55 protein-coding genes, 1 tRNA gene and 1 other RNA gene (2 of these 57 only partly in view) are annotated in these 57,671 nt (G+C 51.0%); 7 read left to right on the forward strand and 50 right to left on the reverse strand.

Translation table 11 applies throughout. The features are described from left to right. The 18 genes from ACFWUL_RS06025 to ACFWUL_RS06110 all read right to left on the reverse strand — a co-directional run. Positions 1-49, reverse strand: partial view of a TlyA family RNA methyltransferase gene (locus ACFWUL_RS06025; RefSeq protein ID WP_416176708.1) — the 5' portion only. Its footprint begins 800 nt before the window's first position; the window shows 49 of its 849 coding nt (coding positions 1-49); the start codon lies at positions 47-49; its stop codon lies off the left edge, out of view. A 296-nt stretch (positions 50-345) separates the two neighbouring features. After that, on the reverse strand, positions 346-1,224 hold the full coding sequence (locus ACFWUL_RS06030; RefSeq protein ID WP_297022576.1) for a polyprenyl synthetase family protein: 879 nt from the start codon (positions 1,222-1,224) through the stop codon (positions 346-348). Between the two features lie 388 nt (positions 1,225-1,612). Further along, on the reverse strand, positions 1,613-2,557 hold the full coding sequence (locus ACFWUL_RS06035; RefSeq protein WP_416176709.1) for a glycoprotease: 945 nt from the start codon (positions 2,555-2,557) through the stop codon (positions 1,613-1,615). Positions 2,558-2,559: 2 nt separating this feature from the next. Then, positions 2,560-2,949: a transcription antitermination factor NusB gene (gene nusB, locus ACFWUL_RS06040; RefSeq protein ID WP_297022571.1), complete on the reverse strand. Its 390-nt coding sequence runs from the start codon at positions 2,947-2,949 to the stop codon at positions 2,560-2,562. An 11-nt stretch (positions 2,950-2,960) separates the two neighbouring features. Further along, a complete protein-coding gene (locus tag ACFWUL_RS06045) occupies positions 2,961-3,308 on the reverse strand; it encodes a hypothetical protein (RefSeq protein ID WP_297022569.1) in 348 nt (115 codons plus the stop codon). Further along, positions 3,305-3,673, reverse strand: coding sequence for an Asp23/Gls24 family envelope stress response protein (locus tag ACFWUL_RS06050; RefSeq protein ID WP_416176710.1), 369 nt, complete (start codon positions 3,671-3,673; stop codon positions 3,305-3,307). Before ACFWUL_RS06050 ends, ACFWUL_RS06045 begins: the two co-directional genes overlap by 4 nt. Positions 3,674-3,685: 12 nt before the next feature. Beyond that, entirely contained in the window at positions 3,686-4,246 is a 561-nt protein-coding gene (gene efp / locus ACFWUL_RS06055) for an elongation factor P (RefSeq protein WP_296096511.1), read from the reverse strand. Positions 4,247-4,262: 16 nt separating this feature from the next. Further along, positions 4,263-5,318 (reverse strand): M24 family metallopeptidase, encoded by a 1,056-nt coding sequence (locus ACFWUL_RS06060; protein WP_416176711.1) that lies wholly within the window; start codon positions 5,316-5,318, stop codon positions 4,263-4,265. Positions 5,319-5,699: 381 nt separating this feature from the next. Continuing rightward, a non-coding RNA gene (ssrS, locus tag ACFWUL_RS06065) (6S RNA) lies at positions 5,700-5,880 on the reverse strand. Between the two features lie 70 nt (positions 5,881-5,950). After that, a complete protein-coding gene (aspS, locus tag ACFWUL_RS06070) occupies positions 5,951-7,759 on the reverse strand; it encodes an aspartate--tRNA ligase (RefSeq protein ID WP_416176712.1) in 1,809 nt (602 codons plus the stop codon). Positions 7,760-7,867: 108 nt separating this feature from the next. Next, positions 7,868-9,133 (reverse strand): histidine--tRNA ligase, encoded by a 1,266-nt coding sequence (gene hisS, locus ACFWUL_RS06075; protein WP_297022560.1) that lies wholly within the window; start codon positions 9,131-9,133, stop codon positions 7,868-7,870. 409 nt (positions 9,134-9,542) lie between these two features. Beyond that, the gene (locus ACFWUL_RS06080; protein ID WP_297022592.1) at positions 9,543-9,983 is read right to left on the reverse strand and encodes a Fur family transcriptional regulator; all 441 of its coding nucleotides are present in this window, start codon (positions 9,981-9,983) and stop codon (positions 9,543-9,545) included. A 37-nt stretch (positions 9,984-10,020) separates the two neighbouring features. Next, positions 10,021-11,073 (reverse strand): AI-2E family transporter, encoded by a 1,053-nt coding sequence (locus ACFWUL_RS06085; protein ID WP_416176713.1) that lies wholly within the window; start codon positions 11,071-11,073, stop codon positions 10,021-10,023. Further along, complete coding sequence (locus ACFWUL_RS06090) at positions 11,070-11,711, reverse strand: MBL fold metallo-hydrolase (protein WP_416176714.1); 642 nt, start codon at positions 11,709-11,711, stop codon at positions 11,070-11,072. Before ACFWUL_RS06090 ends, ACFWUL_RS06085 begins: the two co-directional genes overlap by 4 nt. Before the next feature lie 354 nt (positions 11,712-12,065). After that, the gene (dtd, locus tag ACFWUL_RS06095; RefSeq protein WP_297022551.1) at positions 12,066-12,515 is read right to left on the reverse strand and encodes a D-aminoacyl-tRNA deacylase; all 450 of its coding nucleotides are present in this window, start codon (positions 12,513-12,515) and stop codon (positions 12,066-12,068) included. Position 12,516: 1 nt separating this feature from the next. After that, complete coding sequence (locus ACFWUL_RS06100) at positions 12,517-14,928, reverse strand: RelA/SpoT family protein (RefSeq protein ID WP_374042434.1); 2,412 nt, start codon at positions 14,926-14,928, stop codon at positions 12,517-12,519. 10 nt (positions 14,929-14,938) lie between these two features. After that, positions 14,939-16,927 (reverse strand): single-stranded-DNA-specific exonuclease RecJ, encoded by a 1,989-nt coding sequence (gene recJ, locus ACFWUL_RS06105; protein ID WP_416176715.1) that lies wholly within the window; start codon positions 16,925-16,927, stop codon positions 14,939-14,941. Positions 16,928-17,519: 592 nt separating this feature from the next. Continuing rightward, positions 17,520-17,966 carry a histidine kinase gene (locus tag ACFWUL_RS06110; protein WP_297022547.1) on the reverse strand — a complete coding sequence of 149 codons (447 nt, stop codon included), beginning with the start codon at positions 17,964-17,966 and terminating at the stop codon, positions 17,520-17,522. Positions 17,967-18,098: 132 nt separating this feature from the next. On the opposite strand from ACFWUL_RS06110, the gene tadA reads away from it, so the two are divergent. Both tadA and ACFWUL_RS06120 read left to right on the forward strand, forming a co-directional pair. After that, on the forward strand, positions 18,099-18,545 hold the full coding sequence (gene tadA / locus ACFWUL_RS06115) for a tRNA adenosine(34) deaminase TadA (protein ID WP_297022545.1): 447 nt from the start codon (positions 18,099-18,101) through the stop codon (positions 18,543-18,545). Positions 18,546-18,581: 36 nt separating this feature from the next. Continuing rightward, positions 18,582-18,670, forward strand: a tRNA-Ser gene (locus tag ACFWUL_RS06120). Between the two features lie 60 nt (positions 18,671-18,730). Here the strand turns inward: ACFWUL_RS06120 and ACFWUL_RS06125 are convergent. The 11 genes from ACFWUL_RS06125 to ACFWUL_RS06175 all read right to left on the reverse strand — a co-directional run bounded on the left by ACFWUL_RS06125 (position 18,731) and on the right by ACFWUL_RS06175 (position 29,505). Then, entirely contained in the window at positions 18,731-18,967 is a 237-nt protein-coding gene (locus ACFWUL_RS06125; protein ID WP_297022542.1) for a DUF1653 domain-containing protein, read from the reverse strand. A 191-nt stretch (positions 18,968-19,158) separates the two neighbouring features. Then, positions 19,159-20,457 carry a glutamate-1-semialdehyde 2,1-aminomutase gene (hemL, locus tag ACFWUL_RS06130; protein WP_297022590.1) on the reverse strand — a complete coding sequence of 433 codons (1,299 nt, stop codon included), beginning with the start codon at positions 20,455-20,457 and terminating at the stop codon, positions 19,159-19,161. Continuing rightward, positions 20,454-21,440, reverse strand: coding sequence for a porphobilinogen synthase (hemB, locus tag ACFWUL_RS06135; protein ID WP_416176716.1), 987 nt, complete (start codon positions 21,438-21,440; stop codon positions 20,454-20,456). Before hemB ends, hemL begins: the two co-directional genes overlap by 4 nt. Further along, positions 21,437-22,957: a uroporphyrinogen-III C-methyltransferase gene (cobA, locus tag ACFWUL_RS06140; protein WP_416176717.1), complete on the reverse strand. Its 1,521-nt coding sequence runs from the start codon at positions 22,955-22,957 to the stop codon at positions 21,437-21,439. The genes hemB and cobA overlap by 4 nt, the downstream gene beginning before the upstream one ends. A gap of 19 nt (positions 22,958-22,976) precedes the next feature. Continuing rightward, the gene (hemC, locus tag ACFWUL_RS06145) at positions 22,977-23,906 is read right to left on the reverse strand and encodes a hydroxymethylbilane synthase (protein ID WP_416176718.1); all 930 of its coding nucleotides are present in this window, start codon (positions 23,904-23,906) and stop codon (positions 22,977-22,979) included. Then, positions 23,896-25,179 (reverse strand): glutamyl-tRNA reductase, encoded by a 1,284-nt coding sequence (gene hemA, locus ACFWUL_RS06150; protein WP_416176719.1) that lies wholly within the window; start codon positions 25,177-25,179, stop codon positions 23,896-23,898. The genes hemC and hemA overlap by 11 nt, the downstream gene beginning before the upstream one ends. Next, positions 25,148-25,786, reverse strand: a complete 639-nt coding sequence (locus ACFWUL_RS06155) for a precorrin-2 dehydrogenase/sirohydrochlorin ferrochelatase family protein (protein WP_416176720.1) — start codon at positions 25,784-25,786, stop codon at positions 25,148-25,150. The genes hemA and ACFWUL_RS06155 overlap by 32 nt, the downstream gene beginning before the upstream one ends. 325 nt (positions 25,787-26,111) lie before the next feature. Beyond that, a complete protein-coding gene (locus tag ACFWUL_RS06160) occupies positions 26,112-26,888 on the reverse strand; it encodes a ribonuclease HII (RefSeq protein WP_416176721.1) in 777 nt (258 codons plus the stop codon). Further along, positions 26,885-27,742 (reverse strand): ribosome biogenesis GTPase YlqF, encoded by an 858-nt coding sequence (ylqF, locus tag ACFWUL_RS06165; protein ID WP_297022524.1) that lies wholly within the window; start codon positions 27,740-27,742, stop codon positions 26,885-26,887. Before ylqF ends, ACFWUL_RS06160 begins: the two co-directional genes overlap by 4 nt. A gap of 151 nt (positions 27,743-27,893) precedes the next feature. Further along, positions 27,894-28,886, reverse strand: coding sequence for an inorganic phosphate transporter (locus tag ACFWUL_RS06170; RefSeq protein WP_416176722.1), 993 nt, complete (start codon positions 28,884-28,886; stop codon positions 27,894-27,896). Further along, on the reverse strand, positions 28,879-29,505 hold the full coding sequence (locus ACFWUL_RS06175; protein ID WP_416176723.1) for a DUF47 domain-containing protein: 627 nt from the start codon (positions 29,503-29,505) through the stop codon (positions 28,879-28,881). The genes ACFWUL_RS06170 and ACFWUL_RS06175 overlap by 8 nt, the downstream gene beginning before the upstream one ends. Positions 29,506-29,959: 454 nt before the next feature. Here ACFWUL_RS06175 and rbr point away from each other — a divergent pair, with 454 nt between their 5' ends. Beyond that, positions 29,960-30,532, forward strand: a complete 573-nt coding sequence (gene rbr, locus ACFWUL_RS06180) for a rubrerythrin (RefSeq protein WP_296096465.1) — start codon at positions 29,960-29,962, stop codon at positions 30,530-30,532. Positions 30,533-30,618: 86 nt separating this feature from the next. Here the strand turns inward: rbr and ACFWUL_RS06185 are convergent, their stop codons facing one another. Both ACFWUL_RS06185 and glpX read right to left on the reverse strand, forming a co-directional pair. Then, entirely contained in the window at positions 30,619-30,786 is a 168-nt protein-coding gene (locus ACFWUL_RS06185) for a hypothetical protein (protein ID WP_297041640.1), read from the reverse strand. Between the two features lie 477 nt (positions 30,787-31,263). Continuing rightward, positions 31,264-32,229, reverse strand: a complete 966-nt coding sequence (gene glpX, locus ACFWUL_RS06190; protein ID WP_416176724.1) for a class II fructose-bisphosphatase — start codon at positions 32,227-32,229, stop codon at positions 31,264-31,266. Between the two features lie 331 nt (positions 32,230-32,560). Between glpX and ACFWUL_RS06195 the strand changes: the two genes are divergently transcribed. Further along, positions 32,561-33,634, forward strand: coding sequence for an IS630 family transposase (locus ACFWUL_RS06195; RefSeq protein WP_416176725.1), 1,074 nt, complete (start codon positions 32,561-32,563; stop codon positions 33,632-33,634). On the opposite strand, the gene ACFWUL_RS06200 is transcribed toward ACFWUL_RS06195, so the two are convergent. The 12 genes from ACFWUL_RS06200 to ACFWUL_RS06255 all read right to left on the reverse strand — a co-directional run bounded on the left by ACFWUL_RS06200 (position 33,603) and on the right by ACFWUL_RS06255 (position 43,647). Next, complete coding sequence (locus ACFWUL_RS06200) at positions 33,603-35,249, reverse strand: FAD-dependent oxidoreductase (RefSeq protein WP_416176726.1); 1,647 nt, start codon at positions 35,247-35,249, stop codon at positions 33,603-33,605. The genes ACFWUL_RS06195 and ACFWUL_RS06200 overlap by 32 nt on opposite strands. A 15-nt stretch (positions 35,250-35,264) precedes the next feature. Beyond that, positions 35,265-35,828: an alkyl hydroperoxide reductase subunit C gene (gene ahpC / locus ACFWUL_RS06205; protein ID WP_297023569.1), complete on the reverse strand. Its 564-nt coding sequence runs from the start codon at positions 35,826-35,828 to the stop codon at positions 35,265-35,267. 500 nt (positions 35,829-36,328) lie between these two features. Continuing rightward, positions 36,329-36,535 carry a cold shock domain-containing protein gene (locus tag ACFWUL_RS06210; protein WP_296096535.1) on the reverse strand — a complete coding sequence of 69 codons (207 nt, stop codon included), beginning with the start codon at positions 36,533-36,535 and terminating at the stop codon, positions 36,329-36,331. Between the two features lie 247 nt (positions 36,536-36,782). Beyond that, positions 36,783-37,517 (reverse strand): amino acid ABC transporter ATP-binding protein, encoded by a 735-nt coding sequence (locus ACFWUL_RS06215; protein ID WP_416176727.1) that lies wholly within the window; start codon positions 37,515-37,517, stop codon positions 36,783-36,785. 1 nt (position 37,518) lies between these two features. Then, entirely contained in the window at positions 37,519-38,157 is a 639-nt protein-coding gene (locus ACFWUL_RS06220) for an amino acid ABC transporter permease (protein WP_297023562.1), read from the reverse strand. A 569-nt stretch (positions 38,158-38,726) separates the two neighbouring features. Further along, positions 38,727-39,551 carry an energy transducer TonB gene (locus ACFWUL_RS06225; RefSeq protein WP_297023560.1) on the reverse strand — a complete coding sequence of 275 codons (825 nt, stop codon included), beginning with the start codon at positions 39,549-39,551 and terminating at the stop codon, positions 38,727-38,729. A 12-nt stretch (positions 39,552-39,563) separates the two neighbouring features. After that, on the reverse strand, positions 39,564-39,983 hold the full coding sequence (locus tag ACFWUL_RS06230; RefSeq protein ID WP_416176728.1) for an ExbD/TolR family protein: 420 nt from the start codon (positions 39,981-39,983) through the stop codon (positions 39,564-39,566). Then, entirely contained in the window at positions 39,980-40,588 is a 609-nt protein-coding gene (locus ACFWUL_RS06235; protein WP_297023555.1) for a MotA/TolQ/ExbB proton channel family protein, read from the reverse strand. Before ACFWUL_RS06235 ends, ACFWUL_RS06230 begins: the two co-directional genes overlap by 4 nt. 404 nt (positions 40,589-40,992) lie before the next feature. After that, the gene (locus tag ACFWUL_RS06240; protein WP_297023553.1) at positions 40,993-41,334 is read right to left on the reverse strand and encodes a hypothetical protein; all 342 of its coding nucleotides are present in this window, start codon (positions 41,332-41,334) and stop codon (positions 40,993-40,995) included. A 402-nt stretch (positions 41,335-41,736) separates the two neighbouring features. Continuing rightward, positions 41,737-42,420, reverse strand: a complete 684-nt coding sequence (radC, locus tag ACFWUL_RS06245) for a RadC family protein (RefSeq protein ID WP_297023551.1) — start codon at positions 42,418-42,420, stop codon at positions 41,737-41,739. 361 nt (positions 42,421-42,781) lie between these two features. Next, positions 42,782-43,045: a DUF4321 domain-containing protein gene (locus ACFWUL_RS06250; protein ID WP_297023548.1), complete on the reverse strand. Its 264-nt coding sequence runs from the start codon at positions 43,043-43,045 to the stop codon at positions 42,782-42,784. Between the two features lie 26 nt (positions 43,046-43,071). Beyond that, on the reverse strand, positions 43,072-43,647 hold the full coding sequence (locus ACFWUL_RS06255) for a hypothetical protein (protein WP_297023546.1): 576 nt from the start codon (positions 43,645-43,647) through the stop codon (positions 43,072-43,074). Positions 43,648-43,752: 105 nt separating this feature from the next. On the opposite strand from ACFWUL_RS06255, the gene ACFWUL_RS06260 reads away from it, so the two are divergent. Both ACFWUL_RS06260 and putP read left to right on the forward strand, forming a co-directional pair. After that, positions 43,753-44,916, forward strand: a complete 1,164-nt coding sequence (locus ACFWUL_RS06260) for a nucleotidyltransferase family protein (RefSeq protein ID WP_297023543.1) — start codon at positions 43,753-43,755, stop codon at positions 44,914-44,916. Positions 44,917-45,294: 378 nt separating this feature from the next. Further along, positions 45,295-46,779 (forward strand): sodium/proline symporter PutP, encoded by a 1,485-nt coding sequence (gene putP / locus ACFWUL_RS06265; RefSeq protein ID WP_297023539.1) that lies wholly within the window; start codon positions 45,295-45,297, stop codon positions 46,777-46,779. A gap of 1,913 nt (positions 46,780-48,692) precedes the next feature. Here putP and ACFWUL_RS06270 read toward each other — a convergent pair. From ACFWUL_RS06270 to ACFWUL_RS06295, 6 genes are all read right to left on the reverse strand, one after another. Next, positions 48,693-49,868 (reverse strand): pyridoxal phosphate-dependent aminotransferase, encoded by a 1,176-nt coding sequence (locus ACFWUL_RS06270; RefSeq protein ID WP_416176729.1) that lies wholly within the window; start codon positions 49,866-49,868, stop codon positions 48,693-48,695. A gap of 584 nt (positions 49,869-50,452) precedes the next feature. Further along, the gene (locus tag ACFWUL_RS06275; protein ID WP_297016991.1) at positions 50,453-50,890 is read right to left on the reverse strand and encodes a flavodoxin domain-containing protein; all 438 of its coding nucleotides are present in this window, start codon (positions 50,888-50,890) and stop codon (positions 50,453-50,455) included. Between the two features lie 98 nt (positions 50,891-50,988). Further along, on the reverse strand, positions 50,989-51,417 hold the full coding sequence (locus ACFWUL_RS06280; protein ID WP_416176730.1) for a flavodoxin: 429 nt from the start codon (positions 51,415-51,417) through the stop codon (positions 50,989-50,991). An 89-nt stretch (positions 51,418-51,506) separates the two neighbouring features. Further along, positions 51,507-52,196, reverse strand: coding sequence for a hypothetical protein (locus tag ACFWUL_RS06285; protein ID WP_297020183.1), 690 nt, complete (start codon positions 52,194-52,196; stop codon positions 51,507-51,509). Next, the gene (locus ACFWUL_RS06290) at positions 52,193-53,875 is read right to left on the reverse strand and encodes a glutamine--tRNA ligase/YqeY domain fusion protein (protein ID WP_416176731.1); all 1,683 of its coding nucleotides are present in this window, start codon (positions 53,873-53,875) and stop codon (positions 52,193-52,195) included. The genes ACFWUL_RS06285 and ACFWUL_RS06290 overlap by 4 nt, the downstream gene beginning before the upstream one ends. A 158-nt stretch (positions 53,876-54,033) precedes the next feature. Beyond that, positions 54,034-55,527 carry an ISLre2 family transposase gene (locus ACFWUL_RS06295; protein ID WP_416176732.1) on the reverse strand — a complete coding sequence of 498 codons (1,494 nt, stop codon included), beginning with the start codon at positions 55,525-55,527 and terminating at the stop codon, positions 54,034-54,036. A 421-nt stretch (positions 55,528-55,948) separates the two neighbouring features. On the opposite strand from ACFWUL_RS06295, the gene ACFWUL_RS06300 reads away from it, so the two are divergent. Beyond that, complete coding sequence (locus tag ACFWUL_RS06300) at positions 55,949-56,839, forward strand: fumarylacetoacetate hydrolase family protein (RefSeq protein ID WP_297020187.1); 891 nt, start codon at positions 55,949-55,951, stop codon at positions 56,837-56,839. Positions 56,840-57,470: 631 nt separating this feature from the next. Here ACFWUL_RS06300 and tnpA read toward each other — a convergent pair. Then, positions 57,471-57,671 carry the end of an IS200/IS605 family transposase gene (gene tnpA / locus ACFWUL_RS06305; protein ID WP_416176733.1) on the reverse strand. It continues 219 nt past the right edge of the window, so the window shows 201 of its 420 coding nt (coding positions 220-420); its start codon lies beyond the right edge, outside the window; its stop codon occupies positions 57,471-57,473.

A 57,671-nucleotide genomic window follows, 5' to 3' on the forward strand; every position in this document is an offset into this window, starting at 1 on the left:
GGAGCACGTCCAGCCGTTCTTTCTTTACTTTTACTTTCTGGTTTGACATAGGATACCTCCTGATGGAAATAAATAAGCCATATCATTAAAGATGAAATGTATGCACACGCTTATAAAAGTGGCGCAGGTGGCTCAGGTGGCTCAAGGGGAACGGGCTTCGCCCGAAGGGCAGGTGTGCCGCTTCCATTCATTTAGCGGCACAAGTATTATATGCAGCGGCGAAGCCGCAATATATAAAATTCTCGGCGCTTTCTAAATTTGATGCGCCGCACCTTCCCCTCCGCCACTTTAGTCACCTTAGCCACCTTCCTCCTCTGGATGGAGGCATTACCCTTGAGTCACCTTTTACTTTTTCCTGTTCACCATCAAATCCACCAGTTCACAGAGCACATCCGCAGGACGGGAGAGGTGGTGCAGTACTTCTTTTGCCTTACCTGCTTCTTCTTCCGCATAATGCTGGGCTTTATCGACACCCAGGATGGTGACGAAGGTGGATTTATGGTCTTTTTCGTCCTGCCCAGGCATTTTCCCCATTTCTTCCAGGTTTCCCTTTTCGTCTAAGAGATCGTCGGTGATCTGGAAAAGGAGTCCCAGGTGGGAAGCAAAGTCGGAAAGAGCTTTCCTGTCTTCCTCACCGGCCCCTGCCAGGACCGCCGCCATTTCTACGGGCGCCTTAAGGAGGCAGCCGGTTTTGGAAGCGTCCAGGATTTTCAGCTCCTCCAGGGAAAGGTCCCGGTTTTCCGACTCCATATCGTGGGCCTGGCCTCCCACCATGCCCGCGGGGCCGGCGGCCCTGGCGGCAATGGAAATGAGCTTCGCCCTGATTGCCGGAGGGATATGGGAATCTTCCGCCAGGAGCTGGAAAGCGAAGGTCAAAAGGCCATCCCCCGCCTGGGTGGCCATGCCGGCGCCGAAGACCTTATGGTTCGTCAGCCGGCCCCGGCGGTAATCATCGTTATCCATGGCCGGCAGGTCATCGTGGATGAGGGAATAGGTATGGATGCACTCCAGGGCGCAGGCAGCGTCCACATAGGGAGCGCTGTCCTTCCCCAGGACCTCCAGCACCGCGAGGAGAAGGAAGGGGCGGATCCGCTTCCCTCCTGCCAGGAGGCTGTAGTTCATGGCATCGTAAAGGGTCTTATGCTCCTTCCTGTCCGGCACCAGCAGTTCCCCCAGCCGGCGATTGATGATTTCCTGTTTTTCCTTCAGCATTTCCCGAATCATGGGATTCTATCTCCTTTAGAATAAGTTAACATTTGCCCAAACATTGATATGGGGCTAAGGGTGGTGGGTGAACTGCGCTTCGCTCGTCCACCGGGTTGTGGGTGCTTCGCACCGGGGGCATAAGGTGCATTAGCGGCTTCACCGCTACCCTTTAATAAGCTGCCGCAGGCGGCGTTACTAAGGTTTCCCCTTCCTCTTAAGCGCAGCGGCCCAACCCGGTTGACGAGCGCAGCGACGTCAACCTGCCACCCCAGGGGAAAGCGACTCACTGCGTTCTCGGTCGCCTAAAGGCTCCCTGCGAAAGCAGTTCGCTGCGCACCGGTCGGGCCAGCGCAGCGCCGCCCGACCCACAACCCTTACGAACCTTCCACAGGCTTGGGCAAACTGCTTACCGACTACCTTCATGCCTCATATACGCTCCGAAAGCATTGCCTGTAGCATTATCACTGCTCACTTCCGGCGATGCAAAGAAAGGCTCCAGATGGAGGGAGCGAAGAATTTCATCCAATCTCTTCCGGAGGTATCGGTTAGCCAGGACCCCGCCCACTGCGATGAAGGGCATGCCTTCTTCGAAGGGGATGGTGCGGAGTTCCTTATCCAGGGCTTTCCCGATATGTTCGAGGACCCCTTCTGCTATGTCTTCTTTTCTGTATTTCCCGGTTTGGATATCCCGCTCCACTTTTGTCTCAGGCCCGGAGAAGCTGAAGGCCCCTTTCACGGAGGACCGGGGAATATGGTAAGTACTGCTGCCGGAGAGGGCCAGTTTTTCCAGTTCCCTGCCGCAGGGGAAGGAAAGGCCCAGGGATACCCCCACCCGGTCGATGAACTGGCCGGCGGTGATATCCTTCGAATCCATGAGGGTCTGAATATCCATGACCTCCCCCTTCCAGGAAGCCTTAAGTACGTCCATGGTACCGCCGGACATGTGAATCATGTAGAATGGTTTTCCCCACAGGGAAGGCGCCTTCACCATGGCTGCCATGGCATGGTTTTCCTGGTGGCTGAATTCATAGACCGGTACATGGAGCACGGAGGACAGGTTATACGCCGCCCCTTTGCCAACAAGAAAGGCGGGCATATACGAATCTGCCCGCCTCCGTGGAAAAGAAGATACTCCGATTCCATCAATGTCCTGCAGAAGAGGAGATAATTCCTGCAGGATCCGGGGAAGATTTCTCGTATGCTGGAATACCATATTGGACTGGGACAGCCCGCGGCTTCCCTGTTTCACAGACAGTACGATCCGTTCTTCTCCCAGAATCTTTCCGGAAGAGTCATAGACTGCTGCACTGGTGGTGTAGCAGCTGGTATCTATTCCAAGAAATCTTGCCATGGTTATCCCTTCATGGCCTCGTCCAGGACGCCATTGATGAAACGCCAGGAAGAGTCCCCGCCGTAAACCTTGGCCATTTCGATGGCTTCATTCAGGATGACCTTGCGCTGGGATGCCTCATCGCCCAGGTATTTGAATTCCGCCAGTGCCAGAAGGAGGATATTCTTATCCACCACGTTCAGCTGGGACAGGGACCAGTGCTTGAGATGGCCCTGGATCAGCGCATCCAGCGGTTCCTTATGTTCCGTCACTGCATGGATAAGGGCGTCCGCAAAGGTCTTGTCCTTTTCGGACAGGGACTTTCCTTCCCCATCAATGGCTTCTGTTTCCGGATTCAGTTCCCTGGAATACAGAACCTTCAGCGCATATTCTCTTGCACTTCTCCTGCTCATGATGACCTCTTTCAATTGACTAAATCTGTAATGGTGATATCGATACCGGAAACCTTTTCGTCAGTCACGGAAAGAAGGAGATTCCGGACCACCATCTGCACGTACCGGGCCGTTTCTATGACCCGGCAGTTTTTATGGAGGGCCAGGGAAATATCCACCTTAATCCCCTCTTCCTTACTGCGCCGGAGCAGGAGCCCCTTATGCCCCTTGTAGCCGAAAGCCTGTCCAATGCCGGAGAGAAGGTCCTGGAACCCCTCGGAAGTGAAATGGGACACCTCCGGTATGGCGAGGACCGCCTTTTCAATTTTGTCGTAGATTTCCTCCTCCGGAACTACGACCACTGTCTCATCCTGGCTCATTGTGATTTTCCTCCGGTTTCGAAAATAATTCCGGAAATATTCACATTCACCGCTGCCGTCCTGATGCCCAGGGAATCCGTGATTTCTTCCTTCACCGTTTCCTGGAGCTGCAGGGCAATGGCAGGAATGCGGCCGCCATGGCGGACACAGACATAGAGGTCAATGACAGCGGCTCCGTCCTTGAAGCCCACATGGACCCCTTCCCGTTCCCTGTCCGTCAGGACAGAGGAAAGGCTGTGGAGAAAGGTCTCCCCCATTCCTGCAATACCGGGCACCCGGAGGGCCGCCGCCTGTGCCGTCATGGCAATGACGCGGTCGCTCACCCGGACAAGGCCCAGTTCATTTTCTACGGCTGCAGTTTCCATAAAGAATCAGACTCACTTTACACGTTCAATGTAAGCGCCGGTACGGGTATCGATGCGAAGCATTTCGCCTTCATTGATGAACAGCGGAACCTGTACGATGTAGCCGGTTTCCATTTTAGCCGGTTTGGAACCGCCGGTAGCTGTATCGCCGCGGATGCCAGGTTCAGTTTCAACAACTTTCAGTTCTACGGAGTTCGGGATATCGACGCCGATGATGTTGCCGTTGAAGAACATAACGTTGCATTCCATTTCTTCCTTCAGGAAGTTGATCTTGTCACCCAGCTGTTCCTTGGTGAGCATGATCTGTTCATAGGTTTCGGTATCCATGAAGCAGTAGGAGCCATCTGCTTCGTAGAGGTACTGCATGGGCTTTCTTTCTACCGTTGCGGGCTGCAGTTTGATGCCTGCGTTGAATTTGCGTTCAACCACGGAGCCGGTCTGCAGGTTCTTCAGCTTAGCACGAACGAAAGCAGCGCCTTTGCCCGGCTTTACATGCAGAAATTCCACACACTGCCAAACCTGTCCGTCCAGTTCGACGGTAATTCCGGGACGTAAATCATTACTAGAAATCATTTCAATTTTCCTCCTGCTACACTCTTAAAAATTTTTTGGGAAATAGAGTCAGAATGGAAATGCCATCCTGCTTTATAACAACCGTATCTTCGATACGGACTCCACCGGTTCCGGGGACGTAAACTCCCGGTTCTACGGTCTCTGTCATGTTCGGTTCCAGAAGGGATGTATCCCTCTGTGCCAGTACCGGGGCCTCGTGGATTTCCAGACCCACACTGTGGCCCAGGGCATGGGTGAAATACTTTTCCAGGTCAAACCTGGCAAAGTACTTACGGGCCTCTGTATCCGCCTCGTTGGCGTGCATGCCGGCCTTCAGGATGCTTTCGATATATTCATTGCATCCCAGTACTTTATCGTAAAGGAAACGCTGGCGATCGGAAATGTCCCCCACCGCCACGGTCCTTGTAATATCGGAATGGTATCCTTTGTAAATGGCACCGAAGTCGAAGGTAATCATTTCTCCTTCATGGATCACCTTATCCGTGGCCGTGCCGTGGGGATAGGCGCCCCGTTCACCGGATGCCACGATGGTATCGAAGGATTTTCCTTCGGATCCAGCTTTCAGCATTTCGCATTCCAGCACCGCCTGCAGGTACCGCTCCGTCACGCCGGCTTTGATGTAGGGAATGGTATTTTTAAAACCTTCATCGGAAATCCGGCAGGCCTCTTTCAGAAGCTTCAGTTCCTCCTCCGACTTGATGCGCCGCAGGTCGTCCACCGGGCAGAACTCAAAGTCCACGTCCGGCATGGCTTCATCAAAGGTAAGGTACATGCGGTAAGAAAGAACGGACTCAATGCCCAGCTTCGTGACACCATGCTTTTTGGCGAGATCCGAAAGGGTATCGGCCAGCTTGCCTCTGTAGTCCACCACCGTAAACCCTTTGGCTTCTTCCTTTGCCTGCTCCACATAGCGGCTGTCGGTGAGAAGATAAAAGCTGTCTTTCGTCACAAAGAGATAACTGTCGGAACCGGTGAATCCGCTGATATACCGTAAATTTTCATCCTTCTGCACAAAAAGGCCATTTACATGGCTCTTTTCAAGAAAATCAGAAATCAATTCTTTAGAAACCATAGAATCACTCTTTTCCATTACCCTCTAATAATACAGTATCCGGCCCGTTTTGTCTAGAAAAGATGTGACAGGAGGTATGAGTGGATGTCATCCCATAGGGATGAATGGGGCTAAGGGTGGTGGGTCGGGAGTCGCTGCGCTGGCCCGACCGGGTGGTAGCTGCCTGCCAGGGCTGACGCCCTGGCGCAGCGGGGGCATAAGGTGGAATAACCGCCGAAGGTGGCCGAACTACCTTATGCCCCCGCGCGAAGCGCCCACAACCCGGTGAACCAGCGGAGCGCCGTTCACCCACAACCCTTAGCCCCATATATCCGTATGGAGTAACCTTCAATTCATCCGCATACAAAAAGGAGCTGTGAGATCACAGCTCCTTTGAGGTTTCATAGCCCCACCATGTCGTTAATTGCCGTATTTTGAGTCTGCATATTTGCAGGTGGGTGTCATCGTGAAGGGCTTGTTGTCAGTCCCCTTGCGGGGCATTGACTCATCGATTCAGCTCAGGACTCCCGTTATAAAGGTGTTGGTTCAAAATAAGAAGGCTTGGCGTGCACAGCAGGGTTCCTTCACAGATAGTGTAGCAAAATCAGAAGAATTTTACAAGTCTGTTACAGGTTAAATCAGGAATTTACAACTCAGGCCTTTTCGAAGAGGTCCTTTTCTTTCTTGATATCCACTTTGATGTGGAGTTCTTTCAGCTGCTTGTCAGCCACCGTGGACGGTGCCTGGGTGAGCGGATCGATGGCGCTCTGGGTCTTTGGGAAGGCAATGACGTCACGGATGGAGTCCAGGTGGAGCATCAGCATGACGAGACGGTCCAGGCCCAGGGCAATGCCTGCATGGGGCGGAGCACCGTACTTGAAGGCATCCAGGAGGAAGCCGAATTTCTGCTGTGCTTCTTCATCGGAAATGCCGATGGCTTCGAAGACCTTCTTCTGCAGGTCTTCCTGGTAAATACGGAGGGAACCGCCGCCGGCTTCCACGCCGTTCAGGACCATATCATAGGCCTTTGCATAGACCTTGGAGGGATCGGTGAGGAGGTACTGCACATCTTCATCCCGAGGTGCGGTGAATGGATGATGTTCAGCTACATAGCGGTGTTCTTCTTCGCTGTATTCGAACATGGGGAAGTCGGTGACCCAGCGGAAGCAGAATTCGTTGGGGTCGATGAGGTTCATGCGGCGTCCCATTTCCAGACGCAGTTCGCCCAGGGCCTGGGCAACCACCTTCGGCTTGTCGGCGATGATGAGGACAAGGTCTCCCTTTTCCGCTTCGCAGGCTTTGCCGATTTCCCGAATCTTATCTTCACCCAGGAACTTGGTGATCTGGCACTTCAGGCTGCCGTCTTCGTTGAAGCCGATCCATGCAAGGCCCTTGGCGCCATAATGGCCTACATAGTCTACGAGGCCATCCAGTTCACGGCGGGGAATACCGGCATCTCCCTTGACGTTAATGGCTTTAACTACGCCGCCGTTGTCAAGGACGGAACGGAATACCTTGAATCCCGTATCCCGGAGAAGGTCGGAAATATTGTAGAAGTGCATATCAAAACGGAGATCCGGCTTATCGGAACCGTAAAGGTTCATGGCGTCGTCCCATTTGATTCTCTTGAAAGGAATTTCAATGTCCCGGTTCAGGACTTTCTTGAACACCCGCTGCATCATGTGTTCCATGAGGTCCAGGATGAAGTCCTGGTCTTCAAAGGACAGTTCCATATCCAGCTGGGTAAATTCCGGCTGCCGGTCTGCACGGAGGTCTTCATCACGGAAGCAGCGGGCTACCTGGAAATACCGTTCCAGGCCCGATACCATGAGCAGCTGCTTGAAGAGCTGCGGGGACTGGGGCAGTGCATAGAACTTTCCCGGGTTTACACGGCTAGGTACCAGGTAATCACGAGCACCTTCCGGTGTGCTCTTTGTGAGCATAGGGGTTTCGATTTCCAGGAAATCATGTTCATCCAGGAATGTTCTCATTTCATGGACAATCTTGTGGCGCATGATGAGATGGTTCTGCATTTCCGGACGGCGGAGATCGATGTAACGGTATTTGAGACGTACGTTTTCATCAACGTCAATGCCATCTTCCACGTAGAATGGCGGGGTCTTTGCCTTATTCAGGATGCGGAGTTCAGAAACTACCACTTCCACCTTGCCGGTCTTCATCTTCGGGTTTACCGTGTCTTCGCTTCTTTCACGGACTTTGCCCTTTACTGCCAGCACGTATTCACTGCGAACCGCTTCTGCTTTGTGGAAGGCTTCTTCCCCGTACTGTGGGCTCATGACGAGCTGTACAATACCGCTTCTGTCGCGGAGGTCGATAAAAATCAGGCCGCCGTGGTCGCGGCGGGTATTGACCCAGCCGGCCAGTGTCAATTCTTTGCCAACATCATTTTTGCTTACTTTACCGCATCCGCAGGATCGTTTCATCCCTGCCATTGTTTCCATATGAGAGCACCTCTTTAAAAATTTATTTAAACTTTTCCATCCCCTCCCCCTTCAAAGGAAGGGGCCGGAAAGGTTTGAAATCAATACAGATTATACCATAACTCCAACTTATTTGGAGCTCTGTTCTTCTTTGGCAATATAAGAAGCCACTTCACCGAAGGGAATATCCTTCTGGGAGCTGTCAGCCATGTTCTTCACGGCTGCTGCCCCTTTTTCCAGTTCATTGCTTCCGATGATTACGGTGAACTGGGAACCCATCCTGCCGGACTGTTTCATCTGGCCCTTCAGGCTTCTTCCCTGGAGGTCCATGTCAGCAAGAACGCCGAGGCCCCGGAGTTCTTCCTGGATTTTGAAGCCTTCAGCCACTGCTTCTTCCCCAAGGGCTGCGATGTATACATGCTTCTTAGACTTCGGTTCCGGGATGAGATGCTGCATTTCCAGTGCCAGCAACAGCCGTTCCAGTCCGATGGCAAATCCGATACCCGGTGTGGAGGGGCCGCCGATTTCTTCGACAAGTCCGTCATACCGGCCGCCGCCGCAAACGGCGCTCTGGGCACCCAGGGGCGGATACTGGATTTCAAAGGCCGTATTGGTGTAATAATCCAGGCCTCTTACCAGCCGGGGATCCACGGTATATTTGATGCCGAGGGCATCGAGGTATTTTTTTACCGCATCAAACTTGGCCCGGCAGTCGTCGCAGAGGTAGTCCGTAATTTCCGGTGCCCCTACGGAAGCCCGCTTGCATCCCTCTTCCTTGCAGTCCAGGATGCGGAGAGGGTTCTTATAGAGCCGTTCCTTGCAGTCATCGCAGAGCTGGTCCTTCTTTGCTTCGAAGAATTCGATCAGCTTCTTCCGATAGGCCGGACGGCAGTTCTTATCGCCGATGGAATTCAGGTGGAGGTCCAGGTCCTTCAGACCCAGGCGGTGGAAAATTTCACAGGCCATGGCAATGACTTCTGCATCCGCCAGTGGAGAAGAAGCGCCGAGCACTTCCAGGCCGAACTGGTGGAATTCCCTGTACCGCCCTGCCTGGGGACGATCATAGCGGAACATGGACCCGATGTAGAACATCTTGTGCACCTGCTGGTCCCCGTACATCTTGTGTTCCAGGTATGCCCGGACGGCGGATGCCGTGTTTTCAGGGCGCAGGGTGACCGAACGGCCGCCGCGGTCCGTGAATGTATACATTTCCTTCGTTACCACATCCGTGGTATCGCCGATGCCCCGCTGGAACAGTTCGGTGGCTTCAATAATAGGAGTCCTGATTTCTTTATACCCGTACCGGGCACAAACATCACGGATAACTCCTTCCATATAATCCCACTTGTACATTTCTTCAGGCAGAATATCATGGGTTCCTTTTAATGCCTGCATTAACCACACCTCTTTGGTTCAGCCCTGCTATCCTTGCAGGAAACTGAAAAAATGATCATTTTGGAAAAAGAAATATTGATTCCTTTTCGGTTACATTAACAAACTAAATTGTACCATCTTGCAGGGTACATTGGCAAATAATTGTTGGGACTCCGGGTGATTATTTGGCCCATGCGTATAAATGGGGCTGAGGGTGGTGGGTGAACATCGCTGCGCTCGTTCACCGGGTGGTGGCTTCAGTGAGGCTGCCGCCCCACTGAAGCGGGGGCATAAGGTGGAATAGCCGCCTTTGGCGGCAAATGCACCTTATTCCCCGGTGCGAAGCACCTGCCACCCGGTTGTCAAGCGCAGCGATGCCAACCCACAACCTTCAGCCCCATTCATACGCATGGAGCATCCTTCCATTCACTCAAAGATCATGATTCTTCTTGGCACAGTCCTTGCAGTAGCCGTAGAACTTGAGCTGGTAGTCCACAATATCGAAGCCGCTTTCCTTTTTGATTTTGTCCCGGATATCGTTCAGGAAATCATAGGAAAATTCGGTCACCTTACCGCAGCCAAGGCAGATAAGATGGTGATGGGAATGGTTGATATTCCGGTCGTTCAGTTCATACCGGCTCCTGCCGTCACCAAAGTCCAGCTTCTTCAGCAGTTCCAGCTGGGTAAACAGTTCCAGGGAACGGTACACCGTGGCCAGTCCGATGTCCGGATTGTCCACTCTTACGATTTCATACACATCTTCGGCACTCATGTGGTTTTCCCGACTGTCCAGGAAGGCCTGCAGGATAATCTGCCGCTGGTTTGTGAATTTATACTTATGCTCCCTGATTTTCTTCTTCAGGGTATTCATGATTGCTGTTTTCTTCATGCTTCTCGAAAACCTCCCGTTACCTGACGTTCTTATACCTGTCGTAAAACCACATGTGCTTCAGAACAATCTGCAGCACCGCCACCAGGGGCACTGCGATGATGGTCCCCACCACGCCGAAAAGCTTTCCGCCAAGCAGCACGCCGGCGATGATGGATACCGGATGGACATTGATGATGCTGCCCATGAGCTTTGGCATCACGAAATGGCCATCCACCTGCTGGACAACAATATAGAAAATAATGACCTGGAACATGACCGTAGTCCCCTGGAGCAGGCCCAGGAGCACCGGCGGAATGGCTCCGATAATCGGCCCGATGAGGGGAATGGTCTCCACGATGGCCGCCAGCAGCCCGATGACCAATGGATAGGGTATATGGAGAGCCACCATACCGATGAAGACCACGGTCCCCATCAAGGTGGACAGCAGGAGCTGCCCACGGATGTATGCATTCAGGACGAAATGGATTTCCTTGAACAATCCTTCCAGATGATGGTGATAGCGGTCCGGGAAAAGGTGGATGAAGGCATTCACGAAGTAGCCGCCCCTTTTCATCATGTAGAACGTGATGAAAGGTACCACAATGAGCTGCACCACGGTGGAGGCGAAGGAGAAAATGGCAGACAGGCTGAACTGTGCTATTTTCAGGGTATACTCACCGATGTCCTGGAGAATCTTCGCCAGGAGTGACTTGGCTTCCGGCGGCATGAGGCTCAGATGGTACTGCTCCTCCAGCTGGGGAATGGCCTGCTGCACCGCGGCCAGCATGCCCGGCACACTTTTGACGAATTGCTGGAATTCATTAATGAATGGCACGAAAATGTGAACCGCAATGAAGTAAATGACCGCTATGAAAATGGCAAAGGAAATAAGAATGGCAAAATCATAGGGGAAATGGGGTATCTTCCATTTCTGTGCCAGTGCATAAACCCTGTGGGCCACCGGATTCAGGAGGGTGGCGATTACCAGGGATACGATAAAAGGAAACAGCACCGACGGTACCAGGATGACAAGGAGCACAAAGCCAACGGCAATGGCCACCCGCATCCAGAATTCAACGCCCCATTTCATAAGGCCCCTCCATTCAGGAACGGGTTGCTCCGTTTTTCTTCCCCGATGGTGGTCTGGCTGCCATGGCCCGAAAGGACCACCACAGCATCAGGCAGGGCAAAGAGGTTCTTCCTGATATTTCCCACCAGTTCCTTCAGACTGCCGCCGGGAAAGTCCGTGCGGCCAATGGATCCCTGGAACAGGGAATCTCCCGTAAAGACAAGGCCCTCCTTTTCATCATAAAAGGAAATGCCCCCCGGTGTATGGCCGGCGGTGTCGATGACCCGGAATGTAAAGCCGCAGGTAGTAATGGTATCGCCATCCTTCACCCAGTGGTCCGCATCGTCCACCAGCACCGGCCGGGGAAACATGTAGGACAGGTTTTTCTCCGGGTCCCGGAGAAATTCCCGGTCCCTTCTGTCCATGTACATTTCCGCCTCCGGAAATGCTTTGCGGAGTTCATTCATACCGGCCATATGGTCCACATGGCCATGGGTCAGAAAAATAGACTTCAGGTGGATCTTCTTCTCCTCGATAGCATGGATGTACTGCTCCGGAGAAAAAGAGGGATCCACCACCAGTCCGTCCATGGTTTGTTCGTTATAGACGATATAGGTATTCGTCATAAATGGTCCGAGGACCATGTACATAATTTTCATAGTAATCACCTGATTATATATTTGCTGCATACCCACACGGATGAATGGAGCTAAAAGCTGCAGGCGCTTCGCGCCGGGCTGCGGCCTTCGGCCGGGGATATGTCCTGCGGACAGGGCTCTGCCTGACGGCAGGGCTAAGGCTGCCGCCTGGGCTTAAGGAAGGTAGATGGATTCAGGCCTGCCGCCAGCGCCTCAGGCCATAGGCGAATACATATTTCCTTGAGCCTTGGCCGAAAGCCAGCAAGAATGTTTCCCTTCCTCTTAAGCACAGCGATGCCAACCCACAACCCTTACAAACCTTCCGCACTATTGGACGCTGGCCAGCCACCAGCCCCCGGCCGAAGCCGCTATCCCTCAGAACTCTTTCCCGCTGTCCAGGAGGATCGTCACGGGGCCGTCATTTTCCAGGGCCACCTTCATGTAGGTACGGAAAGCCCCGGTGCCTACCTTGACGCCAGCGTCCCGGACCAGGGATACCACCTTTTCATAGAGGGCATCTGCCTTATCCGGGAGTTCCGCTTCCGTGAAACTGGGGCGCCTGCCATGGCGGGCATCCCCATAGAGAGTAAACTGGGATACGATGGACACTTCCCCGCCAATATCGAGGACGGAAAGGTTCAATTTACCTGCCTCATCTTCGAAAATACGGAGATGGAGGATTTTGTCCGCTATATAGGCGGCGTCCTTTTCATCGTCCCCTTTTTTTACGCCCAGGAGGACGGACAGGCCCTTCCCGATGGAAGAAACCTCCTTCCCCTCTGAATCCACTTTACACCAGTTGCAACGCTGAATAACTGCTCTCATATCAGTCTCCCTGCATGGAATGCATACGGCGGACAGAGTGTACCCCTTTGATCCGCCGGATCTTTGTCATAATATAATCCAACTGCTGGAGGTCCTTGATCTGGATGCCCAGGTGCATGACCGCCATGCCGTTGTTTTCTACTTTTACATTGGCCGTGGACACGGAGAGCTTCATCTCCGTCAAAGCGGCCAGGATATCTGCCATGAGGCCGGTCCTGTCGTAGCTGATGACTTCGATGGTCACCAGAAACATGCTGTTTGTCTGTTCCTCCCAGGACACGTCAATCATGCGGTCCTTGTCGGGGAAATTGATGGCATTGGGGCAGTCTGCCCGGTGCACGGAGACCCCCCGGCCCCTTGTGACAAATCCCACGATATCGTCGCCCGGGACAGGGTTGCAGCACTTGGACAGATGCACCACCAGCCCTTCTTCCCCCTTCACGAGGATGCCGCTCTGGGAATGGGATTTCACATTCCGCATTTTCAGGTTTTCCAGGGCCTTCGCTGTTTTCTGGGGCATGGATTTCTGGGCATTCTGTTCCCGTTTGTACAGTTCCGTGAGCTTCAGCATGACGCTCTTCACGGCAATACCGCCAAATCCGATGGATGCCAGCATATCTTCGTCGGTCATATTGTTGAAGGACTTTGCCACAACCGCCAGCCGATCTTTGGCAATGAGTTTCTTCCACTCATAACCCAGCCGGTCTGCTTCCGCCTGCAGGGCCTGCTGGCCCCGTTCGATATTTTCACTGCGGTTTTCCTTCTTGAACCAGCTCCTGATTTTCGCCTTGCTGTCGGCGGCGCCGACCATGTTGATCCAGTCGTAGCTGGGTTTGCCGGTTTTCGAAGTGATAATGGAAACGATATCCCCGTTTTTCAGCTTCGTATCCAGGGGCACGATTTTATTATTTACTTTTGCCCCTACGCAGCGGTTCCCCACTTCCGTATGGATACGGTAAGCAAAATCAATGGGAATGGATCCCTTTGGAAGGTTGATGACGTCCCCCTTCGGCGTGAAGACGAAGACTTCGTCTGAGAACACATCGAGCTTCAGGGCATTCATGAATTCCTTGGGATTTGACGTATCCTGCCATTCCAGAATCCGCCGGAGCCAGCTGATTTTTGCATCGAAGTCCTTGGAACCCGCCTGTTTTCCTTCCTTGTAACGCCAGTGGGCAGCGACGCCGTATTCAGAAATATGGTGCATTTCCCAGGTACGGATCTGGATTTCTACCGGCTGCCCCTTCGTGCCAATGACCGTGGTATGAAGGGACTGGTACATATTGGGCTTCGGTACGGCTATGTAATCTTTGAACCGGTTCGGAAGCGGTTTCCACAGGGAATGGGCAATCCCCAATACCGCGTAGCACTGGGGAATGGTATCCACAATGACCCGCACCGCGTAGAGATCGTAAATCTGGGACAGATCCTTGTTGTCCCGTTTCATTTTCTTATAGATACTGTAGAAATGCTTCGGCCTGCCGGTGATGGTGGCTTTAATGCCGGCCTCCTCGATGTGGTCATGGAGCACCCGCATGGTATCATTGACGATTTCCTCCCGGGCCTTCCGCTTCTGCTTCATCTGGCGGACCAGGTCGTAGTATTCATCGGGATGGAGATAGTGGAAACAGAGATCTTCCAATTCCCACTTGATGTTGTAAATACCGAGGCGATGGGCCAGGGGCGCATAGATTTCAATGGTTTCCTTCGCAATGCGCTGCTGCTTCTCCCGCCGGAATACGCCGAGGGTACGCATGTTGTGGAGACGGTCCGCCAGCTTGATGACCACCACCCGGATATCCTTGGCCATGGCAAGGAACATTTTCCGGAAGTTTTCCAGCTGCTGGTCTTCCTTATCTTTGTAATGGAACTGGGAGAGCTTTGTCACCCCATCCACCAGGAAGGCCACTTCATCGCCGAACATCATTTTAATATCGTCCAGGGTATATTCCGTATCCTCCACCACATCGTGAAGAAGGGCGGCAATAATGCCCTGGGGGTCCATTTCCAGTTCCGCCAGGATGTAAGCCACTGCCAGGGGATGGATGATATAGGGTTCCCCTGTAGCCCGGACCTGGGCAGCATGGGCCTTATCCGCCAGTTCATAGGCTTCCCGGATGGCATCCAGGCTTTTCTCATCTTTGATATAGGTCTTGATCTTGTCGATGAGCTTCTTGTATTCCTCTTCTTTCTCACCGGCCCAGTCGGTCTTTTCCTTCTGCTTTTTTACATATTCTTCCTGGTGGATCAGGAATTCTGCCAACGTCGATGCGGAAGCATCGGTATGAATGGTCTCTTCATTCAGGTTTTTATTGAATACGCCGGCCAGATTGGTGGTCTTAGGAACGACAGCCGTTTCCTTTTCCGGAGTTTCCTTAAGGTCCTTGTTTTCTGTCTTATCCATATCACTCATACCTTTCACCTCACTGACACATATGTTTTCTATATACGGAAGAAGACAGGAGATCCAGCTTCTTTCTCACAATCCGCCGCTGGTAAAAATCTTCCCCATTCCGGCTGAACCGGGACAGGATTTCCAGCTCCTCAAATACCGCCAGCGCCATGCCCAGCTTCACCGGCTCGAATTGGCCATTCTTTTCCAGCTGGTAATGGACTTCCTTCACCGGCTTCGCCATATCCTTGAGCACCCCCGTAAGGGACCGGTACACGCTGACCAGATAATCCCGGTCCAGGATTTCCGTTTTCTCCTGGCGAAGGTCTTTGCCGATGAGCTGTACGTGCTCACCGTACCACTCGTGCACTTCCGGTTCAAAGACCAGATCCACCACGTCACCGGCCTGGCAGGGGCTGTTTTCCCCGCATCCCCAGAATATGGCATCCACCAGTCCCGATTTCCCGGAGAGCTGGCATTTGAAATGGCGGCCATCGGCCCCCATGTGCCGGGTGGTTTCCACGAAAGCACCGGACGTAGAAAAAAGGGGCTTTGGATTATCACAGCCGCAGGGTTCCAGAAGATCCAGGGAATGGATGAAATCCAACGTAATATCGTCCAGAGGCAGGCTTTCCTCCACATCCAGCACAGGCAGGCAGTCCTCTTCGGTCAGTACAGACCGGGCATAGTCATTCATGCGCCTCCGGAATTCAGGAATATTTTCCGGTGCAATGGAGAATCCTGCCGCCATCTTATGGCCGCCAAACTGGAGGAGCAGGTCCGACTGCTTTGACAGGGCTTCGTAAATATTGAAAGCCGGAATGCTGCGGCAGGATCCCTTCCCTACCCCATTCCGAATGGTAATGACAAACACCGGGCGATGGTAGATTTCCAGAATCCTCGACGCCACGATACCGATGACTCCGGGATGCCAGTCCTTCCCATCCACCACGAAAGCCATGTCCCTGTCCATATGGAGCTCAGCAATCCGCTCCTTAGCCTGGTCGAAAATATCCCGTTCAATGGTCTGCCGGGCCACATTGGTTTCGCAGAGCTTCCGGGCCAGGGACTCCGCCTCTTCCATGGAGTCCGTGGTCATGAGCTTCACCCCTTCACTGGCCTGGGCAATGCGTCCCGCCGCATTGAGCCTTGGCGCCAGGCCAAAGGAAACCTGGTCTGCCCTTTTGATTTCCTTCGTATCTTCATGGACAATGCCGGACGCTTTGAGGAGCGCCGCCAGTCCCTTGATGGGGGTGTGGATGAACCGCTTCATCCCTTCCTTCACGATAATCCGGTTTTCTCCTGTCAGGGACACCACATCCGCAATCGTACCCAAAGCTGCCAGCTCCACGGTGCCGTCATAATCATGGCCTTCCCGTTTCATGTACAGGGCCCGGCACAGGGAGTACGCCACCCCGCATCCCGCTAGTTCCTTGTAAGGATAGGGGCAGTCCTTCTGGTGGGGATTGATCACCGACACGCACCGGGGAAGAACTTCCGGCGGCGTATGGTGGTCTGTCACAATGATATCGAGCCCCTCCGGCGCTTTGGCAATGAGATCTGCCGAACTGATGCCGCAGTCCACGGTGATGAGAAGGCTGTATCCCTCCCCTGCCAGTTTCGAAAGGGCTGCACCGTTAAGGCCATACCCCTCGGTTTCCCGCTGGGGAATGTAGTAACCCACATTTCCATTGAGCCCTTTGAGCCCCCGTACCATGATAGAGGTGGACGTGATACCATCCACATCGTAGTCCCCATATATGACGATTTTCTCTCCCCCATCCAGGGCTCTTGAAATCCGGTCCACCGCTTCGGTCATACCCTTCATGAGAAATGGATCTGAGAGGTTGGACAGGTCATCGTAAAGAAAATGGGAAAGCTTTTCCTCGCTGTCAATACCCCGGCGAAGAAGAATCCGGGCCAGTCCCACAGGAATGGAAAAAGACGAAAAAAATCCCGGTACCTCTCTCTTTTCACTGTGCGGTGCTTTGATGTTCCATTTATAAGTCTGTTTCTCCATATAACGTCCTCAATTCTCATTCTTATTTTCCTGTTTATTTTATCACTTCTCATTATCATTTGCCACGATAAGATTATCATTATCAATGGGGGAAAAGCAGATTTGAGAGTTGAGATTTGAGGTCCAGCCTGCGGCGCTCCCACCAGCTAACCTCCGTGAGATGAGATCGAGATCGAGACCGAGATTGAGGCGAATAGCGGCAAAGCCGCAGATGGGTTCCTGACGACTCTACCCAAATAACGTGAAGTTGACTCAAGACGAGGCTCCCTTCTCTGAAGGGAGCTCCCCACCGGGGTGAGGGATCACTGATGGGTTCGGCCCAAAGGGCCTGACCACCCAGGCCCTCAAGACTTTCGTCCCTATCCCTCTCCCATCTATCGTCTATTTTCTTCGCCGATAAAACGTATTTCCTGCCAACTGACTCATATATCGTATAAAAATCGCGCCGCCCATCATTTGTCGCGGCGCACCACCACTCCTGACTTCTCACTCCTGACTCCTCACTTTTCCCTCCTTTCACTCAACCGTTCTGATAGCCCCCACCCATCCAACAAAAAACAGCGCTCCGAAGAGCGCTGCCATTTCCCGGAAATTATTCCCAGGCTTCTTTCATAATATTCTTGTATTCCGTATTGAGATGATCGACTACCACATCCAGGACTACACGGACAATTTCCGGATCGAAGCTGTCATTGGTGCTGGGGAGGCAGCAATCCAGGAAAAGGGAACCGTCTTCCGCTACCACGTATTTGAAAACTTTGTAGCTTCTATTTAACTTATTGATATATTCCAGGAAACGGTTCTTATTGCTGTCCTTTACGAGCTGGCTTCCCACCTGAACACGGATAATGGTGTAAATGGTATTGTCCGTGATAATACCCATGGGAATGGTCTGGCCTTCCACCTTGATGTTGGACTGGAATACGATGGTTTCCGCTTCATCCTTCATTTCTTTTTTTACAAAGAAATTCATCTTATTATCGGTGATATACTTTTCAAATTTCTTTGCTTTCAGATTTTCTCTTTTTTCTTCTGCCATTTCTTATCCACCTTCCATTAAACAATAGGAGCTGCTCCATTTATTGTACCCTGCCTTGCCATTTATTTCCACTTTGATTATGATATTTTTATAAGAAGAACAGGAACCCTGCGAAACCAGAAGGAGCATACCATGACAGACTCAGAATACATGCTGTTTGCCCTGGAAGAAGCGCAAAAGGCAAAAGAAGAGGGAGAAATTCCCATCGGTGCCATCCTTGTGTATAAGGACATGGTCATTGCCGCCGGCCATAACCGCAAGGAGACAGAAAAAGACCCCACGGCCCATGCGGAAATTCTGGCCCTCCGGAAGGGCGCCCGCATTCTGGGCAGATGGCGTTTGACGGGGGCTTCTCTTTATGTTACCATAGAACCGTGTCCGATGTGTGCAGGAGCCCTCCTGAATGCAAGAATTTCAAGGCTCGTCTATGGGGCTGCAAACCCCCAGTACGGAGCCATCGAGTCCAGATTCCGCATCACCGGCGAAGGCGTATTAAACCACACCATGGAAATCACCTCCGGCATCCGGCAGAAAGAATGCCAGGCACTGATGGATTCCTTCTTTGCCAGGAAACGATGATAACCGGATTTTCATCAATCGGCACCAATTTCATAAGGAGCAGTATCGAAGTGGTCATAACGAGGCGGACTCGAAATCCGTTAGCCCTTCGGGGCCCGTGGGTTCGAATCCCACCTGCTCCGCCAAAACCAAAAGCACCCGAATCGGGTGCTTTTTTGTTTGGAAAACAGGGAGACACAGCTCCCTCAGTCTTCCGCCTTCTTTTCAAACCGCCATTTCTGCCGGACATCCGGATACTTCCGGTGATCCACTTCCGACAGGAACATGGCAAGGGGCCTGGCGTAGACCCCAAAGTCCCCATAGAGAGCCCGATAAACCACCAGGGTCTCCCTTGTTTCCGTATGGACAGCTAACGTTATGATTTCATAATCGTGATCTTTAAAATGATGCCAGATTTCTCCAGGTTTTGGATTTTCTCTCATGGAACCTCCCCTCCCCTGACCGGTGATTCATAGGGACAGCCAGGAAGCGAATCGACAAATAGGGAAACTACATAGCAAAACCGTAATCATAGAAAATAAAAGTTGGAAATCCGGGAGAAAATAAAAGAATTCCTCCCCCATGACGAAGGAGGAATTCCCTCTTCTTAACTCTCAAATCCCAACTGTCTATTTTACGCTTTAGCTGCAGCTTCCATGGCTTTATCTGCCGCTTTGATGGTCTTTTCAATGTCTTCGTCGCTGTGGGCATAGGACATAAAGAGGGTCTCAAAAGGAGACGGAGCCAGATAAATATGCTGGTCCAGCATGGAAAGGAACCAGGCTTTGAACTGGTCCCTGTTGGCAGCACAGGCATCGCTGTAGTTCAGGACGTCCTTCTCGGAGAAGAAGATACCAAACATGGATCCCGACTGGTGGCAGACGAGGGGGACACCCTTCCGGTCAGCCGCTTCCTTCCAGCCCGCAAGAAGGGTCTTCGTCTTGTCTTCGAGAATTTTATCAAAGTCCGGAATAGCCATCATCTGTTTCAGGGTTTCGATGCCCGCAGTGACAGCCAAGGGGTTGCCGGAAAGGGTACCGGCCTGGTATACCGCCCCTTCCGGGGTGATGCAGTTCATGATTTCTTTCCGTCCGCCATAGGCCGCTGCCGGGAGGCCGCCGCCGATGATCTTGCCGAGGCAGGTCATGTCGGGATGGATATGGTACCGGGCCTGGGCACCATGGAAAGTGGTACGGAAGCCGCACATGACTTCATCAAAAATGAGGACAGTGCCATGTTTTTCCGTTTCCTTCCGAAGGGCTTCGAGGAACCCGGGAATCGGCGGTACGCAGCACATATTACCAGCCACCGGTTCTACGATGACTGCGGCGATTTCGTCGCCCTCTTCGTCCATGGTCTTCGTGAAGGCATCGATATCGTTATAGGGAACCACCACAGTATCCTGGGCTGTACCTTTTGTGACGCCAGCGCTGTCCGGACTGCCGAAGGTGGCAGCGCCGGAGCCTGCTTTCACGAGAAGACTGTCGCCATGGCCATGGTAGCACCCCTCAAATTTCAGGATTTTATCCCGGCCGGTGTAGCCACGGGCTGCCCGAAGGGCGCTCATAGTGGCTTCAGTGCCGGAGTTCACCATCCGCATTTTTTCTATGGACGGGTACACTTCATGAATGAGTTTTGCGATTTCCGTTTCCATGAGAGTAGGCGCGCCGTAGCTGGTGCTCCGCTCTGCCGCTTTCTGGATGGCTTTGATCACTTCAGGATGGGCGTGGCCCAGGACCATGGGGCCCCAGGAGCCTACGTAGTCGATGTAGGTATTGCCATCGATATCGGTAATATGGGACCCATGGGCTTCCCGGATAAAGGGAGGCGGACATCCCATATGGGGATAGGACCGGACCGGGCTGTTTACGCCGCCGGGCATGTATTTCTTTGCTTCTTCAAAGGCCGCTTTGGATTTGGAAAGGTCGATCATTTGCCCTGTTCCTCCCTGATCCATTTCGCCACTTCCGGTGCGAAGTAGGAAATGATAATATCAGCGCCCGCCCGTTTCATGCAGAGCAGGGATTCCATGACGATTCTCTTTTCATCAATCCAGCCTTTGGCTGCAGCTGCCTTGATCATGGAATATTCGCCGGATACGTTGTATGTCGCTACGGGGCGGTTAATATGGTCCCGTACCTGACGGACGATATCGAGGTAAGCCAGGGCCGGTTTTACCATGATAATGTCGGCTCCTTCAGCCAGATCCAAGTCTACTTCCTTCATGGCTTCCCGGCTGTTTGCCGGATCCATCTGATAACCCCGACGGTCGCCAAACTGGGGTGCCGAATTTGCGGCATCACGGAAGGGGCCATAGTAACCGGAGGCATATTTCACGGCATAGGACATGATGGAAACATTCTGGAAGCCATTATCATCCAGAGTTTCCCGGATTTTGGCCACACGGCCGTCCATCATATCGGAAGGAGCCACCATGTCGGCGCCGGCTTCCGCCTGGGACAGAGCCACTTTGGCCAGGAGTTCCAGAGTGGGGTCGTTATCCACTTCATGGTCTTTCAGCTTGCCGCAGTGGCCGCTGTTTGTGTACTGGCAGAGGCATACGTCCCCTACAATAACCAGGTCCGGTACTGCTTCTTTAATGGCTTTGATGGCCCGCTGTACAGGGCTAGTCATATCCCAGGCAGAAGAACCGATATCGTCTTTGTATTCCGGAAGGCCGAAAACTTCTACCGCCGGAATGCCCAGTTTATAAATTTCTTCCGCCACTTTGACGGCGTTGTCCACAGACAGGTGGTACTGTCCGGGCATACTGGGGATTTCTTCCTTTACGTTCGTGCCGGGCACCACGAAGATAGGATAAACGAAATCATTGATTTCCAGGGAATTTTCTCTCACCATGGAACGGATGGCTTCCGTTCTTCTGAGACGTCTTGGACGAAGGGTATTCAGTTTCATTTCTTCTCGACTCCTTTTTCAATCGCATTGACAAGGCCATCTATCGTATAGATTTCAGAAATGATGGATGGTTCCAATTTATATTTCCGGCATGTATCGGCAGTAATAGGTCCGATGCAGGCCAGCGTAATGCCTTCCAGCAGCTCTGTCCGTCCGCCGATCTGGTCCATAAGGTTGTAGACGGTGGAGGAAGAGGTAAATGTGATGATGTCAGCACCATGGCTTGTGAGGACTTTCAAAAGCTTTTCCCGGCTTTCTTCGTCAGGAACAGTCTGGTACGCTTCCACCACGTCCACCGTGCATCCCCGGGCCCGAAGGCCTTCGGGAAGGACGCTTCTAGCAACTTTCGCCCTGGGGATAAGGATTCTTTCATTTCCCAAGAGGGATGGTTCCATCACTGCCAGAAGATTCTCAGCCTTGTACTTTTCCGGCACCGCATCGGCATGGATACCATGGGCTTTCAGCTGCCGTGCCGTAGCGGGCCCGATGGCACCTATTTTTGCATGGCCCAGAGCTCTTGTATCCAATCCCTTTTCATAGAGACGGTTAAAGAAAGAGTCCACCCCATTCTGGCTGGTAAAGAGCACCCAGTCATAGGAGGAAAGATTGGTGAGGGCCCTGTCCATTCCCCAGTAATCGTCAGAGGGCTTCCTGATGGAAATGGTAGGGATTTCAATGGTTTCCGCGCCCTTTTCATTCAGCACGTCCACGAGGCGGGATGCCTGGCTTCTGGACCGGGTGACAATGACCCGTTTCCCAAAGAGGGGCCGATTATCGAACCAACGCATGTCTTTCCGGAGGTTCACCACGTCCCCTACGATAAATACGGCCGGCGGCTTAATCCCCAGCCGTTCCACGTCATTGGCCGCTTCGCCAAGGGTGGTGGTCCAGGTCTGCTGGTAGGGTCTTGTCCCCCACCGAACAAAAGCCGCAGGGGTATCCTTGCTTCTTCCGTACTTCATAAGCTGGGAAGCAATCAAGGCCGTATGGCCTACACCCATGAGGAAAATCAGGGTATCCACGCCGCCGGCCAGCTTGTCCCAGTGAATGGAAGATTCATCCTTCGTAGGATCCTCATGGCCGGTGATGACGGCAAAGGACGCCGCCACTTTCCGGTGGGTCACAGGAATTCCTGCATAGGCTGGTGCCACAATGGCGCTGGTCACGCCGGGCACTTCCTCAAAGGGCACACCTGCTTCTTTCAGCACTTCAATTTCCTCACCGCCCCGGCCGAAAACGAAGGGATCTCCCCCCTTCAGGCGGGCCACGATGTGCCCTTCTTTTCCTTTTTCCGCCAGAATGCGGCTGATTTCCTGCTGCCTCATGGTATGGCAGCCCGCTTTTTTCCCTACATAAATGTATTCTGCATCGGGTCTCATGAAGCGGAGAATTCTCTTGTCCGCCAGGTAGTCCCCTACCACCACGTCCGCTTCTTCCAGGCACCGTTTCCCTTTGAGTGTCAGAAGTTCCGGATCTCCGGGGCCTGCCCCGATGAGGTATACTTTCCCTTGTTTCATGTTAATCTCCTCAAATTACTTAGATTTTTGACAGTTTCTCCAGGATTTCCCGGCCCCCTTCGTCAAGGAGCTTTTCAGCGATTCCTGTGCCTGCCTCTTCCGCCTTCGCTGCGGTACCATCGGCTTCGCCGCGGTAGAGCTTCTTTCCGTCCGGAGAGGCGATAAAGGCTTCCACATGGAGTACCCCATCCCCTTTGGGCACGGCGTAAATACCGGCAGGTACCTTGCAGTCTCCGCCCACTTTGGCCAGGAAGGCCCGCTCCGAACGGATGCAGGATGCCACGTCTTCATCATGGAGGAAGGAGAGAAGCTCCAGTGTTTCCCTATCATCGGTCCTAGCTTCCACCGCCATCACTCCCTGCCCTGCCGCCGGAATGCTGTCTTCCGTGGAAATATAGGATGTAATGCGGTCCGCCAGACCGAGCCGTTTCAGCCCTGCCGCAGCCAGGATTACCGCATCGAACTGTCCTTCATCCAGGTGACGGAGCCGTGTCTGCACATTGCCTCGGAGAGTCCCAATTTCAAGGTCGCCTCTCCAGTGAAGAAGCTGGGCCTGCCGGCGAAGACTCGATGTGCCTACCCTGGCATGGGGCGGCAGTTCTTCCAGGGATTTGTACTTATTGGAAACGAAGGCATCCCTTGGATCTTCCCGGGCCGTGACAGCGGCGATGGTAAGTCCATCGGGGCACTGGGCTGTCATATCCTTAAGGGAGTGGACGGCGATATCTGCCTTTCCCTCCAGAAGGATCACTTCCAGTTCTTTGATGAACAGTCCCTTGCCCCCAATTTCCACGAGGGGCCGGTCCAGGATCTGGTCTCCCTTCGTTGTCACCGGCAGAAGTTCAACAGTAAGGCCAGGATACTTCTCTTTCAGTCTGTTTTCTACATAATGGGCCTGCCAGAGAGCCAGAAGGCTTTCCCTGGTGGCAATGGTAATTTTATTTTTCAAGCTGCTGCCCCTTTCTTACGTCCAGTTTGAAGAGCCGGGCCACGGCGGACTTGTCCTCCGACTCCCATTCGGTACCGGCGTATTCATTGAGGTGCATCATCGGTTCCCGGAGAATTTTCCGAACGATCATATGGGTCATATGGGAGAGAACCTTCTTGTCCTCCTCCGTAAGTCCTTCGATTTTCGCCAGGCCGTGGCGGAGTTCCCTTTCCCGGATGGCTTCGGCCTTATCGGAGAGAGATACCATGACAGGCCGGGTGGAAAGATATTTGAAACGGTCTTCGATGGAATCGATTTCTTCCTGAACAATGACCTCTGCCCGCTCTGCCTCTTCCTTCCGGAGGCGAATGTTGTTGGCCACGATTTCCTGGAGGTCATCAAGGTTATAGAGTGTCACATTCCGGATATCCCGGACTTCCGGTTCAATATCGCAGGGCACGGCGATATCAATGGCCACGAGAGGTCTTGTATTGCGGCGCATCATAAGATTCCGCACATCCCAGGCCTTCACAATATACTGGGACGCACCGGTGGCGGTGACAATGATATCCACATCGTCTGCATGGGTGAGGGCGCTCTTGAAGGGCACCGCCTCGCCGCCGATAGTCTTTGCCAGGGCTTCCGCTTTGTCCATGTGGCGGTTCGCTACTTTCACATTCTTAAGTCCTTTACCCTGCAGATTCTTCACCAGAAGCTCTGCCGCTTCGCCGGCACCGAAAACCATGGCTGTCCTGTCTTCCAGGCCCCCAAGAATTTTTTCTGCCAGTTTCACAGCTGCGTAGCTTACGGAAACGGCGCTGTAGGAAATCCGGGTTTCCGTGCGCACCCGTTTCCCCGTAGTAATAGCCCGGTGGAACAGGGTATTCAGAATGGTTTTCGTCGCCTTTTCAGAAAGGGCCATTGTGTAAGCGGTCTTGATCTGGTTCAGGATCTGGCTCTCACCAATAACCATGGAGTCCAGCCCCGAAGCCACCTCAAAGAGATGGCGGATGCAGGCTTCTCCCTCAAAATAGAAGAACCATTCTTTCTTTGCCCCGCTGTTGCCGGAAAGGGCAAGGAAGAATTCTTCTAGTGTCTTCTTTGCGGAACCATCTTTCAGTACCGCGTAAATTTCTGTTCTGTTGCAGGTGGAAAGCACCACAGCCTCCTCGATGCCCTCCTGTTCATCCAGGTGGCGGAGACCGCTCCTCGCGCTTTCTTCTGAAATAGCAAACTGTTCCCGGATATCTACGGAAACGGTTTTATGGTTCAGCCCCAATACAACCAGTTGCATGACGTACACACTCCTCTGCTTCGTCTAATTTCCCTGAAAGCACCAGATTCATGATCCGGTCGCTGAATACGGTGTGCCAGAAATCCTCCCTGGCACGGCTGTCTTTTAATTTTTCTTTTAATTCCAGGCGGATATCCCCCACCCGGTCCAGCCACACACCAAAAGAAGGGGGAATCTGGCCGGCGAGCCAGTTCTTTACGTACTTCGCCATGGCCGGTGATCGGCCATTGGTGGATACGGCAAAGCGGATTCCTCCCGTTTCAAAAGTGGCAGGCAGAAAACAATTTCCCAATTCCGGAAAATCTGCGCTGTTATATAAAAATGTGGAGTCCAGTGATTCCCGGTGTACCATCTCTGCCACCTCACGGCTGCCGGAAGCGGTCACCACAAAATGGTATCCTTTGGCATCTCCTGCTTCATAGAAGGCTTTCTTCCAGGAAATCCGCTTCTCCTGCCACAGTGCCACAAGTTCTTTACAGATTTCCGGAGCCAGCACCGTCACACGGGCCTGCTGGTCTACCAGCTTTTTCACCTTCCTGAGCGCCACATGGCCGCCGCCGATAATAAGACAGGATACGCCATCCATTCTGAGATTGACCGGGTACAAAAAGGAATCACCTTCCTGAGGGATAAAAAATAAAATAGTATAAATCTTTTGCCACAACTAAAATTGTATCACCATGAGAGGTGTATGACAACAAAAGGGGCCCGCTGAAATGGAATTTCTAATATGTAGCAAATAGTATATCATTTATAAACTTATATTGATGTAACAATTTGATATCCATTGTTTGGGGATATGTAGCGGAGCGTCATGCAAACGGGCAGGGGCTTCTAACTTCCAACTGTTTGCAGCCAGCAGCTAAACGTCCTCACGCTTTCACAAGTCATCCGGTCACACGATCGGCCACACGAGTGCCGCTGACTTCCCCTCAGTTACTGTCATCATCCCCCAACACCATACTCTTCACGGGCTCGAAACTCTTCCTGTGAATGGGCGTAATACCCAGTTTTCTGAGGGCTTCTATATGTTCTGCCGTACCGTAGCCCTTGTTTCTGGCAAATCCATAGCCCGGGTACTGCTTATCGTATTCATCCATCCGATGGTCACGATGTACCTTGGCCACAATAGATGCCGCTGCAACAGATGCGCTTCTGGCATCGCCGTGAATGAGGGAAACCGTGGGAAACGGAAAATGAAGGGGCATGGCATCCACGATGACCGCCTGGGGCTGAACTTTCAGGTTCTTCACCGCCCGGTACATGGCCATCATGGTGGCCTGGTAAATGTTATAATCATCAATTTCAGCCGGTGAGAGGCTCACAATGGATACATCTACCGCTTCTTTCAGAATTTTTTCGGAAAGGACTTCCCGATGCTCCGGCGTCACTTTCTTCGAATCATTAAGCCCCGGTGCAAACCAGTGGGGCTTCAGGATGACTGCCGCCACCGTTACCGGTCCTGCCAGGGGACCTCTCCCCACTTCATCAATACCGGCAATAAGGTTGATTCCTTTTTTATAAAAGCTGCTCTCCACTTCATACATGGACTCCACCCGAAGCCGCTCCCTGCTCTCCCTTTCCAATCGTTTCATGTAGGAAGAAAGGAGCTGCTGCACTCCTTTCCGGGAATCCGCCATGATTTCTTTTAGTATCTCTTCCGGCACTTCATCCTGTTTCAGGAGAGCCCGAATTTCAGAAACCGTCATGGTTCCTCCTTCGGCAGGGGGTCCAGGGTAATCCGTCCCAGTTTGCCGCTCCGAAAATCCCGGAGCACCGCCATTTCTGCCCGGTCGTAGTCAATGGCTCCTCCGGGAAGGAGGCATCCCCGCCGGCGTCCGGCGTCTTCCAGCAACAGCTGGGGATCCCGGCTGACGTCTTCAATGCCATAGACATCCTTGAGCACCTGGGGCGCTGTCTCCGCAAGAGAAGATAGAAGTACAGGCACCACTTCATCAGGGTTGAAAACATCTCCTGCAATGGCACCGGTAGCTGCCAGCCTGAGGGCCGCTGTCTGGTCGTCAAATTTCGGCCACAGCACCCCCGGCGTATCGAGAAGGTCCAGACCATCAGAAAGCCGCACCCACTGCTTGCCCCTCGTATGACCCGGAGTATTGGCAGTGCGGGTGGAAGCCTTGCCTGCCAGGAAATTGATGAGAGATGACTTACCTACGTTCGGAATACCAAGAATCATAAGGCGTACAGAACGGTTCTTCAATCCCCGCTTCCGCCATTTGGAAAGGATGGGTTCCGCTGTCTCCCGAATCAGGGAAAGGAGCCGTTTCTTATTCTTTCCATTGCCCACAGTCATGGGCACCACGGAAATTCCTTTCTTTTTGTAGTAAGAAATCCAGAGATCCGTCTCCCGGGGATCCGCCAGATCCGCCTTGTTCAGAATCACAATCCGGGGCTTTCCTTTCACCAGTTTCTCCACCATGGGGTTCGCACTGGACTGGGGAATACGGGCATCCAGAAGCTCCGCCACCACATCCACCGCCTTCAGGTGGTCTTCTATCATCCGTTTCGTTTTTGTCATATGGCCAGGAAACCATTGAATCAGCATAGTACACCTCCCGTATGCCCTTTGGGGCATACTGTTTCAATATTAATCCTATTTTATCATAGGGATAGAAGATTTTAAATATTTTTAAAGCCGACTATCGGAGCGCAAAAAAGAACCGGAAAGCATGATTTTTCCGGTCCTCTCCTATTTCTTACAATACATGTTTAATAATTAGATAAATAAGCGCTCCCACAGCTGCAGTACAGGGAATAGTCATAATCCAGGCCGACACCATCTGATAGGCCACACTCCAGTGAACCGCACGAAAACGAGTAGCCCAACCTACCCCCATTATGGATCCCGTCACCACATGGGTGGTGGATACGGGAAGATGAAGCATGGTGGCGCTGAAAATAGTAATGGCTGAATTCAGATCGGCCGCCAATCCATTCACCGGCTGCATGCGAAAAATCTTATTTCCAACGGTACGGATAATCCGCCAGCCGCCGACGGATGTGCCAAAACACATGGCACAGGCACAGGCAACTTTGACTTCCCAGGGTACTTCCAACTGTCCAATATAACCGCCGGAAAGAAGGGCCAGGGTAATGATACCCATAGATTTTTGGGCATCATTAGAACCATGGGAGAAAGCCATGAGCGCCGCCGATACCATCTGGATATGGGTGGCCACATAATTCACCCGGGACTTTCCCACATTTCGAAAAGCGATATAGAGGATTGTCATGATGATATAGCCCGTAATCAGTGCGCACACCGGTGACAGCACAAGACCGATAACAATGGTCAGCACGCCGGCAAGATGAATGGCTCCGGTTCCATAAGAAATAATGACCGCCCCGATAACCCCGCCAATGAGGGCATGGGAAGAACTGGAGGGCAGGCAGATGCGCCAGGTAAAAAGATTCCAAATGATAGCGGAAGCCAGAGCCGCAGAAAGGACTACAGAATCAACCATATGGGGAGATGTAACGATTTCGCCGCCGATAGTCTTGGCAACTCCTGTGGAAATCATAGTACCCACGAAATTCAAAATGGCTGACATGATAATGGCTACTTTTGGGCTCAAGGCTTGGGTAGCCACGCATGTGGCAATGGCATTGGCCGTATCATGGAAACCGTTAATAAAGTCGAAGCACAGTGCCAGAACGATGACAATTCCAATAATGTACGTATCAGGCATACTTCATGACCACCTCTTTAATCAGGTTCCCTACCTTTTCTGCCCGGTTGGCCGTATCTTCCATAGCTTCCATGATTTCCTTCCACCGGATAATTTCCATCACCTCATGGGTACCATCGAAAAGGTCAGAAATGGCGTTTCTGTAAATTTCATCTCCTTCACTTTCCAGAGCATTAATCTTCCTCGTACGCTCTGCAATTTCCGTTTCGTTTTTATCGATATCCTTCAGCAGACGGAAAAGGACAATCATTTCTGAAGACATTTCTACCAGAATGTCCGCCATCCGCAGAGGAAGTTTTGAACCGATACCAGCATGGTAAAGCTTCAGGCTCATCACCACATCCTGGATATCATCTACGCAGTCATCCAGGGACGTGGTAAGAAGGAAAAAATCTTCTCGATCAATAGGAGTAATGAAAACATGACGCATTTTAGCAGAAATATCATGGGTGACTTTATCCGCTGAATGTTCCAGGTTTTTAACTTCCTTCGTATACCGCTCCAGTTTGGCCGGGTCCTGTAGTACTTCTCTGGCCATTACAGTACCCTTGTGGAAATACTCCGCATTGGTAACAAGAAAATCAAAAAACCCTTCATGCTTGTTGACAAGACTGAACATGGTGCCCTCCATAAAAAACGAACCGTTACGTCTATGTTACCCTATGAGTGTAAAATGTTTGTAAAGATTGTAGGAGAAAGATAAAAAAATTCATTCTTTGTAATCCTCTGTCATATATATTATGCGGTATTTTAAAATATTTTGAAATAGTGATTTTCCATTATATTTTTATGAGAGAAAATGACTGGATATCCAGCTATAGTGAGCCTGCCCACAAACTGGAAATGGGGCTATCCTGCGTTATTTCCTGCATTAAATTGCAGAATTTCGGTATATATTATTATTGCTGAAAATCGTCTAAAATATTTCAGTAGACTTGCCTACAAATTTTAGGAATAATGTTAGAAATCTCATGATTTGACTTTTTTAATTAATACATCTATACTTAAAGTGTGCGGCAGGTCACACAATAAAATGCATGATTATCCTGCTGGTTTAAAAGGAGGATTTTATTATGGATGAAGCAAAAGTATTAGAAGAAATGAAAAGACTGAAAGGCACACAGACTGAAAAGAACCTGCGTGCTGCTTATGCCGGTGAATCCCAGGCCCATGTAAAATACAACCTCTTCGCCAACGAAGCGGAAAAGGATCCGGAATGTTCCCGTCAGATTGCTGATATCTTCCGGGAAACAGCAAACAATGAAAGAGCCCATGCCAAGATCTGGTTCTGGCTGGTCGGTGACCTGAAGAAAACCACTGCTGAACATCTGAAGATGGCTGCAGAAGGCGAACATGGCGAATGGACTTCCATGTATCCTGCATTTGCAGAAACCGCTAAAAAGGAAGGTTTCCCGCAGATTGCATTCCTCTTCTCCAAGGTCGGCGAAATTGAAAAATCCCATGAAGCAAGATATAAACTGCTCCTGGCTAATGTAGAAAACGGACAGGTCTTCAAGAAGGGCGAAAAGAAACTGTGGATGTGCGCTAACTGCGGCTACACCGTAGAATCCGTAGAAGCTCCGCAGGAATGCCCGGTATGCGGCCATCCAAGAAGCTTCTTCGCCATCAAGGCTGAGAACTATTAATTATTCTATAGGATCGAGTAGGAGGCGGGCATCGGCCCGCCGACCTCTCACACCACCGTACGTACCGTTCGGTATACGGCGGTTCCTTAGTTTTCGCATTCCTGCTTATGCAAGTCTGCGATGATGTTGTTGTTTTCAGCAATCCTCACATGGATGGGCACTCCGGCATATCCTTGCTGTTCCGCAGCTGCTTTCTGCCAGTAGTCTTCTTTCTGAAGTTGTCTGCCTTTAAGCCCATGGTTGGTTACTTTCATTGACTAACATCTCCTAAAGTTCGGTCCTTCCCAGATGCCCATGAGCCATCTGGTACTATGGCCTCTGCTGACTTCTCACGGCAAATCTTATTTCAACCACAGCACAGCCCAGTAAATACAGCCTTATTCTGCTGTGTCCGTGAGACCTCCCCAGGTAAGAACGTATTCTTTCTCTCCATCTATCCGCCACATCTACTCTACAGGATTCCGTACAGCTATGGGACTTCAGTTTGTTTGGCAACCTTATCCACCCTGTATTAGCCTTATGTGGTTCTTGTACATCGGACCGGAGATTTGCCTGCACCTTCCTTCAGATTCCACCTCACGATGGACACCCTTGGTGTTCAGCTATGACCTTCCCGCTGTCGGGTAGTCTTGGGACTTTCACCCTTGAGAATACGCCCATGCTGGGCGCACCAATAAAAAACTGTGAGCAGCAAAAAGCAGCTCACAGCCTTTTTATCATTCAATCTGCATTTACCACATACGGACAGCCGGTTTCGGATTGCCGAAGCGATGGATGGTTTCAATGAAACGAACTGTGCCGGTCTTGTAACGGAGTACAAGGGTACTTGTTCTTGCACCGCCACCAAAGTAACGGACACCTCTCAGCATAGCGCAGTCGGTAATGGCTGTTTCAGAGAAAATGCAATCATCCCCTTTTACGAGATCATCGAGAGTAAGCACTTTATTAGGATCGTCAATTCCCATCTTATGGAGTCTCTCAATTTCCTCTTCCGTATGGGGAAGGAGCTTGGCCTGCATATCACCGCCAAGGCACTTGAGGCCTACGGCAGAAAGCACTCCTTCCGGAGCGCCGCCGGAGCCAAGAACCATATGAATACCGCTGCCCTGAATGCCGCAGTCGATAGATGGGACCACATCACCGTCAGTAATGAGGCGGATACGGGCACCAGCAGCTCTGGCTTCGCGGATAATCTTTTCATGTCTTTCACGGTCAAGGATAACAACGGTGAGATCAGAAACTTCACGGTCCATGGCATCGGCTACATTCTTCAGGTTTTCTGTAACCGAAGCATTGATATCAATGCGGCCCTTTGCCCGGGGACCTACGCAAATTTTCTGCATATACATATCCGGTGCATGAAGCAGGCAACCCTTTGGAGCAATGGCAAGAACAGCAATGGCCCCGTTCTGGCCTTTCGCTACCAGATTTGTTCCTTCCACAGGGTCCACGGCGATATCTACTTCTTCTCCACCGGCACCTACATGTTCACCGATATAAAGCATAGGAGCCTCATCGATTTCTCCTTCACCTATAACTACGGTACCGGAAACCGGAGTCTTGGCAAACTGTTCATGCATGCCATCAACGGCAGCCTGGTCAGCCCCTTCCTTATCCCCAATGCCCATGAGGCGACCGCTCCGAAGGGCAGCCTGTTCTGTAATTCTTACAAATTCCATAGAAAGTTGTCTGTTCATTGTATGCCTCCACAATAGTATACTTTCTCTTTCACAGTTGTTTTTATTGTATCACATTTAAAGAGAAAATGGAGTATACATTTTTAAAAAATTGGGAAAACAACGAGTTTATACTACAATTTCGCCGGCAGGTCAAAAGGGACAGGACATCCAGAAATTGAAAAAAGCCAAAAGTGCCGCAACACATTTGTTAAGCAGCGCTTCTGGCCATTCTCCTTAATTTTTATTTTTCTAGTGTCTAATTTCATAAATAATAGATTGTATTGCCGGACACAGCAAATAATGGTATACTTATTCCAGATAAATGCAAATTGCAGGGGGGGATAACGTTATGCCAAAAGTTGCTAAGCAAATACGCTGCTCCGAAAGCGAACGCATAGAACTGCATAAAATCGTAAACTCTCAAAAAACAGAGCATCGCATTGTAAGACGTGCAAAAATGGTTCTTCTATGTCTTGATGGAATGCAAATCAAGGATATCGCGGCTAAGTTGGGGGAACGCCCCAATACCGTTAGCCTTTGGCGGAATCGTTTCGCTGAACAGGGCATCCCTGGACTACAGGATAAGAAAAGGCGGGGCCGTACTGCTCAATATGGACCGGAATTCCGCGAAATGGTGTTAAATAAGCTGAAGGAAGCGCCTCCAGACGGGCTAGCACACTGGGATGGTCCTACACTGGCAAGAGTTCTGAATGTCTCAAAGGCTGCCATTTGGCGACTTATGAGAAAGGAAGGAATACAGCTGGCAAGGCAGCGTTCCTGGTGTGTCAGTACTGATCCGGAGTTTACTAAAAAGTCTGCTGATATCGTGGGACTTTACTTGAACCCGCCAGAGAATGCTGTCGTAATCAGCGTTGATGAGAAACCATCGATACAGGCCTTAAGTAGAGCCCAAGGATATGTACTTACTCATAACAAGAAAATTGTGCGCGGGTTGAAAAGCACATATCGGAGGAATGGAACAATAAATTTATTCGGTGCACTGGAGGTAGCTACCGGACAAATTTATGGAAAGACAACAAAGAGAAAAACCAGAGAGGACTTTGAAGAATTTTTAGATGACTTATTGAAAAGTGAGCCGGGTGGAGACAAAGTGCAATATCATATTATTGTCGATAATTACTGCACGCACAAGCGCTTAAACGACTGGCTGGAAAAGCATCCTAATGTCCATTTTCATTACACACCAACGTCAGCAAGCTGGCTGAATGAAGTGGAAATATGGTTTAACATTATGTCGCGAAAAGTGCTCCGAGGGGCAAGTTTTGACTCTGTTTCGGATCTTGTGTCAGCGATTAAAAAGTTTATTGCTGCCTACAATGAGCATGCAGAACCGTTCCGCTGGAAAAAACGTGAGGTCAAGGGTTCGCAACTTAGGGATACAATCGGAAACTTACGAAATTAGACACTAGTATATCCAGAAGCTCCGCCACCCCTTTTTTTCCGAAGTGGACATCACTGTCGTTCACGATGAAGCAGGGTACACTCATGATATTGTATTTCTGCTGGAGCTCCGGATAGTGGGCGAGGTCGTAGACGTCTACGGTGATATTGGGATTGTCTGCTGCAATCCGTTCTGCCGCCGCCACCAGGTCCGGGCACATGGTGCAGGACAGGGACACGGCGATAGTGACCTGTTTCCTTTCGGAAATGGATTCGATCCGTTTCTGCATGTCCTCCCCCACGTCCTGTCCGGGACCGGCGGTATTGTAAAGGGCAAGGATGAAGGAATTGAATTCATGGCCCCCGGGAACGCCGTGGAAGTAAAGGCCCGCTTCTTTTCCATCGGGCCCCAGGATGGAGATGGTATGTTCCTTTCCCGCCGGAGCGTCCATAATTTCATAGGATACTTTGTCCGACAGGGAAGCCAGTTCCTTCAGGAGCTTTTCATTTTCCCAGGACAGTTCCGTATCATCCCTGTAGAGCCGGAGAGTAATGGGCCTTTCGAACCGGTCCAGCACCGGCTTCAGGGCCTGCCTCGTTTCCGTATCCAGGAAGGCGCTGTCATCAGCTTCGCCCACTGGTGCCTTTGGTTCTTCCTTCTTTTCTACTTTCTTCACGTAGGTCCGTTTCAGGTTCAGTTTCCTGTACTGGCTGCCCAGATATTTTTCCAGGGATGTAGCCGCCACGGCGCCATCGGAAACGGCAGTCACCACCTGCCGGAGGTTTTTGACGCAGATGTCGCCGGCCGCATAGACGCCATCAATATTTGTCTTCTGGTCCCGGTCCGTGATGACATAGCCCTGGGGATCCAGGTCCACCTGGCCCTTGATAAGCCCGTTTTCCGGTGCATAACCTACGAAAACGAAGACGCCGTAGAAATCACCGTCAGAAGCCTGATACTCCGTACTTTTCCCGGTTTTCCGGTCCTTCAGCACCACCCGGCGGACGGCGCTGTCCCCTTCCACCTTTTCTACGATGGTATGATAGAGGATTTTTACGTGGGGATTTTCCTTCAGTTCCTCCACAGCGGCGGAATTGATAGAGAAATCGTCTCCCCGAATGACCATGATGATTTCCTTGCCGTACCGGGTGAGGAAAAGTCCCTCCTCCACCGCTGCGTAGCCGCCGCCAATGACGAAGATGGAACGGTTCGTGAAGAATTCACCATCACAGGTAGCGCAGTAGGCTACGCCGTGGCCTTTGTATTCTTCTTCCCCCGCAAAACCCGCCAGCCTTGGATGGGCGCCGCCGGCATAGACGATGCCCAGGGCCTTGAAATCGCCCCGGCTGGTGTGGACGGTCTTGTAGTCCCCTTCCAGCTCCAGGCCCGTCACGTCGGCCGTCAGGAACTGAGCGCCGAAGTTCTGCGCCTGTTTGACCATGGTAGAAGTCAATGCTTCTCCGGTGGTATTCAAGATGCCCGGATAGTTCACCACTTCCGAGGTAATGGTGATCTGGCCGCCCATCTTTTCTTTTTCAATGACCAGTACATGAAACCGCGCCCTTGCCATATAAATAGCGGCGGAGAGCCCTGCCGGTCCTCCGCCTACTATTATGGCATCATACGTTTTTTCCATGATGCCTCCTGTGTATTATAATTTGCCAACCAGGTCAAAGGATGGTTTCAGGGTCTTTTCACCGGGATGCCATTTGGCCGGGCAAACTTCATCGCCGTGTTCATAAACGAATTGGGCTGCTTCTACCTTGCGGAGCAGTTCGTCCGCATTGCGTCCGATGTTGCCTGCGCTCACTTCATAGAGCACCACTTCCCCCTTCGGATTGATGACGAAGGTGCCTCTTTCGGTAACGCCGTCAGAAGCGATGTAAATGTCCAGATCCTTGGACAGGGCAGCGGTGGGATCGCCGATCATGGGGAACTGTACCTTGCCGATCCGTTCGGAAGATTCATGCCAAGCTTTGTGAACATAATGGGTATCACAGGATACGGAGTAGATTTCGCATCCGATTTTCTTGAATTCGTCGTATTTATTCTGGAGATCTTCCAGTTCCGTGGGGCATACAAAGGTGAAGTCTGCCGGATAGAAGAATAGAACACTCCACTTGCCGATGAGGTCCTTATCGCTTACATCGATGAAATCACCGTTCTGGTATGCTTTGACATGGAATTCGCTGATTTTCTTACCGTTTAAAGACATAATAGTTTCCTCCTTGGAAATAAAATATATGAACTGTCCGCTTCGCGACTACATTTATGAGTGGCGAAGCATATTTAACTTTCTGAAAGTATTATACCATCTATATCTGCAAATTTCAATATAGTTTTGAAAAAATTGAGATAAAAAATAGGACTGGTAAATTTCACTTACGAAGCAAAAATCAAAATTCTCAAAAGGGCTGCTGACCTCAAAAACAGATAAGAGTAGGAGAAACATACCATGTAAAATCTGCCTGTCATTACTAAACGGATAACCTGACAGTACCACAGGGTTCCCAGTAACAACGTAAATGTTAAGCACAGTTGTCATCTGCCAACAAAAGCCAAATAAAAAACAATCCTGCACAACTTCCCTGTACCATATTGTGTTTGTACATAATTTCCATTAAAAAGAATGTCTTCCACCAACTGAAAAAGGAAGGCATTAAATGCCTTCCTTTCCAGATTCAGAAACTTACGCTATATAGCTTCAGTAAGTGATCAGCCTTCAACTTTTACGTTAGCAGCCTGGGGTCCTCTTGCGCCATCAATGATGTCGAAATCAACCTTCTGGCCTTCATTCAGTGTCTTGAAGCCATCAGCCTGGATAGCGGAGAAATGAACGAAAACATCGCCGCCTTCTTCTCTTTCAATAAAGCCGTAGCCTTTTTCTGCACTGAACCACTTAACTGTACCTTTCATGGAAATTCCTCCTAAAAAAATTACTACCATGCCCCGATTGGGCACAGATTTACAATACCATAAATCTATGATTGCGTCAACCAAAATATAGAGAAATACGCAAAATTGAAGAAGTTTTGGACATCCCTTTCTGACAGGCACCTCGATTATGCAGCAATGCATAAATATACAACTTGATATTGCGATTGAGAAAAGCAAGTCTGTATGATTTAATAATTCATACTTTAAAAGAGACCAATCCAATATTTCTGTCTTACAATACCTGGGACAGAAACAGCTTTGTTCTTTCTTCTTTCGTATGATTGAAGACTTCGTCCGGTGTCCCCTGTTCCACGATAAGGCCGCCATCGATGAAGAGGACCCGGTCACCCACTTCCTTGGCAAATCCCATTTCATGGGTTACTACCACCATGGTCATTCCTTCTTCCGCCACTTCTTTCATGACGTCCAGTACTTCATGAACCATTTCCGGATCCAGGGCCGATGTGGGTTCATCGAAAAGAAGAGCCTTCGGTTTCATGGCAAGGGCCCGGGCAATAGCCACGCGCTGCTGCTGGCCGCCGGAGAGCTGTGCGGGCTTGTAATCCGCCTTGTCTTCCAGGCCCACCTTCTGCAGGAGGTGCATGCCCCGGTCATAGGCTTCTTTTTTCGTAATCTTTCTGACCTTCATAGGAGCCAGCATAATATTCTGGATTACCGTCATATGGAGGAACAGGTTGAACCGCTGGAATACCATGCCCACTTCGGTCCTCACTTCATTGATATTCTTTTCTCCGTTCACCGGTGTCCCGTCAAAAATAACGGATCCGCTGGTTGGCTGTTCCAGTCCGTTAATGCAGCGAAGGAGGGTACTCTTACCGGAGCCGGAAGGTCCGATGATAACTACCACTTCTTTTTCCTTCACCTTCACATTGATATCTTTCAGCACCGTAAGGTCGCCAAATTTTTTCCCTACGTGATTGATTTCTATTAAATATTTATCTGCCATATTATTTCTTCTCCAGCCAAGCTACTACACGGGAAATTGCCAGCGTCATAATGAGATACAGGATAGCAACGGTTGTCCAGATTTCGAAGGATCCATAGGTCTGGGCAATAATGAGCTGTCCTCTTCTGGTCAGTTCTTCGAAACCAATGACAGAAACCAGGGAAGAATCCTTCAGCATGGCAATGAATTCATTGCCCAGTGGCGGAAGGATATTCCGAACTGCCTGGGGAAGAATGATATAGTACATAGTCTGCCACCAGGAAAGACCCAGGGACCGGCCCGCTTCCATCTGGCCCACATCAATGGCCTGGATACCGGCGCGGAAAATTTCAGAGACATAAGCGCCACTGTTGATACCGCAGGCAGCGACGGCCGCCACAAATGGCTCTACCCGCTGTCCCGTCACAATTGGAAGGGCAAAGTAAATGAGGAAAATCTGGACCAAAAGTGGGGTGCCGCGGATGCAGTCTGCATAGATGGTCGCAATGATACGCAGGATCTTCACCTGGCAGATACGGGCAATCCCGACAAAAAGACCAATCAAAAAGCCTATAGCCACGCTGACGGCAGTGATTTCAATGGTAACCCCCGCCCCCACCAGCAGCATAGGCAGGGCATGTTCAATCAGTTCAAAATTCATCAGACAAACTCCTTACATTATTACCAGTCTATTTTTGAATATACTTGAATAATTATACTAACTTGCAGGGAGCGAGTCAATAGGAAGAGAGTGAGCGGTCTATAGTTCCCATGCCTATGGATAGAGCTAAGGTTAAAAGTGGCTGAAGGTTGATGCCTGCAGCAAGGTGGCTTAGGTGGAACGGGCTTTTCCCGTAGGGAAGGTGCGGCTCACAATTCATAGGGCGCCATAATTTCTGTATACCGTCAGCATGCGGCCCTCTTGAGAAAGGGCGCAGCGAAGCCGCAGGATGGATGGGCAATCGTAAACAGCTGATTATCTGAAAATCTGCTGCCCACCTTCTGCTTCGCAGACTCCGGAATCATCTCCTGCCTTTGGGTCTGACTCCATCTCCAAGGGGCACGGGTTTAACAGATTTCCTCAAGAAAAAGTACTAAACGATAACCATATGAAAAAGAAGATACTTCCTGTATTCGAAAGTACCTTCTTTCAACCGAACTTTCAGTTACTGAGTTCGAAAGCACCGGCAGCAAAGCCGATGAGCCTCAATTCAAAACTCAATTCTATCCTTAATGCAGGTTAAACGTCACCGGCACCCTTGAGTTAGCTGTAATGGCTGTCCCATTCTGTTTTGCCGGAACGAAGCGCCATCCGTAGACCGCATTCACCGCGGCGCTGTCCAGGGTACTATTGCCGGAGGAGCTTTCTACCCAGGCACTGGAGACGGATCCGTCGGTACTGATGGTCATTCCCACCACTGTGGTGCCGGATATACCGGCCCGGCGGGCGGATTCCGGATAGGCCGGCGCCGGTGCCGACAGAAGCTGGGGGCCACTCGTTTCTCCGCCTCCGCCGCCATCACCGGACCCATCCCCATTTCCACTTCCATAGCCGCTGCCGTTACCGCCGCCGCTGCCGCTTCCACTTCCGGGACCATTTCCGCTTCCGTCACCGGTTCCTGTGCCGCTGCCATTACCGCCGCCGCTGCCGCTTCCACTTCCGCCGCCGGAACCGGAACTATCACTATCGGAAGAAGAGGTACTGCTGGAAGACGTATCTGTTGATGACGCAGTTTCAGCCGGTTTCTGCGCTATATCATGGACATCGTTTTCTGCCTGTTCATCAGCCTCCTGGGGAGGAGGTGGCGGGAGTGTAGGCGTTGCTTTGGCTTCATGAATCTTCGGAAGTTCTTCTTCCTTCGCCTCAGCAGCACCACCACCGCCTCCACCACCACCGCCTCCTACATCGGCAACGAGGTCCACTTCGATAGGTTCCCGGTTCGGCTGGGGTGGTGGGAAGAGAAGAATGAGCGCCGCTGCTGCACCCAGAAGGACGCCATGGCACAGCAGGGACCAGCCGAAAGCGGTAGGCCATTGGTACTTAGAGGTACGCATGACACCACCTCATCAGTTGTCGGAACCGGTCTTAGATTCTGTGGCTATACCGATCTTGCTGATACCCACAGACTTCAACTGGTCCAGGACAAATACGAAATCGCCGTGTTCCGACTTGGAATCAGCCCGAAGAACGATGGCCAGGTTCGGGTTCCGGTTCTTTTCGATTTCCATGCGCCTCTGGAAATCTTCTTTGGAAATCTTTTCTTTTTCCACATAAATCGTGCCGTCCGACGTAATACTGATGGGAAGGGTCTGTTCCACATTCACCTTTGCCGTTGCCGTCTGGGGCAGGTTCAGGTTAATTGATTTCTGCACCACCATGGAAAGCATGCTCATCATGAAGAAAACGAGAAGGAAGAAAATGATATCGATCATAGGGATAATCATGATCTTCGGCTTTTTCTCCACATTCATCGGTTCCAGTTTCATTCTTTATCCGCCTCTACAATTGCCAGATAGAGGGAGCCCAGTTTTTCCATCTGGGAAACGAAATTGCTCACCTGCTGGGACAGGTAGGTATAGGCAATAAGAGAAATAATGGCCACAAAAAGACCGGTAGCTGTGCAAACCAGTGCTTCCGCCACGCCGCCTGTCACCGCAAAGGGCTGGCCATTGGAAACGGAAAGCACATTGAAGGAACCGATCATGCCGATGACCGTGCCGAGAAGCCCCATGAGAGGGGACAGGGTCACGATGACGTCCAGGTAATTCAGATAATTTTTCAGGAGTCCCGCAGCATGGGAAGCGGCCCCTTCAATAATGGAAGTCTGGCTGGCTTTCATGTTCAGGTGTTCTACGCCCGCCAGAATGACAGAAGCCGGAATACCGCCATCTTTCTTGAGCAGTTCCTTTAACCCCTCCAGGTCTCCGGCCCGCAGGTACTCAGGAATATTTTTCGCCAGCATTTCCACATCAGACCGGTTAGCATGGTAGAACCGGAATCGTTCAATAAAAATAGCTACTACAATAATAGATGCAAGAATCAGCGGATACATCATAAACCCGCCGGCCCGGAACAAATGAAGGAAATCCATCAGAAAAGCCTCCTGAAAAATAAAATTTCTGAGATTCTTTATTAATCTCTAACCAATACATACTAAGATTATCATTTTTATAGTTTCCCGTCAAATCTAATATTTTGTTCATTATCTTGTAAGTAAATTGGCAGTCACCCCTGTGAATGGGGCTAAAGGTTGTGGGTGAACGTTGCATCACCCGTTCAGTGGGTCCGCCGCCTGTAACGGCCCATGCACCTCACGCCACCGCTTCCACGAGCGCAGCGATATGGAAGCCACAACCCGGTCGGACCAGCACAGCGCCGCCCGGCCTGCCACCTTTTACAAGCCATCTATACTAATGTGGCAAAACCGCATCCATCCTCCCCTTCAGGCACAAAAAAACTGCAGAGCCTCAGTTCCGCAGTTTTTTTATAATTCAATCAGTATCCGTTCACTTCACTGACCACCCGGAAGTTGTCCACATTGAAAGACTTGCAGATGGCATTGAAGAAAGGTCCATAGAGCATGGTACGGAACATTTCAGACCTGGTAATCAGGAGAAGCCGTCCTTCATCATAGATGATACGGTTCAGACCATTATTTACATATTTTTCGAAATCCTTGTCCGCCATTTCCTTCTGCAGCTTTTCCAAGGCTTCCCGTTCCGGTCCTTCCTGGTACTCCGGCCGTTCCATGATAGGAATGAAGCGAATCTCATAAATTTTGGAGGTATATCCTTTGGACTCTGCGGAATATCTCTTACCTTTTTCCATTTCTTCCATCAATAAACACCTGTCCTTTACAGTGAATTTTTACCGTATACTATTATATCATTTTACGAAGGGTCATGCAGGGAAAACCGGTGTCCTTCGGACAGGACTTATGATATCCGAGTCATAGCCATAGGGATGTATGGGGCTAAAGGTTATGGGTGAACGTCGCTCCACTCGTTCGCCGGGGGCATAAGGTTCAATTGTCACCTTCGGCAACAAAAACATGAGCCGCCATAGGCGGCGTTACAAAAGTTTTCCCCTTCCAATTAAGCGCAGCGTCCCACCCGGTTGGCAAGCGTTAGCGATGCCAACCCACAACCCGGTTTGGCAAGCGCAGCGTAGCCCAATCCACAACCCTTACGAACCTTACAATCCCCGGGACCACGAACTCGACTACATGCCACAGCCACCCTAAATAATCCCCCTCTCATGGAGGCTGACAAAGGTCCCATCCCCTATAATGACATGATCCAGAACCTGCATATCCAGAAGCCTGGCACCGGCGGCAAATGTTTTTGTTACTTCGATATCTTCCTTGGACGGTTCCGGATAACCGGACGGATGGTTATGTAAAAGAATCATGCCATAGGCCTTGAAGCGAATGCCCCACTTCATGGCTTCCTTGATATCCACCGGCGCTGCATTCAGATTTCCCTTCGAAATCTCCTGGTATCCAAGAAGCCGGTTCTTCACATTCAGATAGGACACCACGAAATGCTCCTGGTTTTCGTGGCGCAGTTTTTCCATGAAAAAAGCGGCCACCTTATCGGGAGCACTGAAACTCACCAACTTCCTCCTGCTGCACAAGAGGGAAAGCCGGCGTCCAAGTTCCACTGCTGCACAGATGGTCACCGCTTTGTCCGGTCCTATTCCTTTGATATCGATGAGATCCCGCCAGTTTAAATCTTCATAGCCATTAATGCCGGAACTTGATTCCAGCATATCCACCACTTCTTTTGCCAGTTCCATGACAGAATGTCCCTGCCTGCCAGTTCGAAGAAGGATAGCCACCAGATCTGTATTACTGGCCAGCTGGGGGGATATGGCAAATCGTTCTCTCGGCTTATCTTCGTGACGCATTTCCTTAATGAGCATAGTGTTCACCTCAAGGTTGGAATCAGGGAAGGAATGGAAAGGGTGTTAAGTTATAATTGTGGTGATATATTCATGCTGCAAGTATCGAAAAGTGACTGATGGGGAACGCCTGCGGCGAAGTGGCTCAGGGGGAACGCCTGCGGCATAGGGAGGGAAGGAAGCGGCGCACAAATCATAGAGCGCCGTAGAATATTTATTGGTGGTCTCTGCTACTGAATATATAATTTGTGCCGCCATATAATTTTGACGCGGCACATCTCCCCCACGGGCGAAGCCCGTTACCCCTCAGCCACTTCGCCGTCAGGCGTTACCCATCAGCCACCTCTTACAGAATGGCAAGAGACTAAACACCCCATTGGGCTCAAAACTTTTTATACAGCCAAAAAGCAATCAGGATACCGATGATACTGATAAGATTCGGCGCGAAACGGATGCCGAAGTGGAGCTGGAGGATGCCCAGATTCAGAGTGATATCCTTCAGGTCAAAAATTTCAAAGGTCCTGGTGAAATATGGCATGAGACCTACAAAATTGACTCCCTCCAGCAGCTGTCCCAGGATGCCGCCAATGAGGGCGCCGGCCGCCAGAAAAAGGAGTAAAGGGAGAAATCCCTTGGAAAAACGCATATAAAGACTCCTATAGATTTTACTTTTTAAAATTCACTGCCCAGGGCAATCTTTCCGCCTACCCGGTCAGCCAGGGCTTTCCCGGTTTCATCATTCGTACGATACTGGTAAATGACACGCCATACCGTATTTTTCTGGGTAAAGATATATTCCTGCACCGTAAGGTCAGTCTTACGTCCTTTCGAGGATTCGGTCAGTGTGAATATCAGTTCCGTTCCTTTGATATCACCGGAGGTAAAAGATTTCTTTTCGGATTTCAGGTTGGAAATGGCGGAATCCTTTTTCAGCACCTCTTCCGCTTCTGCCGCAAGCTTTGTCTCATTCACCTCATCGGAAACCCGGTTGCCGGTAACAATAATCTGCAGATGGGCATTATGGCCCTCCGCATTTACCTTCGACACATCCCGGGCCCCCAGGTCCACCTGTTTCCCATTGGAAACCAGCTCGAAGGGGGTTGAAATAGTAATGGTTTCATTATCACAGTGAATGCGATTCTTTCCAAAAGGGAACTGGTCATCCAGGCTATTGCCGCATCCCGCCAAAAGAAGAGTCCCAAGGAGGAGCCCAGCCGATAATGCAAGTTTCGTTTTTTTATAATTCATAGCTCAACACTTTCTTTGGAGTTTATTTTTCTCATTATACCATAAGAAGGATTGCTATGATAAAATAAAAAAAATTAAACGGTAATACAGGGAGAAATACAGAAAATGACAAATAAAATTGCAGGTATCGTTGCGGAATGGAATCCATTTCACCGGGGCCATGAGACAATGATTGAAGAGCTGAAGGAGAACAACCCGGATGTGGCCATTTTTAGTGTCATGAGCGGCTCCTTTGTTCAGCGGGGGGAACCGGCCCTTTTTGACCCCTGGACTAGGGCAAAGTGGGCCGCAGCGGCCGGCGCAGATGCGGTGTTTGAACTGCCGGTACTTGCGTCCCTCCAGAGTGCGGACCGCTTTGCCGAAGAAGGAGCCCGTCTTCTTTACTTTCTGGGCTGCGGAGCCATCTATTTCGGCACTGAATCCCTGGAGGCCGAAGAACTGGAAGAAGCAGCGTCCTACGGCCTCACGGAGGCATGGACCGACTCGCTTCACCAATTTTTGAAGGAAGGCCTTTCCTACGCCCAGGCTTCGGCAAAGGCTATGGAAATCCACTCTCCCCATCTGGCAAAGGAGCTCACGAAGCCCAATAACCTTCTTGGGTATCGCTATGCCACCGCCATTCTCGCCCGTCACTGGCCTCTGGCCATCCATGTGTACCACAGGGACATGGAAAACAATATTTCCGCCACCACCGCCAGAAAAGAGCTTCTGGAAAACGGATCCACTTCCCTGCTGCCAATGGAGGCTTCCGAAGAGGCAAAGGGGCTCATGGAGCAGGGAAACTTCACCGATTTCCATCGCTACGAGGAAGCCTGCCTCCTCGCCTCCCGCCTCATGGATGAAAAAGCGCTCTCTGCCACCGGCCTTTTTACAGAAGGCCTCGAACATAAATGGTTCCGGGAATCCCAGCGAATTTCCTATAAGGACATGGTAGACCATATCAAAAGTAAAAGATACCTCTACAGCCGGCTCAAACGAGTCGGTGCCCAGCTTCTCATCGGCGGTACCGGCCCCTCCCCCTTTATGGCCCATGAAATTCCATCCTATGCCAGGCTCCTCGCCCTCAGGAGAGAAAAAAGCCGCCTTTTGAATGATATTTCCATTCCTCTCATCACTTCCATGGCCAAAGCATTGCGGACCCTGCCCCCGGCCATCACTGCATCTCTCCTTCTGGACATCCGGGCCAGCGACATCCGCTCCTGGTGCCTCCACGGAGAGAAATACCGGCAGGCAAGACAGGAGTTCTACCGGTCGCCGGTCGTCCTCTAATGTTTGGCAGAATGTGGGATCAATTCTATGGATGGTTCGTAAAGGTTGTGGGTGAACATCGCTTCCGCTCGTTCACAAGGTGGTAGGTGCTTCGCACTGGGGCATAAGGTGGAATCGCCGCCTCTGGCGGTCCATGAACCTTACGCCCCTGCATCGCCAAGGCGCCCGCCTTGGCATGCAGCCACAACCCGGTTGGGCCAGCGCAGCGCCGCCCGACCTACAATCCTTATGAACCATTCAACCATTTGGAACTTTCCGCGTTCTCACCATCCATAATTTTTCCCTTTACTTTACCCCGCTAATCCTTTATCATTTATAAATATATAACATTACAAAATAGATTCGACCGCTGCGAATCTATCATGGGAGGAATCATTCATGGATTTGGAACACAATTGGCCCATAGCCCTGGCCTTTATACTCTACCTGGTGGTCATGATGAGCATCGGCATTTATTATTCCCGTCGGCAGAAGAACCTGTCGTCCTACATCTTAGGAGACCGGCAGCTGGGACCGTGGCTCACCTCCATGAGCGCCGAAGCGTCCGACATGAGCGGCTGGATGCTTATGGGCCTTCCGGGCTACGCTTACCTCCATGGACTTTCCGCTTTCTGGACCGGCATCGGCCTCATCATCGGCACCTGGGCCAACTGGGTTCTCGTTTCCCAGCGGCTCAGGAACTATACGGAAGTGGCCAATAACAGCCTTACCATTCCGGATTACCTGTCCAACCGGTTCGAAGATAAGAAAAATGGTCTCCGCCTCATCTGCGCTCTCTTCATTATTCTCTTCTTCATCATTTATACCTCCTCCGGCTTCGTGGCTGCAGGGAAACTGTTCAATACCATCTTTGGTATCCCCTACCTCCACGCCCTGCTTCTGGGGGCCTTCGTGGTGGTATTCTACACCTTCCTCGGCGGCTTCTCTGCTGTAGCTCTCACCGACTTCATCCAGGGCACCATGATGTTCTTCACCGTCATCTACGTCCCCGTGGCCGGCATGATTGCCCTTGGCGGTCCCGTACCGACCCTGGACATTCTGGCAGGGGAAGGGAAAGACTTCTTCTCCTTCTTCCCTGACTCCACCGGCACCGCAGCCCTCATTGCCATGATGGTTTCCTCCCTGGGCTGGGGTCTTGGCTACTTCGGACAGCCCCATATCCTCGTTAAGTTCATGGCCATCGGGGACCCGAAGGAGTTGAAAAAATCCACCCGTATCGCCATGACCTGGGTGCTCCTGTCCCTGTCATTTGCCATTGCCATCGGCATCGTAGGCAAGGCATACCTGACAACGCCCCTGGAAAACGCTAATGCAGAACGGGTATTCATCCTCATGGCCCAGCAGCTGTCGGCCCCCTTCATTACCGGCATCATCTGGTCCGCCATCCTGGCAGCCATCATGAGTACCTCCTCCTCCCAGCTCCTCGTTACTTCCTCCGCCGTATCCCGTGACCTGTTCCAGGCATTCATCAAGAAAGACGCCTCCCAGAAGACCCTGATCCGGGTTTCCCGGCTTTCGGTTCTCCTTGTATCGGCGGTGGCTGTGTATCTTGGCAGCGACCCGAACAGCTACATCTTTTCCATCGTCTCCTACGCCTGGGCCGGCTTCGGAGCCTGCTTCGGCGCCACGGTGCTTCTCTCCCTCTACTGGAGCCGCATGACCCTGAAAGGCGCCTATGCCGGCGTCCTCGTAGGCGGCCTCACCGTACTCATCTGGAAACAGTTCGAATGGTTCGGCCTCTATGAACTGGTTCCTGGCTTCTTCTTCTCCGTCATCGCCATCGTAGTGGTGAGCCTCCTGGATAAAGAACCTTCTGAGACAATCAAAGAAACCTTTAAAAAGGCACTGGAACTGTCGAAATAAAACATATAGAAAGAGCTGGGATAAAAAAATCCCGGCTCTTTTTTACTGCCTATTCATAATCGGCCACTATGAATTTTTGTATCCCCCGCACTTCCTTAACCACCCAACCGTAGATATATCTAAGATATATCTAACGTTCCTGCGGGGATAGCCTCGGAGCTTCTGTAAGCGGTAAGCTGATAACAGTAAGCCACCAATCTGCCACTATCCACCTCAATCAGAAAGGCATATTATTAAATTTACATGAAGATTTCAATTTCAAGGTGTGATTCAGGGGGTTCCCGCAATTTTGGGAGGGGCAAATCAGGAGCCTTCTCAAGAGCAGGAAAATTTCTCAAAAGTAGTGTCCCTTTTCCCAAATCCCAGGTAAGGAAAGAGGCCGGAAATGGAAATCTTTTGTTCGCGCAAGGGATACTCCTTCCCCGCTCCGCTCCCGTCCGGACGGAAGCGGGAAGCAGGATCCTGCACAGCAGTAACGAGCATCATAAATACGAAAGTACAGAATATTGCCAATACTATCTCTACACGGAACGGCAGGCTTTGACAATCACTCTTGGGGAGCGCTCCTTCGTGAAGAAGGTGCCTGCTACAGTGGCATTCTTACATTTTGTGGACAGAGTCATCAGGATTCCAACTGCGACGGAGCCGCTATTAGTCAGCCTCTTTCCCCTCAGCCACCTCAGTCACCCCGACGTAGGCTGACCCTCTCCCATCTATCTTCTATCATCTCCGCAACAAAGCTGCTGCCCCTCTCGATTTCGGCCTCAATTTCGATCTGTCCGCCATCCGCAAGTGACGAAATGGCGCAAAACAAAAACACCACAATAAGACCCGGTGTCCGTAAGATGCAGGAATTTGTCCAGTGAATCAGGCGCCGGCGTAAGGATGGAAACCGAAGTTTCCCCAAAAACCGAACTAGTCGTCAAAGAGGCAAACGCATGAGCGATCAAAAGGTCCTGAGCCTTATGGTGTTGTGAATCATTTTCCGCTATCCGGATTGCGTAACATTGTGTGCGGATCGAGGCCGAGGTCGAGATCGAGGGGATTCGCGGCAAAGCCGCTATTGATCTCGGTCTCGATCTCGCTACTCGGTCTCATACTCCCGTTCGGCCGAATGGGCGAGGGACGGTTCAGGCGGTACTCTATGTCCGGTGGATTTCCGGGGTTCTTTCCACAGCGCGCACTCAGGAAAACGGGGAATCCACTTTTCAACCCGCGGGCCTTTTTCATCCCTCTACTCTATACATAACGGAAAAGCGCCGGATGTATAAATCATTTCATGAATTTAATGAAAAATTAACATACGGCGTTTACTGGCCTTTCAGCCAGGCATGGAAGGGACCAAAGTCGATGTCCATGGAGACTTCCTTCATCAATTCTTCCCGCAGCCGGCACTAGGGAAACCAGAAGGGAAATCTAGCCATTCCTGGAACTTTTGTCCCTCTACTATATACATTCCAAAAAGTCCCATTCTGTGAACATGGAAAGGAAAATTTTTTCAAAAAATATTTGAGCAATTGGCCACGTACGAATAATCAATAGAGACCGAAATCGAGGTCGCGATCGAGAACAACTGCTTTCCGTTATCGGCTTACTGCTGACGAGGATATGGGGTGTTTTACCCATCCATTAGGGTCATATATGCAATTGGATGAATGGAACTAGAAGATTATAGGAGCTTCGAGTCGGGGTATGAGGCGGAACAATCTTTGCCGGGCTGACGTCTCCAGCGGGACAGATGAAAAGTGGCTGACAGGTAATGCATGACGCTGTTACCCATCAGCCACTTTCTGATGATAAAAGTTCAGCTGATTTGTCAGACTGCATCCAGAGACTTATTTTTAAAAGGAAAATAATGTCTTTCTTCAGCCTATAACCCCGCCGAAGGATTGCATCCTTTGTCCATTTAGCCATCAGCCCTGTTTCCTGTATTTCGCCACAAATGTCCCCATCCGCTTCAGTGCTTCTACCAGGTTTTCCCGGCTGGCGGCATAGGAGATGCGGACGTGGTTCTTACCCTGGGGACCAAAGCAGGTGCCCGGGACGACACCGACTTTGGCCTCTGTCAGGAGACGGTCGGCAAATTCTTCGTCATCCATGCCGGTGGAGCTGATATCGGGGAATATATAGAAGGCTCCCTTTGGCTTGAATACGGGAAGGCCCATTTTTACGAGGCCTTCATACACCATTTCCCGGCGGGCAGCGTATTCGTTGTACATGGCCTTCACGTCATCGTCGCAGTACCGGAGGGCTGCGATGGCACCGTACTGGCTGGTGGTGCTGGCGCAGAGGATTTCATACTGGTGGACCTTGTAGATTTCTTCCAGTGCTTCCCGGGGACCGCAGACGTAGCCGATACGAAGGCCTGTCATGGCGTAGGACTTGGAGAATCCATTCATGGTGAGAGTCCGTTCTCTCATACCCGGCAGGGAAGCAAAGCAGGTGTGGGTGCCTTCGTAAGTCAGGTCGCAGTAGATTTCATCGGAAATAACAATGAGGTCGTGCTTTTCAGCAAAAGCTGCCAGCTTCAGCAGGGAATCCCGGTCCATGACAGTGCCGGTGGGGTTGTTCGGATAGCCAATGAGAACGGCCTTCGTCCGGGGCGTGATTTTCTTTTCCAGTTCTTCTACGGTAAGTTTGAATTCATCCTTCTCGTACGTAGGAACCAGCACCGGTTTACCCCCTGCAATAGATACACAGGCCGGATAGGCCAGGTATGCCGGATCCGGAATGAGCACTTCATCCCCCGGATTCAGGAGGGTGGTCATGATGATACCGATGGCTTCGGAAACACCGACGGTCACCATGATTTCATCTTTCGGATCGTAGTCTACGTGGTACCGATTATGGAAGAGCTTTGCAATTTCCTGCCGGAGTTCCAGAAGGCCCCAGTTGGAAGTGTAGGATGTCTCCTTTCTCTTCAGGCTTTCAATGCAGGCTTCAATGACTTTGTCCGGTGCCGAATAATCCGGTTCCCCTACGCCAAGGGAAATGACATCTTTCATAGTGCTGGCGAGGTCAAAGAATTTACGGATGCCCGAGAAAGGCACCGCTTTGATATTGGATGCAAATTTTTCATCCCAGTTCATAGGTGTATCTCCTTAATGATATTATGTATGTTAATGAATATATCTTCACAAACGGTTGTAAAGTGGCTGAGGTGGCCCAAGTAGCTCAGGGGGGAACGGGCTTCGCCCAAGGGGAAGGTGCGGCGCACAAATATTATAGCGCCACGATTTTTTTAATTGTAACCTCCCCCATTCATGGGGGAAAAGCAAGCAAACAAGATTGGTAAGGAACACAGTGACCGAAAATCTCGTGAGACACTTTCCTGGCGAAGCCTAATGCAGGCGCCACAGGCGACGGAAGGGTCTCCCGGTAAAGCAGCCCCTACTATATTCATCTTAATTCACCACCATTTATGGTTAAACTTCAGCAGCACATTTTTGTAGATTCTGCCTCTATGAGGCAGATCCATCCTGCGCCTTTGGCGCGGCCCTTCTCCAAGGGCCTGCATGATTCTGGTAGAGAAATTTAGACTGTAGTCAATCTCTATCCGATTGAATATGCGGAAGGAAATATAATACTTCGCGGCGCTATATGAATTGTGCGCCGCACCTTCCCCTCAGCCACCTGAGCCACTTCGCCGAAGGCGTTACCCCTCAGATACTTTTCACTTAGTTTCCGCCACTTTCTTTCCCAGTTCTTCACATTTTTTCAGGGACGGTTCATCGGGGTAGCCGTAGGCCAAAAGGGGCTGGGCCGGGAATTTGGCACCGGCGAAATGGAGTTCGTTGTACCAGGAATTCAGCCAGGCACCACGGCTCCATCCGCAGGAGCCGAAGATGCCCATGATCTTCCCTTTGAGGTAGGGTTTCAGCTTGTCACAGAAGGGCTTCATCTGAGCTTCTTCGATAACTTCTACGCCCCAGGCGGAGCATCCCAGAATGATGTGATGATAGGTATTTCCGATTTCTACGGGGTCCACATCAGATACGGGGGCCAGAAGGACTTCGGCACCCGTACTTTTTGCCCCTACCGCCACCGCTTCCGCCATGGCTTCCGTGTTCCCTGTGGCGGAGTAATAAATGATTGCTACTTTTTCAGCCATAATGATCTCCTCACTTTTCTCTCGAGGCAGGATTTTTCCTTTCCTGCCTATGAAAAAGGAGCGTCCTTTTTCAAGAACGCCCTTTTAATAAGACTCAATCAGGCTTTAGCTACGGTTTCGCCCAGTTTCTTGCATGCTTCCAGAGCATCGTCATCCGGATAGCTGTATGCTTTAACGGGGGCTGCAGCCAGTGCAATGCCGGCTTCGTCGAACCGCTTCTTCCAGTTTTCAATCCAGTCGCCCTGGTTCCATGCGTAGGAACCGAAGATAGCAACCACTTTGCCCTTCAGTTTCGGGAGAAGTTCTTCGAAGAATGGTTCGAATTCATATTCTTCCAGTTCTTCGTTACCCATTGCCGGGCAGCCGAGAATGATGTGGTCGAATGCTGCTACGTCATCAGCGGTTGTATCGCTGACGAAGCTCAGTGTAGTTTCTGCACCTGCAGCCTTGGCACCTTCTTCTACGGCCTGTGCCATAGCTTCTGTGTTACCGGAACCGGACCAATATACAATTGCAACTTTTGCCATTTGTAAAGCCTCCTGTCAATCAAATAGAATGATTTGTCTTACACTTCTATATTACTGAATCAAGGTGTCCTTGTCAATTTGAAAAAATGTTATTCGAATTCTGTAAGGGATGTTCCCTTTTTAGAAAGATCCAGCAGGCTTACTTTCTGCGGGAATTTCCGTTTGGATACCATTTTCTTTATGGCATCTGTAATATCCTGCCGGTCTCCATCGGAATTAATGATACCCAGGGTGGTGAAGTAGCCGTCACACTGAAGAACAAGAGCGTAGGCTTCATGGTAGGTGATGTCCTGTTCCTTCGTGGTAATGGTGACAAAGCCTTCCCAGCGGGGATGTTTCTTATCGTCGATTTTCTTCAGCGGCGCTGTACCTTCATAGGAAGCACCGTCGGCGATGAGCTTCCGGTTCAGCCAGTTTGCAATGACATCCATCTGGTCCAGGGGCTTATCATCTTTGTGCTTGATTTCCCCGATTTCCAGAAGAAATGGAATTCCCGTTTCCTGGGACATGGCCCAGCCATAGGAGAAGTCAGGCCCCTTTTTCCAGGTCATGGTGTAGTAATCGCTCTTCGTCATGCCGTTCCGGATGAAGAAGCGCTTCGTGCCTCCCTCCCCCATGAAGGGCAGCGCATTCTGGGCACCTTTTTCAAAGGTCACATTCTGGGGAACGTCCATGGTGCCGATGCCCTGGAGATTTAGCCGATTGGCGGCGCCGGCGGTGATGGAACCGGCCATGACACAACCTGCTGCCAGAAGGGTCATGAAAATTTTCTTCATCATGCCTTGGCCTGCTTCTTCTGGAGTTTGGCCCAGGTATCCCGAAGGCCTACGATGCGGTTCACCACGATATGGTCTTCCGTGGTGTCCCGGTCAATGATGAAATATCCTTTCCGAAGGAACTGGAACCGATCCCCCACATGGTATTCTTTAATGGACGGTTCTACCTTGCTGTGCATGACGGTGAGGGAATTGGTATTCACCTTTTCCATGAAGTCACGGCCATCTTCTTTGTCGTCCGGCGGAATGAGGTAGTCATAGAGGCGGGATTCCACATCCACCGCCGTATCGGCGCATACCCAGTGAAGGGTGCCTTTCACCTTCCGGTCGGCGCCGGGGGTGCCGCTCCGGGTATCAAAGTCCACGGTGCAGTGAATTTCCTTGATATTTCCTTCATCATCCTTTGCCACATCTTCGCATTTCACGATGTAGGCGCCTTTGAGGCGGACTTCCTTACCCGGGGTCATGCGGAAGAATTTATGGGCCGGATGTTCCATGAAATCTTCCCGTTCAATGTACAGGTTTCTGCTGAAAGGAACCTGGCGGCTGCCCATGGATTCCACTTCCGGATTGTTTTCGAGAGTCATGTATTCGATTTTGCCTTCCGGATAGTTTGTGAGAACCACCTTTACCGGATCAATGACCGCCATAATTCGGGGAGCTTTCGCCTTCAGGTCTTCCCGGATGCAGTATTCCAGAAGGGAAACGTCCACCACATTATCCGCCTTTGCCACACCGATGAGGTCACAGAAATTACGGAGGGATTCCGGGGTGTATCCCCTTCTCCTGATGCCGCTGATAGTGGGCATACGGGGATCATCCCAGCCGGATACGAGACCGGCTTCCACCATTTTGCGGAGCTTTCTCTTACTGGTAATCATGGTGGTCACATTGAGACGGGCAAATTCAATCTGCCGAGGCTTTTCTTTCCCGTCAAAGGCCTGGAGGCACCAGTTGTACAGGGGCCGGCGCTCTTCAAATTCCAGGGTGCAGATGGAATGGGTAATCCCTTCCAGGGCATCGGACAGGGGATGGGCAAAGTCGTAGAGAGGATAAATGCACCATTTATCGCCGGTCCGGTGATGGGTAGCATGGAGAATGCGGTAAATAACAGGATCCCGCATGACCAGGTTCGGAGAGGCCATGTCGATTTTCGCACGGAGGCACTTTTCCCCGTCCTTGTACTTGCCATCTTTCATTTCCTGGAAGAGTTTCAGATTTTCTTCCACCGAACGATTTCTCCAGGGACTTTCTTTGCCCGGATGGGTCAGATCTCCCCGGGTATTGTGAATTTCCTCGCTGCTCTGGTCGTCCACATAGGCCAGTCCCATGCGGATGAGTTTGCAGGCGAATTCATAGAGCTGGGGGAAATAATCCGAAGCGAAGTGGACCGGTTCCTTCCATTTGAAACCCAGCCATTTTACATCGTTCAGAATGGAATTTACAAATTCCTCATTTTCCTTCGTTGGGTTCGTATCATCAAAGCGGATATTCGTAGCGCCATGGTACTTTTCGCCAATACCGAAGTTGAGGCAGATACTCTTCACATGACCGATGTGGAGATAACCGTTCGGTTCCGGCGGAAACCGGGTCAGCACGCGGCCTCCGGCGTATACATGGTTCGCAATGTCCTTATCAATTTCCGCTTCAATAAAGTTAGCGGGTTTTCTTTCTTCTTCCATTATTTTTCCTCCGTTCTATCGGATAAATTAGTTGTTTTCTGTTATTTTAGCACATATGGGAGTGGATAGAAAAGGGGCGGATGGGCGTGTATGTGTCAAGGTTTTCTCGGTACTTTATTTGACAGTCGACGTTATCAGGTTTCCCAGCCTCTGCTTTCTCAATAAATCTGTATCGCTTTAGCAAGCTGGCCCATCGGAGTTGAAGTCGCTCCATATACGCCTATACGGCCTTCCAGGCACCCGGGACGGTAATTCCGTGCGTTCCTGTGCCATTTAGCGTCCCTGGCGGCTTTGCGGTTCGTTTTTACGGCTGCTACGACCGCCTTATGCATCTGCCGGTCCATCTTCTTGTAGGCTTTGCCTGCAGCACAGTAAATCAGGGCTTTTTCCAAAGTGTCATTCTGGGTAGCAGTAATCAGCGTGCCTATTGAATCCATACCTATCCTGCACCAGCTGCGCCCCTGCTTTTTCAGACGGTAGCTATAGCGTCGGTGGTTGCTTTCAGCTGCCCCCAGGTGGATATCGGTTCGGATTCCGCGCTCCCGGATGCCCGGGATATAGTCGGCGTTGCGACTCAGATAGTCTGCCAGTCTCCGTACCTGCTCGGCCTGTTCTTCTGTTTCTGCGTAGCTGGCAGCCGTATCCAGATATGGCTTCATATCTGTGATGACATTTCTGCTCTTATTCAGTTCAAGCACGAATTTATCGATGAATCCACGTGGGCAGAAGCTGAGGCGGGTCCGCACTTTCTCATTCACATGGTATCTGTCCCGGAAATGGTAATGTGTCTTGCATCCCTCGACTATATCGTCGAAGTCACCGAAATTATATCCTGCTCCGCCATCCCCGTTGGAAAGTACTGTAATCTCGCTCAGATTGTACCGGCCATGCACCCACACCTTGACGAGTTCAACCAGCCTTTTCCTATCCGTTCCAGAGAAGCAGTGGTACCCTGTCAGTCTCGAACGTTTCCCATTCTTCTCGACGCCCTCATAGACCTGGATTCGGTGAAGTTCTATGTTCTGGCCGCCTTTGGTATCGGTGACGGGGTCCGCCTGCTGCTTCATTACAATCCCATCGCCCTCAATAGCCAGCAGCCCGTCCTCCGGTACTCTCTTCTCGGCCTGCTCCATGGCTGCATCTGCTGCTTCGTATTTTCTAACCATTTGGGCGGCAGCGCGGCTGAGATTTGAAACTGTCTGATGTGAAATATCCGTCTGGGTCAGAGTTTTCACGATATGGCTCACATTACGGAACTGGGTAACCTGGGCAGCCTGGGCAATGCGCAGAATCACTCCCATGCTATAGTGACGGGAAGGCAGAAATCCAAATTTCTTATCTAATGGGTAAAATCCCTGCTTTCCGGCCATCTCCAGCCGCCTCCGCTTGTAGGTGACAGGACCAAACAGGCAGTATATGGTTCTGGAATCCCGCCGGGAAATCCGCCACCCCTGAGGCTTGTAGACCCTATCGTACAGCTCGCCATCGATCATTTCGAAGGCCGTCGCCACAAGAAGGCCAAAGAGTTCCGTGAAGAGGTGCCAGAGAACCTGCTCCATGGCCAGTGAATCCTTGGAATCCTTGATACTCTTGAGAATTTCCTCCTGAATAAAAGGTTTGAAAAGTTCGATATTCTCTGATAAAATGCTCATTGGGAAGAGTCCTTTCTTTTGATTTTGTCGCAAGGAAATTATAACATTTCCATCAAAGGGGACTCTTCCCTTTTCTATCCAGCAGGGGAGAAATCCTCTACCGAGAAACATTTTACACTAAGGATGGGCGTGAATAATACGTACCAATCGGATAAATGGGGCTAAAGGTGGTGGGCGCTAACGCGCCGGGGTGTAAGGTATTATAGCCGCCAAAGGCGTCATATCCACCTTATACCCCCGCTTCGACGAGCAAAGTGATGTCGAAGCTGCAGCCCAGTTGGCGAGCGCAGGGATGTCAACCGGCAGCCTTTAGCCCCATACTCTCATTTCAGCTTACAGTTTACAACGAATCGCCACCCCAATCTATGCTATAATAAGTAAATCAGCATATAACCACATGTATACAGAAAGAAGGCATACCATGCAGAGACTTGTTTCTTATAACCATAACGGCCAGCGCCAGTGGGGCGTGCTCACCAGCGATGGCGCTTCTATCTATTCCGCAGAGGACCTGGAAGAAACCTATTTCATTCCCCTTGGTGAGACCATGGAGGAATTCATCGAAACCGGTGAAGAAGGCCTCTTAAACCTGGCAAAAGCATTGGAAATGAACGAAAAAGACCAGTCCATTGAGCCAATCAAACTGTCCGACGTAAAACTGGAAGTTCCCTTCTACCCCCGCCGCAATATTCTTTGTGTCGGCAAGAATTACCAGGCCCACGTGAAGGAGTTTGACCAGAATGTGAATGCAAAGAATCCGGAAAATCCCATTTTCTTTACGAAAGCCACCACCTCCGTTATTGGCCCTGATGAAGAAATCGACCGCCATCCTTCTGCTACATCCCAGGTGGATTACGAAGGGGAACTGGGCGTCATCATCGGTAAACGATGCACCAACGTGGCTGCAGAAGATGCCATGAAATACGTTTATGGCTACACCATTATCAACGATGTGACCGCCAGGGACCTGCAGAAGAAACACGTCCAGTGGTTCCGGGGCAAGAGCCTCGATACCTTCTGCCCCATGGGGCCTACAGTTATGGTCGGTGACTGGCCGGTGCCATTTACCATCTACACTAAGGTAAACGGCCATCTCCGGCAGGAAGGTTCTACGACGGACCTCATTTTCTCCATTCCCAGACTCATTGAAGTCCTCTCCGACGGCATGACCCTTCTCCCCGGCGACGTCATCGCCACCGGCACCCCCCAGGGCGTAGGCATGGGCTTCAACCCGCCGAAATTCCTGCAGAAGGGAGATGTGGTGGAAATCACCATCGATCCCATTGGAACATTGAGGAATACGGTGAAATAAAGGGTAGATTTGAGAATTGAGGTCCCACGGCTTCGCCGCAAAGGCCATACAAAAACGCTGTGAATCATGATATCCACATGGTCCACAGCTTTTTTTATTGCTAACAGATTACGTTATACCTAATACCGGTATATGGGGCTAAGGGTAGTGGGTGAACACCGCTTCACTCGTTCACCGGGTTGTGGGCGCTGATGCGCCGGGGGCATAAGTGACTATGGCCGCCGATGGCGGCAAATCTCTGAGCGGTAGAGCCGCTAATAGGTAACCTCCCCCGTCTATAGGTGAGATACCCGCAGAGTGGACATCCTGCATAGGATATTCGAGTCCGGCCTAAGTTGGCGCCTTGCCTGCCCATTAAATTTCCTTTTGTGACCGGAATGAAGGGGCCCTCGCTGAAGCAGCTCTGAACATGCTCCGAATCCAGGGAAGCGCTGATTCAACCTCTACGAGCCAGATCCATCCTGCGCCTTTGATGCGGACCGTTTGGTATAAATGAAAGTTAGCAACCCCCATTTCAAATGGGGGTTTATTTATAACCCCTCCGGGGATATGATACTGGCACCTGCCATTGGCAGGTCTAGCAAATGCCCTGATACTGACTTACCGCCTAAAGGCGGCTATTCTTAATTGCTTATTTGCTTAAGTCCATTTGATCACTATTCTCCTGCTCGCGAATGTAATTTTGGATTGTCTCTTCATTCACATTCCCGACGGTGGACACATAGTATCCTCTTGCCCAGAGATGCCTTTCTCCCCATCTTGCACGGAGTTCCGGGTGGTTATCGAACACCATCAGCGCACTTTTCCCTTTCAAATATGCAGCAACTTCTGA

The sequence above is a fragment of the Dialister sp. genome (assembly GCF_047832375.1).
Taxonomy (GTDB): domain Bacteria; phylum Bacillota; class Negativicutes; order Veillonellales; family Dialisteraceae; genus Dialister.

Coding starts and splice junctions, on each gene's coding strand:
- ACFWUL_RS06215 (WP_416176727.1), bottom strand. CDS start 37,517: ATGGCAGATAAATATTTAATAGAAATCAATCACGTAGGGAAAAAATTT.
- ACFWUL_RS06085 (WP_416176713.1), bottom strand. CDS start 11,073: ATGAAATGGGGCGTTGAATTCTGGATGCGGGTGGCCATTGCCGTTGGC.
- ACFWUL_RS06185 (WP_297041640.1), bottom strand. CDS start 30,786: ATGAAAGTAACCAACCATGGGCTTAAAGGCAGACAACTTCAGAAAGAA.
- ACFWUL_RS06235 (WP_297023555.1), bottom strand. CDS start 40,588: ATGGATTTCCTTCATTTGTTCCGGGCCGGCGGGTTTATGATGTATCCG.
- ACFWUL_RS06200 (WP_416176726.1), bottom strand. CDS start 35,249: ATGGAAAAAACGTATGATGCCATAATAGTAGGCGGAGGACCGGCAGGG.
- ACFWUL_RS06290 (WP_416176731.1), bottom strand. CDS start 53,875: ATGGAAGAAGAAAGAAAACCCGCTAACTTTATTGAAGCGGAAATTGAT.
- dtd (WP_297022551.1), bottom strand. CDS start 12,515: ATGAGAGCAGTTATTCAGCGTTGCAACTGGTGTAAAGTGGATTCAGAG.
- ACFWUL_RS06295 (WP_416176732.1), bottom strand. CDS start 55,527: ATGAGCATTTTATCAGAGAATATCGAACTTTTCAAACCTTTTATTCAG.
- hemB (WP_416176716.1), bottom strand. CDS start 21,440: ATGAAACTGAATACCCTTCGTCCAAGACGTCTCAGAAGAACGGAAGCC.
- radC (WP_297023551.1), bottom strand. CDS start 42,420: ATGCTCATTAAGGAAATGCGTCACGAAGATAAGCCGAGAGAACGATTT.
- ACFWUL_RS06045 (WP_297022569.1), bottom strand. CDS start 3,308: ATGAGCCAGGATGAGACAGTGGTCGTAGTTCCGGAGGAGGAAATCTAC.
- aspS (WP_416176712.1), bottom strand. CDS start 7,759: ATGGAAACAATGGCAGGGATGAAACGATCCTGCGGATGCGGTAAAGTA.
- hemL (WP_297022590.1), bottom strand. CDS start 20,457: ATGATCGACCTTTCCAAATCCAAAGCGGCCTTTGAAGAAGCAAAGAAA.
- glpX (WP_416176724.1), bottom strand. CDS start 32,229: ATGAACAGACAACTTTCTATGGAATTTGTAAGAATTACAGAACAGGCT.
- ACFWUL_RS06225 (WP_297023560.1), bottom strand. CDS start 39,551: ATGCGTACCTCTAAGTACCAATGGCCTACCGCTTTCGGCTGGTCCCTG.
- ACFWUL_RS06060 (WP_416176711.1), bottom strand. CDS start 5,318: ATGGTTTCTAAAGAATTGATTTCTGATTTTCTTGAAAAGAGCCATGTA.
- hemA (WP_416176719.1), bottom strand. CDS start 25,179: ATGCAACTGGTTGTATTGGGGCTGAACCATAAAACCGTTTCCGTAGAT.
- ACFWUL_RS06035 (WP_416176709.1), bottom strand. CDS start 2,557: ATGGCAAGATTTCTTGGAATAGATACCAGCTGCTACACCACCAGTGCA.
- ACFWUL_RS06220 (WP_297023562.1), bottom strand. CDS start 38,157: ATGAATTTTGAACTGATTGAACATGCCCTGCCTATGCTGCTGGTGGGG.
- ACFWUL_RS06230 (WP_416176728.1), bottom strand. CDS start 39,983: ATGAAACTGGAACCGATGAATGTGGAGAAAAAGCCGAAGATCATGATT.
- hisS (WP_297022560.1), bottom strand. CDS start 9,133: ATGCAGGCATTAAAAGGAACCCATGATATTCTGCCTGAAGAAATGTAC.
- ACFWUL_RS06285 (WP_297020183.1), bottom strand. CDS start 52,196: ATGATGAAGAAAATTTTCATGACCCTTCTGGCAGCAGGTTGTGTCATG.
- efp (WP_296096511.1), bottom strand. CDS start 4,246: ATGATTTCTAGTAATGATTTACGTCCCGGAATTACCGTCGAACTGGAC.
- ACFWUL_RS06240 (WP_297023553.1), bottom strand. CDS start 41,334: ATGGAAGAAATGGAAAAAGGTAAGAGATATTCCGCAGAGTCCAAAGGA.
- ACFWUL_RS06160 (WP_416176721.1), bottom strand. CDS start 26,888: ATGACGGTTTCTGAAATTCGGGCTCTCCTGAAACAGGATGAAGTGCCG.
- ACFWUL_RS06125 (WP_297022542.1), bottom strand. CDS start 18,967: ATGAGAGAAAATCCAAAACCTGGAGAAATCTGGCATCATTTTAAAGAT.
- ACFWUL_RS06260 (WP_297023543.1), top strand. CDS start 43,753: ATGACAAATAAAATTGCAGGTATCGTTGCGGAATGGAATCCATTTCAC.
- ACFWUL_RS06170 (WP_416176722.1), bottom strand. CDS start 28,886: ATGCCTGATACGTACATTATTGGAATTGTCATCGTTCTGGCACTGTGC.
- ACFWUL_RS06270 (WP_416176729.1), bottom strand. CDS start 49,868: ATGAACTGGGATGAAAAATTTGCATCCAATATCAAAGCGGTGCCTTTC.
- ACFWUL_RS06275 (WP_297016991.1), bottom strand. CDS start 50,890: ATGGCTGAAAAAGTAGCAATCATTTATTACTCCGCCACAGGGAACACG.
- ACFWUL_RS06090 (WP_416176714.1), bottom strand. CDS start 11,711: ATGAAAATTATGTACATGGTCCTCGGACCATTTATGACGAATACCTAT.
- ACFWUL_RS06030 (WP_297022576.1), bottom strand. CDS start 1,224: ATGATTCGGGAAATGCTGAAGGAAAAACAGGAAATCATCAATCGCCGG.
- ACFWUL_RS06175 (WP_416176723.1), bottom strand. CDS start 29,505: ATGTTCAGTCTTGTCAACAAGCATGAAGGGTTTTTTGATTTTCTTGTT.
- rbr (WP_296096465.1), top strand. CDS start 29,960: ATGGATGAAGCAAAAGTATTAGAAGAAATGAAAAGACTGAAAGGCACA.
- ACFWUL_RS06110 (WP_297022547.1), bottom strand. CDS start 17,966: ATGGCAGAAGAAAAAAGAGAAAATCTGAAAGCAAAGAAATTTGAAAAG.
- tadA (WP_297022545.1), top strand. CDS start 18,099: ATGACAGACTCAGAATACATGCTGTTTGCCCTGGAAGAAGCGCAAAAG.
- putP (WP_297023539.1), top strand. CDS start 45,295: ATGGATTTGGAACACAATTGGCCCATAGCCCTGGCCTTTATACTCTAC.
- ACFWUL_RS06255 (WP_297023546.1), bottom strand. CDS start 43,647: ATGAATTATAAAAAAACGAAACTTGCATTATCGGCTGGGCTCCTCCTT.
- ACFWUL_RS06100 (WP_374042434.1), bottom strand. CDS start 14,928: ATGAGTGATATGGATAAGACAGAAAACAAGGACCTTAAGGAAACTCCG.
- recJ (WP_416176715.1), bottom strand. CDS start 16,927: ATGGAGAAACAGACTTATAAATGGAACATCAAAGCACCGCACAGTGAA.
- ACFWUL_RS06300 (WP_297020187.1), top strand. CDS start 55,949: ATGCAGAGACTTGTTTCTTATAACCATAACGGCCAGCGCCAGTGGGGC.
- ylqF (WP_297022524.1), bottom strand. CDS start 27,742: ATGCTGATTCAATGGTTTCCTGGCCATATGACAAAAACGAAACGGATG.
- ACFWUL_RS06195 (WP_416176725.1), top strand. CDS start 32,561: ATGCCAAAAGTTGCTAAGCAAATACGCTGCTCCGAAAGCGAACGCATA.
- ahpC (WP_297023569.1), bottom strand. CDS start 35,828: ATGTCTTTAAACGGTAAGAAAATCAGCGAATTCCATGTCAAAGCATAC.
- nusB (WP_297022571.1), bottom strand. CDS start 2,949: ATGAGCAGGAGAAGTGCAAGAGAATATGCGCTGAAGGTTCTGTATTCC.
- cobA (WP_416176717.1), bottom strand. CDS start 22,957: ATGAAACAAGGGAAAGTATACCTCATCGGGGCAGGCCCCGGAGATCCG.
- ACFWUL_RS06280 (WP_416176730.1), bottom strand. CDS start 51,417: ATGGCAAAAGTTGCAATTGTATATTGGTCCGGTTCCGGTAACACAGAA.
- ACFWUL_RS06050 (WP_416176710.1), bottom strand. CDS start 3,673: ATGGAAACTGCAGCCGTAGAAAATGAACTGGGCCTTGTCCGGGTGAGC.
- ACFWUL_RS06080 (WP_297022592.1), bottom strand. CDS start 9,983: ATGAATACCCTGAAGAAGAAAATCAGGGAGCATAAGTATAAATTCACA.
- ACFWUL_RS06250 (WP_297023548.1), bottom strand. CDS start 43,045: ATGCGTTTTTCCAAGGGATTTCTCCCTTTACTCCTTTTTCTGGCGGCC.